We start from the raw sequence: 57671 nt of genomic DNA, 5'->3' as shown, positions 1-57671 counted from the left end.
CGCCATCACGCATAAAGCTAAAGCCACGACTACCATCATCAATTTGTGGTGAGGATACGCCTAAATCGGCCATTAGCCCATCCACCTGACTGATACCCATAGCGGCTAAGCTAGTCGTTAGGCTGGCAAAACTATCGTGAATAACCGTTACTCGGCTATCCTCGCTCGCCAACGCTTGCGCCACGCTAATAGCGGTCGGGTCTTTGTCAAAGACAATCAGCCGCGCATCGTCTGCCAGTTGGCTCAATAACAATCGACTATGACCACCACGGCCAAAAGTTGCATCGACGTAAATACCAGTAGCTTGCAGACTGTCTTCGGGTAAAGACTTAATCCCTAATACTGCCGCTACAGCTTCTGATAATAATACTGCATCATGGTTAAAGCTTAATTCATCGGGCGTTACTGTATTAGTCGACGGCAAATTATCCAGCGCAGCGATATCAGCTGTCGGTGCAGTAATCGTGGTCGACGAGTCCAAGACATCAGTGGCTGATGAAGGAGGTAACTTAGGGTCTAGCTGAGACTTAGATAATGACACAAATAACTCAATAAATGACGACCAATGAGGCCATTAATAGTAAAAATTAGATAGAAATAAATGGCTTAAGAATTGCCTAGTGTTATTATCGCAAGGATACACTGGTAGTCAAGCGCCATCTATTGTTTTCGAAAAAAATATTATATCTGTCTGTTATACTAGAGCGATATTTTACGCTATTCGCTTGCTGCAATAAAATTCTTTCAGCGATATTCTTTTATTTATAATAATACATCTGAGGCCATCATGACCCAAGCTAATCCTACTGCCAACTCCAACCGCCCTGTACGTACCCGAATTGCTCCTTCTCCTACTGGCTTTCCGCATGTCGGCACCGCTTATATTGCGCTATTTAACTTAGCCTTTGCTAAAGCTCATGGCGGCGAGTTTATTCTACGTATTGAAGATACTGACCAAGTTCGCTCTACTGAGCAGTCTGAACAAATGATTTTGGACGCTCTGCGTTGGGTAGGTCTTGATTGGGCGGAAGGCCCTGATGTTGGTGGGCCACATGCACCATATCGTCAGAGCGAGCGTGCCGATATCTATAAACAACATGCCCAGCAGCTGCTTGATAACGATCATGCTTTCCGTTGTTTTTGTACTAGTGAAGAGCTTGATGTGATGCGTAGCGAGCAAATGGCTAGAGGTGAGTCGCCCCGCTATGACGGTCGTTATGCTGATTTGTCACGTGCAGAATCTGATCAGATGGTAAGCGATGGCAAGCCGTTTGTAATCCGTATGCGGGTTCCGAGCGAAGGGGTTTGTAAAGTTGACGATATGCTACGGGGTACTGTTGAAATCCCTTGGGCACAAGTCGATATGCAAGTGCTACTAAAGACTGACGGCTTACCTACTTACCATTTAGCTAACGTCGTCGATGACCATTTAATGGAAATCAGCCATGTCATGCGTGGTGAAGAGTGGCTAAACTCTGCGCCAAAGCATCAGCTGCTGTATGAATACTTTGGGTGGGAGATGCCAGTACTCTGCCACATGCCGTTGTTACGTAACCCTGATAAGTCAAAATTGTCAAAGCGTAAAAACCCAACCTCTATCACTTACTATCGTGATGCTGGGGTATTACCTGAAGCTTTGCTAAACTACCTCGGCCGTATGGGTTACTCAATGCCGAATGAAGCTGAGAAATTCAGTTTAGAAGAAATGATAGCCAGCTTCGATATTCAACGTGTTTCGCTTGGCGGCCCTATCTTCGATACCGAAAAACTTAATTGGCTCAATGCTGAGTGGCTACGGGCGCTAACGCCAGAGGAGCTGAAGAACAGAATCCTTGATTGGGCTAATAATAGCGACAAACTTACTGCTATGGCAGCTGCTATTCAACCTCGTATTGAGCTGCTTTCTGATGCTGTCAATTGGGGTGGCTTCTACTTCCAAAACTTGCCGGCGATCAAAGCTGAAGACTTTAGCCATAAGACGCTCTCCGATGAGCAAGTTATAGAATTGCTACAGCTAGCAATATGGCAGCTTGAAGCCTTGCCTACTTGGTCTGAAGACAATATCTACGCTACTATCAAAGGCCTCTCGGCAGCGCTAGATATCAAAATGCGTGACTTTATCGCTCCGTTCTTTATCGCTATTGCTGGTAGCACCTCATCGACTCCAGTGATGAACTCTATGTGGATCATTGGTGCTGATATGACATTAATACGTCTGCGTCATGCAGTCGATATTCTTGGCGGCTTAGGCAAGAAGAAGCTAAAGAAATTAGAAAAAACAGCTGCAGACTTGCCTGATTTTTTGGCAGCAGAATAGCTTTAATTATCAGTTAACAACATAGTTAATTGAAGACATAGTTAATTAAAAAGAGGGGTCATGTTAATACTGACCCCTTTTTACGTTAATCCCAGCATTTGAATGCTCATACCGATTCTTTATTTAATATCTCAATTGGAAATAAATATGGCCGCTAAAACCGTCACGATAGAAAGCAAAGATTATGTTTTTTCAACCCAAAAAGAAGCACAAAGATATTATTATTCGATTGTAAAAGAGCTTTATGACACTAACATTATCCTTGCTAATGGGCAGGATTTTGAAGACTTAAAGTGGATATACAGTTGTTATTGCGAGTACACTAATTATAAGTTAGACAGATTAAGCAATACTAAGATCACTGGTTTTAAAGGGATAAAAAGCATTCGACAAATGGGTGGTCAATACGTTTCCACTGAATGCTGTGCGGTTATTTTTTCTGATGGTACTGAAGAAGAGTTCTCTACTGATAAAGCTATTAAAGAGATCACTAGCAAACAAAACCCACGTTAAGTTAAACTCATAATGTAAATAAAATAGCTTTAAGTGATTTTTTGGCCTACATACTCAACTGTATTTAAAATAAGCCATAAGCAATAAATGTTTGCTTTAGCCTAATATTTAGACCCTAAAAGGTAACGCATGTCATATTCAGCAGCTATAGACCCTAATCAAGTAGGACAGTACGAGGAAGCTGCTGATTCGGGCGGTGGTTATTTCTTTGACCAAGTCTTAGAGTATCGAGTTTGGTGCTGTGCTAATAGCAGTACAAAAGTGATAGATACTGATGACTATAAGCAAAATAACGCTAGCAATAGCAATCACCATGCTTATTACCGTGCCTTTGCCACCTATCAGCGAGCTTTAGCGTTCGCTGCTAGTACTCAAAACGCAGAGACACCCGTGGCCTTAGTCAGACAGCTTGAATGGGTCGATCAGCCCTCACGAGGGGTCTACATCCACCACAAGGGCGAGAGAATCACAGAATGGCAAGCTGAGTGGTTGGCTAGAGGTACAAGAGAAGCTAACGATATCCCTGATTTCCTCCAAAAGCATACTCAAGCTAAATAGTCATACCGTAATCCATGCCTTTAAGACGATAGCAAAACTTGCTTATTGGGATAGAGGAGTAACCATTAGATAATTTTTTTGCTAAAAAATGCACTGAGCTTACTAATAATTGCTAATAACACTGAAATAGCGAGAGCATACGGTCTATTTCATAACAGAATCTTGCCAAGGCACTATTAAATGAATTATTAATTGCTAATGAGAGATTTTAGACTCAGATCATTAGTCTAGATGGCCACATTGATGATTAGCTAAACACTGCAAATGTTGCAAGATGATAGATATTGGTTATCGACTATGGCTAAAATCCAGCCTTATGCTGTAGTTAAGCTACTGAAAACTGCTTTCTTTACTTTTATTTCACTATTTATCAATTAATCTTCAAATAGGTGTTGACAACATCTCTATGATTCCCTAAAATACGCACACTCTTAGCGAGGGGCTATAGCTCAGTTGGTAGAGCACTTGCATGGCATGCAAGGGGTCAACGGTTCGACTCCGTTTAGCTCCACCATCTATTTATCTTAGTCTTGACTATATAAATATCGCTAGTAGGACAGTATCAGCACCTAGGCAAGGCTTTTTCTATTCATAGATAAGCACTCTGATATTGTGAAGTACCGTTATAGCATTATTGAAAAATAGCAGCTATAACACTCTATGCGTCCCCATCGTCTAGAGGCCTAGGACACCGCCCTTTCACGGCGGTAACGGGGGTTCGAATCCCCCTGGGGACGCCACTATTCGGCGTCACTTATTAGCACTTTTGCTTAGAGCTGTTTTCTTAGCATCAGATTAGACTAATAAGTAGCACTTCTAAAAAGCCCAATCACTATCCAGTGTTTGGGCTTTTTTTTGGCTGTTTATTTATCAGTGCTAACTAGCTTCAATCATAGTATTGTTACTAGCTGATAATCGTAACCGTGCAAGCTTAGACGATGCCAAAAACATGATGCACACTATTTGGCTGTTGCAAATGGCTTATGATGTTGCTGTCACTAGAAAAGTTATCATCGAACCACCTAATCGAGACCAGCTGTTAGTAATCAAGTCAGGTACTATCAATTACGATTCCCTACTCATTCAAGCCTAGCTATTAAATTAGCAAATTGAAGCGGCATTCAACAGTAGCTCTTTGTCTGCTGAGCCCAATAAAGCAGCAAGGTTATCTGCATTGACTGCAACCAGAAACCATCTTTATTGCCGTTAAAAATCTTAGAGTTTCGATAGTTCTAACAAAGGCTCATTCACCTATATTGTGGATGAGGTTTGTTATTAGCAATGTCACAAGTTTTTCGGAGTTTGAGTGAGATAATTTAAAATTATAAATATCAACTAGTTAACTGATTTAACTCAGTTTCAACACAACTTTACATTACCTCTAATTTGTCACACAAACTTACTGCTGTATACACAAAACTAGTGTTTCTCTACTTAACAGTGTTATTAATAATTCATCTTCTTGACTATTATGAGCGAATATTCGCAAAGCAGACTATTGCTATGAGTATGCTGAAAGGAATGAATTAAAATAATCATATCAACGTATGCAAATAATATAGGAATACACCCCTATCATTTCATACTATCTATATAACACTGAGGAACACCTATGATACAAACTTACTCACCACAGCGCCGCCCGTCATGGCGCGGTGTACTTGCTGGTCTGGTAATGGGCTTGATAGTGGTTATGGCAATGATTGCCTTAGCTTTAGTTCTAAGCTCATTTTTACCTTTTGATTTAAAGGGCAGTAGTATTGCTGGTGGTATTTATGCTGCAATTACTGCTTTAGTTAGCGCTTTTGTAGCAGGTTATTTTGCTATCAAATTCTCAGCGCCAGAAGCTCTATTCGGTGATGGTACTGATATCGATCCAAAAGATGCTAGCTTAACAGGCATGCTTACTGCTGCCTTAATAATATTGCTAACTACTTTCTTTGCTATGAGTAGCGCTACTAGTATCTTAGCTACGGCTGGTAATGCAGTAGGTAGCACTGTGAGTACGGTTGCTAAGACTGCAGGTGGCGTAGTAGCCGCTGGTACATCAGCCGCTGGTACTGCAGCCGTTGCAGCACCTGATAGTACTGTAGAAAAAGTACAACAGTCAGCGCAAGACGTTTACCAAAAAGTATCTGGTAATATTAGCAAAGAAGATATCAATGCTTTGGTTGCTAAAAACACTCAGAACTTGAATGAGAAGCAAATTGCAGCAACGACTAATGTATTAGACGATATGCTGAACAAGACTAAGAACGAAGTTAAAGAGATGGACTTCACTAGTATCGATACTTGGCGTAACATTGATGACTATGCTAAAAATCGTATGGCATCAATCGAAGCTACGCTAAAAGGTCCTGAATTAGTGAACCGTCTGCAAGCTGAAGGCCTAACTGAAACGCAAGCAACTGAAGTTCGTACTGAAGTTCAACAGTCATTCACTGAATACAAAGTTAAAACTGAGCAGTATGTTGCTGAAGCTCAGCAAACTCTAGATGACGGCTTACAACAAGCTGAAGAGGTTGCTCGTAAAGCAGCTTTATATAGTGGTCTATTTTGGTTAATTAGTGCTTTACTTACTTTTATCGCCGCTACTATGGGTGCCAAAAGTGCAGCTGCTAACTATCGTTTAGCTAAACCAATCATAACTTATGGTGATAACATTCGTTAAGCTGTAGTAAAAAACTTAATATCAGAAGCTCATATTAATTAGATTACTTATGTTAGAACGCGATTAATTAGAATCAAACCATCTAAAAAGCCTGATCATAATGATCGGGCTTTTTCTATTATCTTAAGCTAAATTACGACTTAGCCAAACTGTTAAAAGATAAGTTAAGTGACAGATAAGTACCAATCAATATCACTACTGAACCAATAATAGCCCCAATATCTAGCGCTTCACCAAGTAGAAAATAACCTAAGACAATGGCAAAAATAGGAATCACTAACGTAATGCTAGTGGCGCGCATCGGGCCAATACTTTTAATAAGCTGGTTCATGAATACCAGCGCAATTGCGGTAGAAAATACGCCAATACAAATCACTGAACCCCACGCTTTTAAGCTAATATTTTGCCCATAGGGAAAGTTATAAATAGCTACGGGTAGCATTACTAAGCTGGCAATAATTAATGACCCTGCGGTGATAGCTACTGGCGAGACATCTTCTAAGTAATTTCTCGTGACATTGGCTCCTACTGCGTAGCCTACTGCACCTAATAAAGCATAGCCCATCGGTAGCAGTTTTGAGCCTAAACCATTTGCTCCTTGCTCAGCAAATAGATTCTCACTCATCAAAATAACCACACCTATAACCCCAATAACTAACCCTAATATTTGCTTTTTAGCCAGCTTCTCATTAAAAAAAGTACTAGCAATAAAGCCGCTCATCATCGGTACAGCAGCATTGAGTACCGCTAATACCCCTGCATTCACTGACCGGGCTGAAAAAGAGAACAGCATAAAAGGAATAGCCGCAGAGAATAGACCTACAATGGTAAGTACCTTCCACTTTTCCCGGATACCTATTCGATCTTTTGGACTCAGTAATAAAAACACTACCATCACAAGCCCTGCAAATATCACTCGTAGACTGGCAAAGGCCAACGAGCCAAGCTCAGGGACACCTATCCGATAAAATATAAAGGATATCGACCACATAAAGGATAAAGTTAAAAATATAATCAGGTCGCGTCTGCTCATTGCTCACTCAACTTAGACAGTTAGCACGATAGCTGTTTGGCTGTTATCTGCTAGTTTATAGAAATACGATGATGATAACGTTTTAACCGCTATTGAGGTGTTGTTATTTATGTATAGAGAGACAGTCGTTACGCTGATCAATGATTGAATTTAATCGAAGTATTGATGCTGGCATCCAGCCTAATTGTTTGATCTACTAACACTATTAAATAGCTGACAAGAACACTAGGTTTAAGCTATTCATTTAGATGGTCACTTTAAAAAGGGCTTAGAAATATTTAGCTACTTTAGTTACATTAATGACTCTAGCCACGTTAGTATTTCCCCCCTCTGCTAGCGGCATTTTTAAAAAACCAAGTATTTATCAGCATTGATTTATAGCAGTATTACTGTCAAGTGCTTACTTTATTACAAATTTATAGCGAGGTTTGTATGAATAAAATTTTAGTGATAACGATGGGATTGCTTCTATCTAGCCAAGTATGCGCCGATTCAGCTTTTGATCAAGGCTTAGCTAGGATAAATGCTGTTGAGGCCAATTACGTTTATAAAGACATGACTTTGGTTAACGATTTCTTTAAAACTGCAGAAGATAACTTCGCTAGTACCTTACCAATTAAAGTCAATATTTTAGTTGAAAACACGGCTGTAGTGACTACCCCTTTTTATAGTCGATTTGATTACCGTCTAACGCTCGCCTTACCTGCCGATGAATTAGCAGAAATGAAACAATGGCTATCCTCAACCGACAACCTAAAGAATTTATGTATAAAATCCTTTTATCCTGCTAAGTATATGCAAGCAAATAACCATAAACTGGTTTATTCTTATCGTGATATAGACGACAAAGCTATTGCAGATGTGACTTTAACTACAGAAACTTGTGAAAAGGCGCTTAGTACTACTAGTTAAATCTTGTTAGCCTTTACTAGCTAAAGCAGTGCTTTTTACAAAAACAGTTTCAAATAGCAAAATTATAATACCTCCGACTAGATAGCACCCTAAATCTTCTATGCTAAAAGTATTGCCTAATAGCGTATAGGCCACACTTCCTTGTTTAAAACCGAGTAACTCTGCCAGTTTAGAATACTGGCTAAACTCGATGCTAAAGGCAAATATAAGGGTAAACAAAACCAATAACTGCTTATTTAGCTTAACAACAGTCATTAGGGCACTATATATCAGCATGATGACTAAAATATCACCAAAATAACCTCTCACCCATCCAGTGCTATAGTTAGCTATCGCTATTTCGAGCAAAAATAGAACTATAGCTGACAGCAAATAGCCAACATGCAAACGAAATCTAGGTATTTTTGACAAGGCTGTTGCTCCGCAGATGGCCATTAATGTGCCCTAAGCGTAACAAAGAAATCATGGATTTATCATAGAGTATCGAAGGATTATTTACTAAGATACGGTTTAAAACTATTAAAAATAGTTTAATAAATGCCAGTAGAATAAGCACTTTAATCAGCACAACCATCGACACAAGTAAGCAATAATAGGAGTTCACAATGAACGATGAAACTAAGAAAAGACTTACAATATTACTTGAAGAGTTACTCACCACTGCAAACTCAGAGTCAAGGCAAGAAGAAATAAATGCTGAAGTAAGCAAGCTATCTCCCGACCCTTTTTGGAGTGACTATATCTTTTGGAGTAACGACTATTTAAATGACAACGAAAATGAAGACGAGAACGAAGACGAAAATAAAAAGGTCAGCTTAAATTATGACAAGTTCTTTAAGAAGATTGCTGAGTACCCAAATTCTTCTGAGTATAAAACCAAGACTCTAATTATAAAGCTAGTTGAACAGCTGATCGCTAGAGATTTTTCCAACACTAGTGAGGTTGATATAGTAAATGAGATTAATGAGCTGTCTCCCGATATCAATTGGATGAATTATGTTTTTGCTGATAAGTCCTGCATAAATGGTGACGGCAGTCTTGATAAAGAAAAATTTTTAAATAAGATCTTTAATGAGAGCTGGAACGAGAATTTTCGATGAGAATAAAAGCTGAATGTTTAAATACCATTCAATAGTAATGTGTAGGGTGCACCCCGCGCACCGAAATGTTCAAAAAATCATTTATTGTTACAAACTATAGTTATTGCATAGTAAGTTGTTGGGGGTCGCAATCTCCGCCCAACCTACTCAGTAATGGATACTTTCGCCCCTATCAGGTATACAGAGACAAGCAAAAGGGCGATTAGCTACCCCTTAAAGCCAACCAGTAAAGGTCATGCCATAAAAAAGCCCAATCCCCTACTTTGACTGGGACTGGGACTGGGCTTTCTATCATACTAAGCTGAATTGACTATTACGCCGCGTTTTTACTTTCAGCAGCTAACTGACGTAGCACATAGTGCAACACGCCGCCATGACGGACGTATTCGCGCTCTTTTGGCGTCTGTAGCATGACGTTGACATCAAAGCTCTCAGTCGAACCATCAGCACGAGTGGCAATAACTTTTGCCGTCTTGCTCTCGCCATTATTTAGACCAGTAATGCTAAGCACTTCTGAACCATCAAGGTTGTGAGTTGCTGCATTCTCGCCTTCTTTAAAGGTCAAGGGCAACACACCCATACCGACTAAGTTTGAACGGTGAATACGCTCGAACGAGCTAGTCAATACTGCTTTTACGCCTAGTAGAATAGTTCCTTTGGCTGCCCAATCACGACTAGAGCCAGAGCCATATTCTGCTCCGCCAAGCACTACCAGCGGACGCTTATCTTGTTTATACTTCATCGCTGCATCATAGATGGCCATCTCTTGACCATCTTGTAACGTAGCTTTATCACCACTGAAATAATAAGTATAACCGCCCTCTTTACCACCCATCATAGTATTTTTAATACGGATGTTGGCGAAGGTGCCGCGAGTCATGACCGCATCGTTACCACGGCGTGAGCCATAGCTATTGAAGTCGGCTTGTAGCACACCGCGCTCTTGCAAGTATTTGCCAGCAGGCGATTCCGGATTGATATTGCCAGCAGGTGAGATGTGGTCAGTAGTGATTGAGTCACCAAATAGACCTAAAATACGGGCGCCTTCGATATCTAGGATGCCTTCTGGCTCCATAGTCATTCCATCAAAGAACGGCGGGTTTTTAATATAGGTTGACTCCTCGCTCCACGGATATAACTGACTATCAGCTGAACTAATAGCATTCCATGCTTCACTACCATCAAAGACTTCACCATAGTTTTTGCGGAACATATCAGCATCGATATTATTGGCAATCAGCTCATTAATCTCGCTCGATGTCGGCCAGATATCTTTTAAGAATACGTCATTGCCTTGTTGATCTTGCCCTAGAGGCTGCTTCGTCAAGTCAATATCAACAGTACCTGCCAGCGCATAAGCTACCACTAAAGGCGGCGAGGCTAAGTAGCTTGCCTTGACATGCGAGTGAATGCGACCTTCAAAGTTACGGTTACCTGAGAGCACTGCAGCGGCTACTAAGTCCTTGTCTTCGATACCTTTTTCGATACTTTCAAGTAAAGGCCCTGAGTTACCGATACAAGTGGTACAACCGTAGCCAACTAAGTAGAAGCCAGTTTTTTCTAACTCTTCCATCAGCTTACTCTTTTCTAAGTAGTCAGTGACGACTTTAGAACCGGGAGCTAATGAGGTCTTAACCCAAGGCTTGGCTTTTAAGCCTTTTGCAGCCGCTTTTTTAGCGACTAAGCCTGCGCCGATCATTACCGCAGGGTTTGAGGTATTAGTACAAGAGGTGATAGCGGCAATAACGACAGAACCATCACGTAACTTGTGGCTTTCCTCATTGATATTGATATCAGAGTATACATTTGGCTTAGCATAGAGTCTTTCAGCCTGCTCTTGCTCACCGCCCTCTTCATCAAAACGCTCTTTGCCTTTAATTTCCGATTTACGATCTTTAGTCATTTTCGCTAAAGTTTCACCAAATTTTTCGTGCATATCAGACAGATTAATACGCTGCTGTGGCAGATTAGGCCCAGCAAGCGCTGGCTGAACACAAGATAAATCTAGCTCTAGCTTACTTGAGTAGGTCGCAGATGGTGTATCGGCATCATGCCATAAACCTTGCGCTTTAGCATATTTCTCAACCAGCTCAATCTGGGCTTCTTCACGACCTGATAAGCGTAAATAATCAATCGCCATTTTGTCAATTGGAAAAATCCCGCACGTTGCGCCATACTCTGGTGCCATATTGGCAATGGTGGCTCGATCGGCAAGCGGCATACTATGTAAGCCTTCACCATAAAACTCGACAAACTTGCCAACCACGCCATGAGCCCGTAGCATCTCAACCACGCGTAGTACCAAATCTGTAGCAGTGACACCTTCATTGAGCTTGCCTGTCAGCTCAAAACCAACCACTTGTGGAATAAGCATCGATGACGGTTGACCAAGCATAGCGGCTTCAGCTTCAATACCGCCTACGCCCCAACCGAGTACACCGATACCATTAATCATAGTGGTATGACTATCAGTGCCAAATACCGTATCAGGATAAGCGGTTAGCTCACCATCGATATCAACAGCCATCACTACGCGGGCCAGATATTCAAGGTTTACTTGATGCACGATACCAGTCGCTGGTGGTACGACCACGAAGTTTTCAAAAGCGTTCTTACCCCAATGCAAAAACTCATAACGCTCATTATTCCGTTTAAATTCGATTTTCTCGTTTAGATCTAACGCGTCTTCACGGCCATAGGCGTCAACTTGTACTGAGTGGTCAACCACCAGCTCACTAGGGATAAACGGGTTAATTTGCTCGGCCTTGCCGCCAAGCTCAACTATCGCATCACGCATAGCCGCTAAATCGACAACAGAAGGCACGCCTGTAAAATCCTGCAACACTACACGTGCAGGCATAAAGGCAATCTCTTTTGAGGCTTCAGCACCAGCATCCCAATTAGCAACGGCTTCAATATGATCTTTGCCGACAGATTGACCACCATCTTCATTACGCAATAGATTCTCTAGTACGATTTTCATGCAAAATGGCAGTTTATTAATGTTCTCATGGGTTTTAGCCAAGGCAGGCAAGCTATAGTAGGCATGTTCCTTGCCCTTGACCGAAAGGGTATCTTTTACGTTGAAAATATCACTCATGGTAGCTTCCTTATCTACATTATAGTTTCTAACTTTTAGAATCTAGGGCATAGATTATTATGAATTTATTGTTATGACAGGTGGCTATATATTTACGACATCCTACTATTGCAGTTTATATCTTTATTTAATAAGCTGGTTAAAATAACTTACTACTGAAAGGGTAATGATTTACAGTAACTGCCTTTTACTATAACAATTAACCTCGCTGTTGTTAACCCTAGATAAGTAGTGAATAGTAACAAAATAGCAAATAAAACAGTTGTTTAACAGGGCTAATTATCTTGTTTTAACGAGGATTCCGACGGCCACTACGAAACACGTAATTATCGTCATAAAAGCTAGGGTCAGCATTATCTGCCCAAAAATGCGGGATACCCAAAATAGGTAAAGGGGCAAGCTGACGTGGGGTAACGGCCTGTTGTGATAGGAGTTCATCCATCTTATCTGCTAAATATTGATCTAGACAGGCTAAGCGCTCGGCTAGTGGCAAAGCAAAGAACTCAGGCTCAACGTGGATAACCGTACTATGCGCACATAAAGCCTTGCGCGGCTGTATCAACTGCTCTAGTAAAGCGTGACCAAAGATATAGACCGCGGCCTTTGCCTGAGGTTTTGCTTGATAAGGATGATCAAAATCATCACGTGGCGTCACTAAGCTGCCCTGCCAATCAAAATCGATTAGAGCCTCGCCAATACTAGGGTTAGCAGTGACTAATACAGCGCCATTCTCATCGAAGACGGTGATAGTGTCACGCACTCGCCCACGACTATCGCCATTCCCCTGCTTAGCAATCTCATCCATATGATAATAATTAAGCAGTGCCTTTGTCTTAGGGAAAGTCAGCCAAATGCTGCCATTAAATAAATCATGCAAATTATTGCGAGTTGGAATGTTGCCCGTAGTGGCAATAAAATATTCATAACCTCCCCCTTCTGGCAGTGCATCTTGAGCGACAAACTTTAACAGGTGCGCTTGCTGGCCTGTACTAGGCTTAGTCTGTGCAGGCTGATTTTGCTCATTTTTTAGGCGCTGCAACAGTGCCGTGTTTAATAGTTCTGCAAGAATAGTATCACTCTGAGTTGCTGGTTGTTTACCAGACCCTTGGTCATTATCTTTTGACTCACTGAGCTGTTTTACTTGCTGGCTCAAATAATTTAGTTCGCTGAGATGGCACAACCAAGGTGCCTGCCAGTCAATAGCAGCAAAGCTTTTATCTAAGCTTAGGGGGCTAGGGGTCATTGTGTCAGGTGTTAGTTTAGATAGCGTTTTAGGCGACCCTACAGATGAAAAGGTAGTGCTAGTCATGATAACGATCTCTATTAGATATAAGCCTTAGTTATGCCAACTTATTATGCACATTGGATTAAATTTGGCGGTTAAGCTCATGGTATCATAAGGCGCTTTTTTAGCAGCAGATTACCCCCTATTTATAGCAATAGCAGAGTACCTTTTATTTATGGCCAATTTTAACACTCACCTTAATGTCGCATTTGCCGTTAGTGGTATCACCGCTTTGACTATCTATAAGACAGGATTGATAGATGATTCGGGGTTTTTGCTGTGCGTAGCCTTAGGTACTGCTGGCGGTCTATTACCCGATCTAGATTCAGATCACTCTACCCCGATCAAGCTTGGCTTTAACTTAGCCTCATTTATATTTGCTTTTGGCTTAGTGATGCACTGGCGCAGCGACCTTAGCTTACTAGCGCTGATGGCGTTATGGTTAGCAGGCTATGGTTTTATGCGCTATGTGGTATTTCATGTTTTCACTACTATGACTGTACATCGTGGCGTCATCCATTCAGTGCCCTACATGGCTATATTAGGCTTAGGGTTCACTTATATAAGTTATTATGTAATGCACAATCCGCTCACAGCCAGCTGGTTTTATGGGTTGTTTTTATTCGGTGGTGCTCTTGTGCATCTGAGCTTAGATGAGCTGTATAGTGTTAACCTATCAGGCATGCGCATGAAGCGCTCATCGGGTACTGCAATGAAGTTTTATCAGCATAAAGACCGTTGGTGGTACTTGCTTTTATATGCTCTACTGGCTGTATTGGTATATTTTGCTCCGCCCTTTGAGACATTTTTACAGCAAGTAAGTGATCCAGCACCTTGGGCACAGCTTAGAGTAGATATGCTGCCAGCTATGATGGAGGACCTACTTAAGTAAACCTGCGCCATCAGTACACTTTATCAACCGAACTTTATTAGCTAAATATCATTAGCTAAACTTTATCAACTAATCAGTAGAGCCAAGCGTATATGCCACTATGCCCCTGCCGAGTCTCGCCTTCATTGAGTTTCTTGACTACGCCGATAGCGTATAGCGACTGCTGTCAGCCTTATCACGATGCTGTTGACGAGAATAACAGCGATGACCCTAATACCGTCAAAGCGGATAGCGCTGAGCGCTTAATGCGTACTCGCTACAGTGCTTTTGTATTACAAAAGGCGGATTATATTGTCAAGACTACAGTGCCCGCCCAGCAGACATTACTCGATATCAAGGATATTGAATCATGGGCGCAGGAGACCGATTGGGCAGGATTAGAGATCGTTAAACATTTACCAAAACTTGGCAAAGGTCATGCACAAGTTGAGTTCAAAGCTTATTACAATAGCGCAGAAGGCATCAAAGCACATCATGAGTTATCGAGCTTTGTGAGAATAGATGAGCGTTGGTACTTTTTAGATCCGACGGTTGCTATGACCATTAGTCAAAAGCAGCCGTGTCTTTGTGGATCGGGGGAGAAGTTTAAGCGTTGTTGTGGTGGGTATTTACCCTAAACACTCGCCCCAACTGCCCGGGCAATAGCAATCCCTTCGTCTATGGTTAAGAACTTACGCTGGCTTGGACTGTCTTTATATAAAATATCACCATCCCGAAAGATTAGGCACTCATTGACCGCTAATTGTTGCCATTTTTCGTTTTTGGTTAGCGGCACAGTGACTAGAATAGTGACTTTATCTTTATCCGTGGTCACTTCACCAAAATTGATAGATATCTCGTCATCAGCCAACTCCGCATCACCAAATGGTGCTTGGCGCGTGAGATAAAACAATAAACTGCCAGCATAAGCCAACTGCCAAGAGCCGTTAGAGATCAAGCAATTAAACAAGCCGTTAGCAGATAAATAACGACATTGAGTGGTTAAAAAGTTAAATAGCGTTTGATCATCAGGACGGCTTTTAAAGCTGCTTTTTAAGCGGTTAATCAAATAACAAAACGCCATTTCAGAATCGGTTGAACCGACAGGCTGACAATGTGAAGCATTGCCGTTATCCTGCAAGCGCTGACAGCGTTTTATAAATTCTCTATTCATCTGACCGTTGTGAGCAAATACCCACTGCTCGCCCCATACTTCACGCACGAAAGGATGAGTATTGGCTAAGCAGTTTTGCCCTTGAGTAGCCTTACGGATATGTGCGATGACATTCATAGCTTTGATCGGGTAACTATTGATTAAGTCAGCAACAGGTGATTCATGGCTAGGACGATTGTCATGAAATAAGCGTAGTCCGGTTGATGCATTATCTGTGCCGTCAGCTTTACTACAGTCACTGCGCTCAAAAAAGGCAATACCAAACCCATCTTCGTGGCTATCAGTCATACCGCCACGGCGACGAAAACCTGCAAAGCTAAACCCTATATCAGTTGGAACGTTACAGTTCATGCCTAAGAGTTGACACATTTAAAGAGTACCGCCTTTGTTAGTTGGAGCGCTAGGATCACTCGTTATTTGGTTTGATGGATTGTCTGAGACAATACCTAATTCTGCATCGCTCATTTCGGCGAGTAAACTGGCGCCATCAACACCCTCATTATTAACACCGTTTAGGATACGCTGGGCTTGAGCAAAATCTGTATTCTCTACCCATAACACCATGCCAGAGTTCATACCTGGAATAGCGCTAAGCGGCTGTAAAGAGACCGTAATACCATTGTTACGTAGCAGATTAGCGTGCAGCTCACCTTGCATATTAGTGTCATAACGCGCCAGTTTGTGCCAGTTATCAGCTTGGTTGCTCATAAGGTCATCCTTAGGGTCTAGGCTATTAGTTTTTGTAACCTTAGTCGCCAATAAATCAGAAAATCTATAAGTAGCTAAGGTCTTGATAATGGATAAGGTCAATGCGCAATAGGCCTGTACAAAATAGTAAGAGATAAACTAGGGTTAGTTCTATTATCCGCCAAATCCTGTAGACCAATTAATTTGACCAAGCGGATAACTATCGATATGAAAGCCATTAGGATAATCTTTAAAACCAGGTTGAGCTTGTAGCTGTTTAATCGCTACTTGAGCTTGTTGCTTAGTGGTGAAAACACCGATTAATTTCAAATCTTCGACATCATTTGTGCGATTATCATCTTTATAAACCGCATGCTCAAGTACATATACTATATCTTGAGATTTTTCGACATGTGACCAATGATAAGCGGCAAGGCGTTTCATTAAGTCAGGGTTTTTGACCATAATATTATCGCCAGTACGCCCTTCAGTCCGGTTGTAATGAATAACGTTTAGGCGCAATAACCAAAATATCACCGCCGCTTTGGCTAGCATCACTGGTAACGCGCGCTGCTCATCACTAGCCAGAATTCTTTTTGACTGATAACCATCTAAGAAAGCTTTCATTTTACTACGATCAAAATTAACTGACTCTCCTTGCTCGGCATCACCCCAAGTAGTGCAAAAGTCATTAATAGTGATGGCAATATCCATTACATAATGATCAACACTGACCTCAGTAAAATCGAGCAAACCAGTCAGTTTAGCATTAGCTTGTTGTCCGTTGCTAAGCTTTAAATCCCAAAGGGTGTTATCAGCGAACATATCGAGATGACATAGACCTTTAGGCAAAGTGGCCAGCGGCAAGTCAGTATAGGATTGCCAAATATCGCGCATTAATTTGGCTTCATCACCCGGCATAAACTGGATCTCGCGGTCACGTACTTGCGCCCACGGATATAATGCAACGCCATAATCCTCACTAGGCTGCAACGCTTGCAGGGTTTCATGCAGCAATGCCAAAGCTGCCCCGATCTCATGGCACATCGCCTGAGTAGTTTGCTTAGGATGTTCGCCAGCCAAACACGGCACTAGAGTTATGGCTTTGTTTTGGTAATGAATGACATAGCGTTGATCGTCGCTCGCATCATTACTATTAGCATCATTAACATTAGCATCTGCTGCATTAAGCAACGCTAGCGGGGCAGCAACGGGTAATTTACCAACAAGCTGATTGAGTATCACCGCCATTTTTTCGATATCTGTTGCTGGACGCTCTTCAAATAAGGTAAAGACGTAAGAGTGCTCACCATCGCTATCGTCCGTCGTTTGAATAAACCAGTTAGAGTTTTTGATCCCTTGAGTAATGGGAATCGCTCGGGCAAAAGACACCCCGAAGCTTTGACAAAAGGTTGAAAATTGCTCATTGGTTAACTGGGTATAGACGGACATGGGCGCTCTCGTAAAAAATGAATGAATAGGAAATTATGATCAATAAAAGTTTAATAGCTAAAATTTAGATGACAATAGTGACAATAAAGGTATCTATAAGCAAACATTAAATAGCAGGGTAGAAATTTGGCGAAATTGTGCTGAATGTAGTAATGATTTTACTATATTGATTTTAGAATAATAGCTCAATGCTTATGGCAGGGTGCTGCTGTCGTGAACGGCTATTGTATAATGCTATTCATCAAACAAAAACCGACTATAGCCATTTTATTTTAATAGCGACTTTATCTGAATGGACACTTGGTGTTAATAGCCAATTTGTCACAGTCATAGTCAAGAAACGTATAGGCTATGCCCTTTTGGCGATCTGCAAGCCTTTTTCAATCGATAAATAAATCGGCTGTTTAGGGATATCTTGATGGGCGATTCTACCCTCTGCAAAAATCGCGCACTCATTGACTGCTAGCTGCTGCCAATCTTCATTAGCAGTCAACGGTATAGTCGCTAATACGGTTATAACATCATCAGGGTCATTGACTTGCTGAAAATCAATACTGATATCAGCATCAACTAAAGTAGCTAGACCAAAAGGCGCTTGGCGCGTGACATAAAACAATAAAGTGTTAGCATAACTTAATAACCAGTCGCCATTTGATAATAGACAGTTAAATAGACCATAATCAGCCAAAAAGCGACATTGCTCAGTTAAAAAGCCAAAAAGGGTTTTATCATCAGGCTTATGCTCAAAATTATCTTTGAGCTGATTAAGTAAATAACAAAAGGCAAATTCTGAATCAGTGTCGCCTACTGGACAATAATAATGAGACACTCCTTGCCTGATAGGGTCGCTGTCAGTCGCCTGTTCAATAGTCATCTTACCATTATGAGAAAACGCCCAAGACTCGCCCCATATCTCACGTACAAAAGGATGGGCATTGCGCAGTAAGCTATCATCAGATTTACGTAAGTGCACTATAGTATTGAGCGCTTTAATCTTAGCGTTAGCTACTAATTCTGCAATTGGTGAGTCCATAGCTGCACGATCATCACAGTAGATGCGCAACCCTGTAGGCTCAAAATAGGCCACACCAAAGCCATCAACATGATCATCAGTTAAGCCACCACGACGGCGAAATCCACTAAAAGAAAAACCAATATCTGCAGGATTTTTACTATTAACCCCAAGCAGTTGACACATAAATACCCTTAGCATTTGTTTTGTAAAAAAGTAACGAGTATCATAGCATTTTATATTATTTACCTTTGTATTCTTCTACTATCCAATAGGCGGTTTCATGCTAGCAAAACGTATCATACCTTGTTTGGATGTCGATAATGGCCGCGTGGTAAAAGGCGTACAATTTGTCGATATAAAAGATGCTGGTGATCCAGTTGAAGTGGCCAGACGCTACAATGAACAAGGGGCCGATGAAATTACCTTTTTGGACATTACGGCGACTAATGATGAGCGTGATACTACTTATCACACTGTTGAGCGTATGGCAGAGACCGTATTTGTACCGTTAACCGTTGGCGGCGGGGTACGCAAAATTGCTGATATCCGTAATTTACTCAACGCTGGCGCAGATAAAGTAGCGATTAATTCAGCAGCAGTATTTACTCCAGAATTCGTAGGCGAAGCGGCACAGAAATTTGGTAATCAATGTATCGTAGTGGCTATCGACGCCAAGCGCGTAGCTGACATAACGGTTGATGGTCTGCTAGTACCACGTTGGGAGATTTTCACTCATGGTGGACGTAAGCCAACTGGTATCGATGCCGTTTCTTGGGCGGCAAAAATGGCGGCTCTAGGCGCAGGTGAATTGTTAGTCACTTCAATGGATGGCGATGGCACTAAAAAAGGCTATGATTTAGCGCTTATGCAGCAAATTACTAGCTTAGTTAATGTGCCAGTAATTGCCTCAGGTGGCGTTGGTAACCTGCAACATTTAGCTGATGGAGTACTAAAAGGTGGCGTCGATGCGGTGCTAGCTGCCAGTATTTTTCACTTCGGTGAACATACTATTCTTGAGGCCAAACAGTACATGGCTGCTCAAGGAATAGCTATGCGTTTGTAAGATGACTTTGAAACACCATTAGTAGCCAAATGTCGTGCATATTTGTCAATGTTCAACAGACCCTTTATATAGAAAAATGCTATCATAGCGCTAACTATTTATTTTCGTTTTGTTTTTAGTCAATTAGTCGTTTAAAAATTGATTGAAGCCTTAAACAATAATTTAATTCCTCATTTTAATAAGTAACAAAGGATAGCTTTATGTCAAATCTAAAACAGCAGCGTGATGATGTTACTCATATTGATGGCAACTTGCATCAAAATGAAGACGCTCGTATCGGTATTGTCGTGGCTCGTTTCAACGGTTTTGTAGTTGAGTCATTAGTTGATGGCGCTATCGACGCCTTATTACGTCATGGCGTTTTGGGTAGCAATATCACTGTTATCCGTGTGCCTGGTGCTTTTGAATTACCATTAGTCGCTCAGCGTGCTGCCGAATCAGATCGTTTTGACGCTATCGTAGCTTTGGGTGCCATTATCCGTGGTAGCACACCACACTTTGACTTTGTAGCTAGCGAATCAGCCAAAGGTCTAAGTAGTGTTGCTACTGATTATAATATTCCAGTAAGTAATGGGGTATTGACTACTGATACTATTGAACAAGCTATCGAACGTTCAGGTACTAAAGCTGGCAATAAAGGCTCAGAAGCTGCCATGGTAGTCCTAGAAATGATCGCTGTATTGTCGCAGTTAGATATCGACGATAGCGATGATGTTGCTTAATTTGACAGCGTTAATAAGCAGCTGATTACCGCTTTTTGAATTTTATTGTCTGATTATAATTTAATAGGCGCTGTGGTTAACAATCATGGCGTTTAAGCTTTAAGATGTACTGATAATATTTATCAGTCGACTACTATTTAACAGCATTGTTTAGAATCGTTAGTGAACACTATTGATTAAAACCACTATTTAACATTTAGGTATTTTTCCCTTATGACTGACCAACTCAAGCGCGCCATTAGCGCTGCGAAAACAGCACAAACCAATTCTGAGCAAGCTGAAGCTATCAGCTTAGCGAGCAGTAGTGCTGGTGACCAACACTTCGATATGAGTGAGTCTTCTTATAAGACTAGTCACACTGCTGTGCGTAAGGCACGGCGCTTTGCTATGCAAGGTCTTTATGAATGGCTAATGACTGATCGTCGCTTTGATACCAGCGGTAAACTAGGTTGGAAAGACAATGCACCGCATGACATTGCTGCGCGTACTCGTGCCACTAATGCTATGCATACAGTGCATATTGGTTACTATCATGAAATGATGCGTGATATTCCAGAACAAATACAAGCACTAGACGCCCTTATTAGTCAGCAGTTAGACCGTGAAGTCGATAAGTTAGATACTGTTGAGCATGCTATTTTGCTTATTGGTGCTTATGAGCTGCAAAACCGCTTAGAAATTCCATATAAAGTAGTTATGGATGAAGCAATGAAGCTTAATAATCACTTCGGTGCTACTGATGCACACAAATTAATTAATGCGGTACTCGATAAAATGGCCGTTGAGTTACGTGCTGCTGAAGTACAAGCGGACACTAAGGCTAATAAACGCAATTCACAAAGACCAGCTGCACTAAAAGTAGCGGCTAATACAAATGAGCCAGCCATTAGTGCTGAAACAGAAAGCAGCGCAACCACTTCTACTAAGCCACGTATTAGTGCTAATAATGCTAGTGTCAAACGTAACCGTCCCACTAAAGTAAGCGCTGGAACTAGTACTGCTCAAGCGGCAGCAGCCAATACTAAAAAAGCGCAACAACAAAGCGTAAAGCCAGTAGCTGCGCCACAAAAAGACGAAAGTGTTGCTGAAGATGCGATTATTAATGACACGGTTATTAATGAAAAAGCTATCGATACTACTGCTGAACAAAATAGCTTATTAACGGTAGCAGCTACTGTCGCTAGCGATGAGGCTACTGTCGACAATAGCGCTGCTGTACTAGCAGTAGAAGATAGCCTAGTAGCAGATGATGCAGTAGCAGAAACAATAGAAAGCAACGTAGCAGAGCAAACTGCAGAAAGTAAGGTTACTAACAGCGACCAAGCAGATAACGAAGAATCAGATACTGTTGAAACTGATAGTACTGTTGCAGATGCTACTGTTAATAGAAGCCAAGACTAATCATGACTGAGTTTGAGCTGATTGAGCGTATATTCTGCCAGTTGCAAGCAGCGCTACCCTTACCTGCTGATATTGAAAAAGGTATTGGCGATGATGCGGCGGTCATGGGCCTGCCTACTGGTGCGCGCTTAGTCAGCTGTATCGATACTTTAGTTCAAGGACGCCACTTTAGCGCTGATTGGTCAGAGGTGCAAAAACTGGCTTTTGCTATTGGCTATAAAGCCGTAGCGGTTAACGTCTCAGACTTAGCGGCTATGGGTGCGACGCCACACAGCATTTTATTAGCGCTAGCCTTGCCTGAGCGCCTTGCTTATGAGCAGTGGTTAACTGAGTTTGCCGAAGGTTTATTTCATGCTTGCCAATTATTTGGCGTCACCCTTATTGGCGGTGACACTACGCGTAGCGACAATCTAATATTGAGCGTTAGTGCTCAAGGTATTTTGAGCTCGAACACGCCAGCGGTCTATAGGTCAGGCGCACAAGTGGGTGATAAAGTTTATGTTTCGGGTACCCTTGGCGATGCCAGTTATGCGTTGCAACACCCTGATAATGCGACTGGGCTTGAGCTCAGCCATCGTTTGCATATGCCCACTCCACGTATCACGCTGGGGGCTAAGCTAGCACAAATCGGTGCGACGGCGATGATAGATATCTCTGACGGCCTTTATCAAGACTTAGGTCATATCTGCCAACAAAGCGCTGTCACTATGCGTATTAATCTTGAGCGCTTGCCAACCAGCAGTGCTTTAGCCAAAGTTGATTTATCTGAGCGCCTATTATGCCAATTGGCAGGTGGGGATGATTATGAGTTGGCTTTTACTTTGCCAGCTGATATCGAACCGCCTATCGATAATACTGCCGTTAGCTGTATCGGCGAGGTTATTGCCATCGCTGCTGATGCCCCTGAAGATCAAAACAGCAACTCTACCTTAATGCTAAATCCTATCCTGGTTTATCAAGGGCAGGCAGTGACTGTTGAGCAGCCAGCACCTTTTAATACGCTACCTACGCTCACTGGTTATCAACACTTTACAGGTTAGATCATGACTGACGACTCATCTAAACATAGCACTAAGCCTGATATTAGCAAAGCTAATGACTGCCCGTCTCTACCCGCCAATGCCAGTACGCTGGATAGTCTTGTCTATTGGTTAGGTATTGGTCTAGGCAGTGGGTTGCCACGTCGCGCGCCGGGTACTTGGGGTACAGTCGGTGGCTTACTTATCGCCGTACCGCTCATGAGCTTAGGCTTTACGACATTTTTTATTATTACTTTGCTATCCTGCGTGGTTGGGGTATGGATATGTGGTCGTACCTCAGAGCTAATGGGTGTCCATGACGATCCGCATATTGTTTGGGATGAATGGTCAGGTATCTGGATTACTTTATTGCCTTTTTCTTATCTAGGCGTAAGTACTGCTACTTTTTGGCATGATATTACCCAAGCATTGGGCATCCTCTCTTTAGCGCTTGCCTTTATCCTGTTTCGATTTTTTGACATTATTAAGCCACCACCAATTGATTGGGCGGACAAAAAAGTTGCTGGCGGTTTGGGGATTATGCTTGACGATATCATAGCTGGTATTATGGCTGCCGTTATATGGATGATAGCCATAACGGGCATTATGCTTTAAAGCTTTACTGTATAGCTAAACTGGGCATCATAAGCCTTAATACTAAGCCTATTAACTGCCTTATAAAAAGTATTTATCAAAAGTGCTTTATCGATATTAATTTGATAAAAAGTTAATATTTAAGCAGGGGTTTAGCAAACACATATAGGCCTAACACTTTTATAATCTTATATATTTTTTGTATTTACAAGTTTTTATCAACAACTATGCGTTATAATTAAGTCATACCTTGTTACATTTGTGGCTTTATTTTAGCAATATCTTTTAGGAATACTATGACTTCATCTCTTTCTGTCGTTATCCTCGCTGCCGGTAAAGGCACTCGTATGCAATCGGCTAAGCCAAAAGTATTGCAAACACTAGCTGGCAAGTCTTTATTAGGTCATGTATTAGACACTTGTCATCAGCTGACTGTCGATGACACTATCGTGGTTTATGGCTTTGGTGGCGATCAAGTTCAGACAGCAATTGATGATCAATATGCACATTTATCTATCACTTGGGTGGCGCAAACGGAACAATTGGGTACTGGGCATGCGGTAAAAGTTGCTCTAGATAAGCTACCTAAACAAGGTCAAAGTCTAATCTTATATGGCGATGTACCGTTAGTTAGTGGTCGAACTTTGACTTTGTTGCGAGCGGCCAATACCAATGGCATGTCAATGCTGACTTTGACAGTCAACAATCCTTTTGGGCTAGGCCGTATTAAGCGTAATAGCAATGGTGATATTGAAGCTATCGTTGAGCAAAAAGACGCTAGTAGCGCTGAACAGCAGATTACTGAGATTAACAGCGGTATTTACTGCGTTGATAATGCCCTACTGCATAAATACTTGCCTAAATTGTCCAATGATAACGCGCAGCAAGAGTACTATCTCACTGATATCGTAAAAATGGCGGTAGCAGATGGTATTAGTATTGCAGCGATTGAGCCTGAGCATGCTTTTGAGATTGAAGGGGTTAATAACCGTCAGCAGCTCGCGAGCTTAGAGCGCTCATGGCAGAGTAAATTAGTCCATGATTTACAAGTGGCTGGCGTCCAGTTTGCTGATCCGACACGAGTTGATATTCGTGGCAGCTTAACGGCTGGTCAAGATGTATTCGTAGATATTAACGTAGTATTCGAGGGCGATTGTACCTTAGGGGATAACGTCTATGTCGAAGCTGGCTGCGTCATTAAGAGCTCACAGCTAGGTAATGCCTGTCACATAAAGCCTTATTGTGTTATTGATCATGCGCAAGTAGGTGCTGGGGTAGATATTGGTCCGTTTGCTCATCTGCGCCCTGATACCGTATTGTCTGATAACAGTAAAGTTGGCAACTTCGTTGAAATCAAAAAGTCAGTTATCGGTAAAGGCAGTAAGGTCAATCACCTTAGCTATATCGGTGATGCGACAGTTGGTACTAATGCTAATATCGGTGCTGGTACTATCACTTGTAATTATGACGGTGTCAATAAGTCACAAACTATTATCCATGATAATGCCTTTATTGGCTCTAACTCAAGCTTAGTGGCGCCAGTGACTATCGGCAAAAATGCTACGGTCGGTGCTGGTTCAGTGATCACTGTGGATGTAGACGCTAATGCCTTGGCATTGGGTCGAGGACGCCAAGTGCAGAAGTCAGGTTTTAAAAGACCCATCAAGTAATAGTATGACGCTAAGAGCTTAAATAGTTCTAGGTCGTATGGACAACCTAATAAACATCAAGCAGCGTAGCAAGGTTTGCAGCGCTGCTTAATAGTATTTAATTAACCTATATTTTTCCAACCCTTCTAATTTAATAAATAACCAAATAACCAAATATATTTAATTTAAGGAATAGCCATGTGTGGAATCGTAGGCGCAGTCGCTGAACGTAATATTGCCAATATTTTACTTGAGGGTCTCAAGCGTTTAGAGTATCGAGGTTATGACTCTGCTGGTCTCACGGTGATTCGTGATGGCGAGCTGCATCGTGAACGTCAAGTTGGCAAAGTGCAAGCATTGGTCGATGCTGTCGCTATCAACCCTGAGTTTTTTGATGGTCATATCGGTATTGCTCACACCCGTTGGGCGACTCATGGTGAGCCTGCACAGCGTAACGCACATCCGCATGTATCCGGCAAAATCGCTGTGGTGCATAACGGTATCGTTGAGAACTATGCTGAGCTCAAAGAAGAGCTGGTCGCCAAAGGCTATGAGTTTACTTCACAAACTGATACTGAAGTTGTGGCGCACCTGATTAATGACCTTTACCAACAGACGCCTGACTTATTAGAAGCAGTACGTGCAGTCATTCCATTATTACATGGCGCTTTTGCCCTAGGCATTGTGCATGTAGACAGCCCAGAGGAATTAATTACTGTACGTCTAGGCTCGCCATTAGTGATTGGTGTAGGCATCGGTGAGAACTTTATCGCATCCGATCAACTAGCGCTGCTACCAGTAACCAACCGCTTTATGTACCTAGAAGAAGGTGACATTGCCAAGCTGACTCGTAATAGTATTCAAATATTTGCTGATGGTGTAGAAGTCAGTCGTAAGATTCATGAGATAGATGCACAGCAACATAATGCCGATAAAGGCGAGTTTAAACACTATATGCTCAAAGAAATTTATGAGCAGCCAGATGCGGTCGCTCGTACTTTAGAAATGGCCATTGATAGCGCTAATACCTCAAAGCTACGTGATGATTTCTTGCAACGTCATGAGGATCAGCTGTCCGGTATTCGTAACATTCAAGTGTTGGCTTGTGGCACTAGTTATCATGCTGGCATGGTTGCTAAATACTGGTTTGAAAACTTAACCCGTCTACCCTGCTCAGTTGAAGTGGCGAGTGAGTTTCGCTATCGCAACCCAGTAGTGGTCGACAACTCATTAGTGATTTGCATTTCGCAATCTGGTGAGACTGCTGACACTTTATCGGCTCTACGTGATACTCAAAAACAAAAGCCGACTGGGTTAGTGAGTCTGGCCCTCTGTAATGTCGCCACCTCATCATTAGTACGTGAGACTGATATTTACTTGCCTACCCTTGCAGGTCCCGAGATTGGCGTAGCTTCCACTAAGGCTTTTACCACTCAGCTGGTCGCTTTAATGCTATTAGTGTTAAAAATCGGCGCTACTCAGCAGCGTATGGATAGTGAACGCTTAGGCACTTTACTTAGTGAACTACAGCAGTTACCCGGTCAGCTTTATGCTAGCTTACATTTAGACGCTGCTATCAAAACCATGAGCGAAAGCTTTGAAGATAAAAAAAGCTGCCTATTCTTAGGTCGTGGTCTGCAGTTTCCAATAGCCCTTGAGGGCGCGCTGAAACTCAAAGAGATCTCTTATATCCATGCTGAAGGTTATGCAGCTGGTGAGCTTAAACATGGTCCATTAGCATTAGTAGACAAGGATATGCCCATTGTCGTACTAGCTCCTAAAGACAGTATGTTCGATAAACTAAAAGCTAATATGCAAGAGGTTCATGCTCGTCATGGCGAGCTATTTGTATTCGCTAGTGAATCAAGCAAAATGGTCGCTGAAGATCGGATGCATGTGGTTTACGTACCTGACGTTTGCGAGACGCTAGCACCGGTTGTTTATAGCATACCAGTGCAGCTATTGTCTTACCACGTGGCGGTTATGCGTGGTACTGACGTTGATCAACCTCGTAACTTGGCCAAGTCAGTTACCGTTGAGTAGTTTATTGCTGATTAGACAGTGATATAAACTAGTAGTACTTATTACTAAAATCCCTAATACCGTGTTGAACAGTATTAGGGATTTTTTATCGTCACAAAATAGCTATAACGATTAGGGCCTGTTGAGTCTTCACAAGTAGCCACTGCTGGTAGCTACTGATTTATCAAAGCTGTGATTGAATGTTCAATACGCCCTAATATTACTAGGAATAAATAATCTTAGTGATAGTGTCTTAGTAAATTAATAGAAACGGATTCTTTTCAGCTTGGTCATTTAACCAAATAGTAGGTTTACCTAGAATAAAAAGAGCAGAGATTTATCGATTTTACTGCTCTTCTTATAGTATTAAATTTATTTTTCAAAAATAGTATCTTTTTTGAATTTAGAGTCTTTAAACATTGTTTTCATAATAATAGGATAAGCAATGCCGGCAACGATTAATCCGATCAACCAAGCAAGATCAACGACTATAAATGCTGCCGCTGTTCCGATAGCAAGCGCTAGTAGTGCGGCATAATTCACCCCATCAAATTCTCCATCTTTTTTGTATAATTCTTTGATATCGATATGCTGCTTTCTCATGATATAGAAGTCAACAAGAAGAATCGCAATTAGGGGTCCAAGAAAAGCTGAGTAGACATGAATAAAAGTATCTAGTCCTTTTGCGTTATCGTCCTGCACTAATAACCATGGGAATGATCCTATTGCCAGCACCCCAGTAATTGCCACTGAAGCTTTGTAATTCAGTTTGGTAAATAGTTGAATAACATAAGCTGGCGTAACAATGTTTGCTACCATATTGGTAGCAATTACACCAAACACAATAAATACAGAGATGAATAACTGCATATAAACGTTATCGAATAATACGGGTAGTCCTAGTGCAGGATTGGTATAACCTGTCGCACTGGCAAGCATAGCGCCTACAATGATTACCGAGCCGTAAGCAACGAGAATCGGTACGAAGTAAAGAAGTCCTCTTTTTCTGTCCGTGTAACCTGTTTTTAGCTCACGTGAATAGTCTGCTGCACTTAAAAATATAGCGGCATAGTTACCGAGAAACACCATAATATAGGCAAAAAACTCGATTCCCCATGTACCTTTGGCATTAATCCAAGAAGTTGAAATGGCTGCACTGTGGTCTTTAACTAGTATGATAAATACCGTAATAACGATACCCATCAGCACAACAGATGCTACCGACTCAACTATTTTAATGCTCTTAAAGCCTTTCATTGAAAGCAGTATTTGCGCAACTATAAGAATGATGAATCCGACAAATACATTATCAAAAGCTCCGCTCGACAATATTTTGAACACTTCATTTAGTGCAGTACCACCGATCCAACTCTGAACACCGTACCAGATCACAGCGGGCACTGCACGGAGCAGTGAAGAGATCAGCGTTCCTTTTTTACCAAATGATGCTTTTAGGTGAGCTACGTAGGGAATACCATATTTATAGCCTGCTCTGTCGTTTAGTGCAAAGAAGGTAGAAACAATGGCGATTGCAATTAATGCGGCTGCGATAGTCTGCCAAACATTCAATATTGCCATACCGGCAACTATAACACTCGCACCGAGTGTCATATTACCCATATTCACACCGTCCCCGACCCACAAAGACATGTAGCCAAACGCCCCTAAAGTCCTATCTTCTGGGCCATTTGGTGTAAGGCTTTCGTCGCCTGTAGTTTCAACAACTATGGTTTTTATTTCTGCTGTTGCTACATAACCTTCTTTAGAATTCATAACACTTCCCTTCCTTGGAACAATTTTTAGTGGGTTATAACTTTGTTGATATTAAATAGTCAACGCATATGCTCCAATTTTGCTCGTTTTCATTCCGCATCTTACTAAGTCTTCAACCCTGTGCATTGCTATCGTGATGCTGTCAATCACATGAATACTTGCTTCCTGTGTCAAGCATTCAGTTAAATCGGCCATAGTAGTGCAAAAACCCCAACGGCTAAGCCTGAAAACACTTCATGATAAGACCCAATACCGAGATCATCAAAACAGGCTACGATTACCCCATTGAGCTCTTCCTCTTTAGCTTGTCTTAAGCACGCAAATACTCTTGGGGCAGAGGGTTCTTCATCATAATGCTGTTGCATAGGAGCAGGAGAATTTGTTCTGGAAGCTGCAATAATTGTAGTACCAACAATCGCTGTTTTACGGGCGCTTGCTACGATTTTATCGGTCGTAGATATTGTTGAGTTGAGGTTTGTAACTAGAATACTTATAGAATACTGCTATCAATTACTTAGTTGATGCTGAAAGAATAATTGTTAACAAACATTGTTAACTAATTTTGTTAACAAAACAATGGATATATTAATTATTTATTGTGAAGACTGAGTTAGCGCACTATAGTTGGCACTATGAGAAAAACCGAAACATAGATAGCAAAAGTGACGAAATATTAGAACAGATTATTATTAATTCAATCACAGCTTTAGTATCAGAGCAGCGCCGCACAGTTGAAACTCTACGATGGTAAAATAAAAAACACCTAGATCAAGATATATGTGTAAGTTCAAAGCATTGAGTAGTTGCAAGTTCCTGTCAATTATGCCGCCTCATTCAAGCTAATAATGACTTAACTTTGATAGGCTATCATTAAATTCAGCTACACAATAAGCATTGGATATGGATAATAATCCCTAGCGAATCTTGGCAAACTCATCTATTATTTTACCTTAGCTGATGCTAATCTCTATTAAATATCAACGCCTTAATAGTAGAAACGTAGATGTTAAAACGAATAGGCCCTAACACCCTCAAAAACGGAATAAATAATAATGATAAATCTAATTATAAAAAACGCTCAATTAGCGGGCCGGAAAAACTTAGTTAATATCAGCATAGAAGGCGCTCATATCAAGCGTATTGATGATATAGAAAACGCTATTAATAGTGATGATAGCCATGATAGTGAAGCGGCAGCCAGTAGCATAGTTTATGACGCTCAAGGCAATTTTGTCTGTGCAGGGTTTTATGAGAGTCATATTCACCTCGACAAAGCCTGTATTTTAGATCGCTGTAGTGTAGAACAAGGCACTTTAGAAGAAGCCGTTGATGAGACGGGTAAAGCCAAAGAACAGTTCACTGAAGAAGATGTATTCGAACGCGCCTCAAAGGTCATAGAGATGGCTATCAAAAAAGGTACGGTAGCCATGCGTACTTTTGTTGAAACAGACGAACAAACTGAAATGCGTAGCTTTAGAGCGCTAAAAAGAGTGCAGGATAAATACGCCTTTGCTATCGATATAGAGCTTTGTGCTTTTGCGCAGTCAGGCTTGACCACTAAACCGCTAACCCAGCAGTTATTACAGCAAGCATTAGCCCAAGGCGCGGATCTGCTAGGGGGCTGTCCTTATAAAGATGAAAATCCAGAGCAACATATCGAAATGATATTTGATATAGCGGAAAAGTTTGACGTCGATGTCGACTTTCACTTGGATTTTGATTTAGACCCAGAAGGGTCAAGTATTCCAAAGGTTTTCGAAGAAACCATTAAGCGCAACTACCAAGGCCGCGTCTCTATCGGTCATGTTACTAAGCTTTCAGCTATGGATAAGATGAAGCGTGGAGAGATGGCTGGCTTGCTAAAAATGGCAGACATTACTTTGATCGTGTTACCGGCCACTGATATCTATATCAATGGCAGTGATTACGAATCTTTGATACCCCGAGGCACAGTCAATGCCAATCAGTTTGCAGAGTTAGGAGTTAATACCACGATTTCTACTAATAATATCCTCAATGCTTTTACCCCTTACGGCGATGCCTCATTGATTAGAATGGCCAACTTGTATGCCAATATCGCCCAGCTATCGACCGATAATGAAATAGCAATGGCATTCGATATGATTAGCAAAAATGCGGCTAAATTATTGGCGCTTAACACTGAGATAGCAGTAGGAGCGACGGCTACTTTAGTAGTAGTAGAAGCCAAGGATTCAGTAGAAACTATTAGAACCGTAGCACAAGCCTTGGCAGGATTCAAAAATGGTAAGCAAACCTTCTGTAATCAGGCTGCGCATATTTGTTTTGAGTGATTCTAGCTAGGAGGATGAAAGGAGCAAGCTAACTCGCAATAGAAATCGCCAGTTAAAAATTTACTGAAATAGTAGAAGGCAAAAAGCACTGTTTTATTATGAACTGACCCCTTAGACTTGGACTGTTTGATCAAACTAAAGGGTTAGACTGTGGCAGCGATTAATGTTGTTATACCTGTTAACCGCATTTATTGCGACATTATAGTTTTGTCAGGTTTTCTGACTTTTTATAGCCCTCTATGTCACTAGTGGGCATAGGTATTTTAATAACAGCCGAAAAGCCACCTATTTCATGATTTTGGATAGCCTAAATATTTTAGTACTGATAACTTTTTCATTAGCTAGCATCAGGGTTTATTTGTGAATAGATCTTAGCATTTTATTAGTAATGATTTATTTTTCTAACTATCACTCTTGACGGCTGCCGCCATTTTTACTCCACCCCAAGTGACCAAAATCACCCCAAGTCCAATCAATGAAGCCCCTAAAATCAGCCCCTCTGGTGGCGCTTCGCCCTGCAAAAATACCGCTATAGGCACGCCAACTACCGCACCGACCGCTCCTAATAAGCTTAATAGAACTGGACCGCCAGTTTTTTGCAATAAGAACAGCAGCAAAAATTGAGCAGCAAAAATACTAGCCTGCAGCAATATTAATCCGCTAGTCTTACTTTCGCCAAGCGGTAGCGCCAAAGAAAAACCTGGCAACATTCCAACGATAGCGAGGATACAGGCAGCGGCAATCAACATACCCGGAGCAAGCGCAATTGCAGAAGCTTTATCCGGCCAGCGTAAGCTCCGATAGATATTACCCATAGCTAGTAATACAGGGCCACAGAGCGCTAGCAAAATCCAAAATGTGCTGGCATCTGGCGCAGCAAACTTACGTGCAGCCAGTACCCCTGCTCCAGCTAATGCAGCCGCCACCCCAAAAGCACGCAAGCGACTAAAGCGCTCTATGCGTAACGCTAGAGCACCCAGATAAGTGAGCAACGGTGGTAGGGCAATAATTAAAGCAACAAAACCAGCACCTACGTGCGCAATAGCAGAGAAGAAAATCAAATTAGAGCCGGCAACACTGACTAATGCGGCAATCGTATAGTACTCTAAGCTACGAGCGTTAAGAGACAAATGCTCCTTTTTTACTAAGGCTACTACTAATAGAATTAGTGCTGCTCCAGAGATTGACCAAAACAAAAATGCTAATGGGGTCAACCCTATTTCGCTAGCGTACTTGGCCAAATTGGTAGATATGCCCAATAGTAAGCCGCCTACTAATAGGCATGAAAAAGGAATAAACCAAGCACTGCTATGAGCAAGCGTCCCTTTTGGCACTGATTCATTCATTGCTAGTCTCGCTCGGTATTAAGATAAGTCGGTCAACTCAGAGTAACAGATTATCGACTTTTTTAATGGTCATCGACTTTAACAAGCCTATAAAAAAGACTAAGACTTTATCCATTTAGTCTTAGCCTACTGCTATAAAGCACTATGGTTTGAAACAATACACAGCGACAGATGATTACTTTGCTAGCAGGGTTACCTTGTAGGTTAGTAATTCAAACTTATCCTGCTAGTATTTGCTCCTAAGCTGACAGCGCAACCTATTGCTTTTTAATTGCCCTGTCCTGCTGTGTGATGGTTACTATTTATCACTTTCAATAACGGGTTATGGTTCATTGTTAGCATTTTTACCATGCGGAATTAGCCATCTGCTAAACCAGCCTGATACATCGTCCATTAAGGTATAAACCACCGGAATAACCACTAAACTTAATAATGTAGAAGTCACTAAACCACCTAGCACAGCGGCCGCCATCGGACGACGGAAGGTTGGATCAGCCTCACCCCATCCAAATACTAATGGCAGCATGCCAGCACCCATCGCAATAGTCGTCATAATGATTGGCCGTGCCCGTTTGCGACAAGCATCAATAATAGCGTCAAAGCGCATCAGCCCACGATTTTGCGCAATAATGGCATAATCCACTAGCAAAATAGAGTTTTTGGTAGCGATACCCATCAGCATGATAAAGCCAATCATCGATGGCATCGAGAGGCTACTCTTAGTAAGGACTAGCCCGACGAAAGCACCGCCAATAGATAATGGCAGGGCCATAAGAATAGTAAAAGGCTGTAATAGCTTGCCAAATAATAAAATCAGTACCCCTAAGATACAGACAATGCCGACCGACATAGCGATAACAAAACCGCTAAATAACTCAGCCATACTTTCGGCTTGGCCTTGGTCAATCACAGTGATTGAGGCTGGTAAATTCTGCATAGTTGACGTGCCTTTCACCGCTTCTATTAGCTCACCTAGCGCGCCATCGTTAGGCTGCACCGTAATACTAATAGCACGCTCACGATCAAGTCGCTTAATTTGGGCTGGTCCCGTACCAAAGTCTAAACTAGCCACTTCCCCTACTCGTACCCCTTGTCCAGTTGGTTGGCTAGTAGGTACATATAACCCCTCTAACTGACTGACGCTTTGTTTGGCAATATCAGGCAAGCGTACTACTATTGGTATCTGCCTTGTATCTAAATTAAGCTTAGATAAGCTCTGCTCATAGTCGCCAACTGTAGCGATGCGTAGGGTCTCAGCTATAGCCTGGGTAGTCACCCCTTTATCCGCCATCGCTAAGCGATCTGGGGTCACCGTGAGTTCTTGACGCGGCAGACTACGGTCACTGGTGACGGAACCTACCATAGGTAAAGCACGGATATCACTCATGATCTGTTGTACGGTTTTTTCCAATACCTCTGGGCTAGTACTAGTCAATGAAAAGTTATAGCCAGTCTCGCCGCCGCTTGATAAGCCAACAGTGAAACGGGCGCTAGGGACTTCTGACAATATCGAACTGATCTGCTGTTCAATTTGTTGCTTAGAGGCACGCTCAGCTCGTGGAGCTAACACTATATCTAGTCCAGCAATGTTCTTAGCTTTGCCACCGCTAGATTCTGACCCCATAGAAGCTTGTCCTTCGCCAACAGAGGTAAAGATATGCGTAACCTCAGGCAAAGCTAATATACGCTCACTTGCCAACGCTGCTACTCGTTCTGTATCCTCCAATTCCACATCCGGAGTTAGCTCAATCGCTACTCGTGTCTGGTCAATATCATTATCAGGAATAAAACCAGTAGGCAGTAGTTTAACTAATCCCAGCGAAGCGACAAACAGTACTAAAGTGGCGCCCATAGTCAGCCAACGATGCTTTAGCGTCCAAGAGACTACATTGAGGTACCAAGTCATCAGCGCGCTTTGTTTTTCGACATGCTTTTTTTCAGGACGTAGGATATAAGCGGCCATCATTGGAGTAATAAGACGCGCCACCATTAACGAGGCAAAAATAGCTAACGCTGCTGTCCAACCAAATTGACGGAAGAACTGGCCAACAATACCGCCCATAAAAGCAGTAGGTAGAAATACCGCAATCAAAGTAAAAGTGGTGGCTACTACTGCTAGGCCAATTTCATCAGCTGCCTCCATCGCTGCTTGATAGGGCGTCTTACCCATTCGTAAATGGCGCATGATGTTTTCAACTTCAACGATAGCATCATCGACTAGCACCCCTATAACTAAGGACAAAGCCAGTAGCGAGATAATATTGAGGCTGAAATCAAATAAATACATTCCTAAAAAGGTAGGAATAATCGATAGTGGCAGGGCTACAGCGGTGACAATAGTGGCACGGATATTCCGTAAGAATAAAAACACCACGATAACCGCAAGGATCCCTCCTTCAATCAACATCTTTAATGATGCTGAATAGTCCTCAGCGACTGGCGTTGCTCGATCATAGACTTTTTCTACCGTGATATTAGGCATATCAGTCGCCAGCTTAGCCAGCTCAGTATCTATACGCTCAGTCACCTCCACTTCACTAGCACCACGCGAGCGCACCACGTTAAAGGCCACCACCACTTTTCCATCAAGCTTAGCGATAGAGTTCGGGTCGTCAGGACCATCAGTGACCTCAGCCATACGTCCTAGCGCTTGCGTACCGCCTGTAGGAACTGCTATCTGTAGGTCATTGAGCTCACGGGCACGCTCAACAGCGCCTAACACTCGAATGGTTTGGGTGCTGTTCCCGACTTCCGATTCACCGCCTGAGCTGTCCTGCTGAATACCAGAGATTTGCTGTGAAAGCTGACTGATAGACAACTGCAATCCACTCAAGGCTATAGGATCTGCTGCTACAGTAATTTTGCGCTCAAGGCCGCCAATACGGCTGATTGAACCGACTCCTTGAATATCAGATAAGCGCTTAGTAATCGTATCATCAACGAACCAAGATAAATCCTCAACGCTCATATTGTCAGCAGCTACTGAATAAGTAACCACCGGAAAGCCGGAGGTAGAGACTTTGGTAATAATGGGATCGTTAGCCGCAGCGGGGAGGTCACCACGTACTTCTCCGACTGCCGAGCGCACATCATCGACAGCTTCTTGGATATCTTTATCTAATACAAACTCAGTGGCAATAGTTGCAGCCCCTGTCTGTAAGGTGCTGCGAATATGTTTAATACCATTAATGCTAGTCAGTTTATTTTCTATCTTTTTGGCAATATCGTTTTCTAACTGCGCCGGCGCTGCCCCAGGCAGGGTTACTGTCACCACTACCGCTGGTAAATCAATATCAGGGAACTGTTGGACTTTCATTTGACGAAAGCCAAATAATCCGCCCATAGTTAGCAAGACAAATAGTAGAATCGCTACTAACGGGTTTTTGATTGAATAGGAGGATACGTTAAAGTTCATAATGGGGCCTGCGCTTGTTTTTGCGTAGAAGATGAGGTAGCTGCACCCTTACTATCAATAATACGTACCAAATCGCCCTCATTTAAAAAGCTACCACCTTGTTTAACTAGCCTACTACCTGCTGGCAAAGCTTCAACAACGGCCACATTATTGCCTAAACGCTCGCCTAAAGTGACTCGCTGCTGCTGAATTTTCCCTATTGTCTTGTTATCCTTAGTCTCAATAGCCGTCACTAGCATCACATAGTCATAACCGTCGTTACTGACAATCGCGCTATTAGGGACCGTTTGAGTGTTTTCGCTACCTAATAAAAATTCACCCGTTTGATACATACCAGCACGAGCATTTGAATTACTAGCGAGACTAGCATAAATAGTGATTTGACGATTATTATCAGCTGTTGGCGCGATTCGGCGTACTTCACCCATTACTGACTGGCCTTGTGGCAAGCTCACTTTAACTGGAGTCCCTACTTTTACGTCTGCTATTAGCTTAGGATCGATGTCAGCTTGCCACTCCAATATACCGTCTTTTATAATAGTGAATAACGGCTCGCCACCAGCAACCATACCTACGTCCACTTTCTTTTCGCTAATGATGCCACTAACAGGAGCTACTACTTGCGCATTGTTTAAGGCTAAGTTTTGGCTACTAAGTCGTGCTTTTGACGCTTGTAATGCTGCGCGCGCTTGTAGCTCTGAGGTACGATAGCGATCGGCTTCTTGTTTACTGATAGCGTCAATATCTATCAAAGGTAATACTCGTATCGCATCTGCCTTAGCATTAGCAAGAGTAGCCTCAGCTTCAGCCACATCAGCTTCAGCCTGTACTATTTGCTGACGCACAGCATCAGTGTCAAATATTGCCAACACTTGACCAGCTTTGACGCGCTGACCTTCCTCGACTAATATTCGTTCAATAGCCACGCCGCTGACTTTAGCGCTAACGTTAGCGATATCTTTGGCACTGATAGTGCCGTCAGCCTTGAGCGTACTACCGATATTATCTTGACTTGGCATAACGGTTTCGACTGATAGTACCGCTTGCTCAGCACTAACATTAGCCTTATTATCCTCAGGCGCGTTAGTAGTTTGACTAGTAGTGCCAACATTACCATTGACGCTATCATCGGCCTTATCAGCACCCCAATACTTACCCAGCAGTACCCCACCAATGAGTACCGCAAGCAATACTGGCCACAGCCATATCGGTAGCTTTGCTGCGGGTATATTTTTATCAAACTGACGATATGGCGGTAGCTCAGACACCACTACCGGCTTAGGCTCATTAGCATTAGGCGCTTGCTTACTATTAAGATCTGGAAGGTCACTCATAATCGGTCTCTATAAACAGGGGCAGTAATGACGTTAAGCGATGGCTATAAAAAACTGTTCAATAACAACGACTAGTAATTATACTTGATTTGCATTGAGGGTGTTAAATTAGCTAGAACTTATAGAGTCACTATCCTGCTATTGCCCAGCGATATCATTAAGCAAAGCAGGTATAAAATAGGTGCGAAAAGCTAGTATTGATAACCTAATGGACAAATTAACTTGTTAAAAATATTTAGAGTTAGGATGGGAAATGACATAGGAGTGGTCATTGAGACTAGGCCTTTAGAACAGGATTTTAAATGATATATTTATCTAGAATTTTTTAGAAGAGCGGGCAGTAGCAACAGTATTTGATAATACAGAAGTATCTACTTCGATAAAGCTAGCGACTTAATTAGTCATAGTAGCCTTGATGGCGTTGATAGCATCGATAGCATTGATAGCTTTAGTAATGGCAACGATTTTTCTGCGAGATTAGCGATAGCTTATAAAAGCCAACCCAACGGCATCTTTAATCCCAACACCGATAGTCAACTTTTATTGACTACCAATAAGAGATGCAGGCCTCAATGAAATATTAGACTATAGCTTGCAATGACTTTAACCAAGGTGCAATAAGGCTACACAGTAGTTAATGAACAAGATAAATATCAACAATGAATGTCAAACATCAGCATCAAGCATTAGTATAACGGCTGGCCTCTGGCATCCAGCGATGAATAAGTTGACTGACATCAGCTTTGCGTTCAGTGTCTTGAATCAGATGCTTAGCTAGCCTTTGCGCAATCGCAAATAACTGCTCATCACGAATTAGATCCGCTAAGTAATAACCAATATTACCCGTTTGCCGTTTACCCAGCAATTCGCCAGGTCCCCGCAGCTCTAAATCTTTTTGCGCAATGACAAAACCATCAGTGCTATCACGCAATACATTTAGGCGCTCAGTACCAATATCCGATAAAGGCTTTTGGTAAAGTAGCACACAGTAGCTCTTAGTTGAGCCACGGCCTACTCGTCCACGTAACTGATGCAGTTGTGATAGACCCAAACGCTCAGCATTTTCGATGACCATTAATGAGGCATTTGGTACATCAACGCCGACTTCGATGACTGTAGTAGCAATCAGTAAATCCAACTCGCCAGCCTTAAACTGCTGCATGATTTGTTGCTTGTCGACCGACTTCATCTTGCCATGTACTAGCCCAATACGAATATCTAAGCGCTCATTTAAGTCTTCATAAGTAGCCTCAGCAGCTTGGGCATCAAGCACACTAGACTCTTCTACTAGCGAGCATACCCAATAAGCTTGTCGCCCAGCTGCGCAATTGATAGCGATACGCTCAATGACCTCGTCACGGCGATTACGGTCAATAGTCACCGTGGTGATCGGTGTGCGCCCCGGCGGTAGCTCGTCAATAATAGAGGTATCCATATCACCGTAGACACTCATCGCCAGCGTACGTGGTATTGGAGTAGCCGTCATAATAAGCTGATGCGGCGTACTACCAGCCACCCCTTTGTTAGTCAGCGCCATGCGCTGCTCAACCCCAAAGCGATGTTGCTCATCAATAATAACTAAGCCTAGTTTGGCAAACTGCACAGCTTCTTGAAACAGCGCATGAGTACCGACTACTATCTGTACCGTATTATCTGCAACGGTTGCTAGAGCTTCGCGGCGCTGCTTTACCGTTTGCTTGCCAGCTAGCCAGCCAACCCCAATACCTAACGGCTCAAACCACTGTTTAAAATTTGATAAATGCTGTTCAGCTAAAATTTCAGTCGGTGCCATAACCGCCACTTGCCAGCCACTATCTAATGCATAACCTGCCGCTCCAGCTGCTACTAAAGTCTTACCAGAACCCACATCGCCTTGTATCAACCTTAGCATCGGAATAGAAGTGGCCATATCAGCTGTGATATCTTTCATAACTCGCTGCTGGGCACCAGTTAACTCAAAGGGTAAAGCGGCAAATAACTTGTCGGTTAATGGGCTTTGGCTGGCACATTTTGGCGCTTTGAACTGATGCAGCTGTTGACGCCGATATAATAAACTCAGCTGATGAGCAGTCAGCTCTTCAATGATCAAACGCTGGCAGGCGGCGTGGGTACGTGCACTCAGTTGGGTCAACAGATTATACTGCTGAGTGGCATCGGTATAAGTAGGCGGCGTATGTAGTAATACTAGAGCTTCAAATATAGTTAAATTATAGACGTTATTATTGAGGTTGCTTGCTGCTAGCTTATCGGACTGAGGGTTAACTTTAGTGTGACCATCACCAAGTGTATGGTCATAAACAGCAGGATTGTTTTTTTGAACACTGCTATCAGGTACTTTATGCGCCAGAGTGGCAAATACATCTTCTACATCGACCTCTTCGGTTAGTACCGTCTGCGGGGCTAGAAAAGGCGCTAAGGGCAAATCGGCAACCGTAGCAAAATCATCTCTAGTTAATAAGGTCATGGGTAGACCCTCACTACGCACCGTTTGCAGCGCCAGTTTAATCAGCGTACGCAGCTTATTTTGATGCAGTCCCTTTACCGTTGGATAGATAGGCTGCAAACCAATATCGATCATTGCCGTATTGCCCGTAATCACTTGGTATTCAGGGTGATGGATCTGCTTGCCATAGCGGGTGACTTTAACTTCCCCAAATAATTGCAGCTCAGTACCTAAGCTCATGGTTTGCTCTAGACCACGATAGACCTTAAAAAACCTTAAACCTACTGTGCCGGTACCATCATCTATTATCACCGTCATACCGCTACGCTTATTATCGACGTGCACCACACGACCAGTAATCAGCGCAGCTTGCCCATGCCCTACATCAGCTATCGATAATAGACGACTGCGATCCTCGTAGCCACGTGGCAAATGCAAAAGTAGATCAAATATGCGCACGATACCCAATTGTGCCAATTGCTCAGCGACTTTGGGTCCAACACCCCCCAGCGCAGATATCGACATATCCAATGCTGAAGCAGGCTGGTTATTTATAGGACGGATGATTGACTGTGTTGCAGGTGTGGGCATTAAAGATCCTAACAATATGACTCTGTTATTAAGGACAGTCTAAGCGTAAACCATTAGGCTGTGGCTTAAGGTATTTATTCTGCCTAATACTTTTGGCTTAGGGTGGCATAGCTTATGACAGCGAAGTTAATACTATTAAATTATAATAATCAATCCGCTAGCAAAAAGCTTACTCTTAGCATTATAGCTGATAATATAATGAATTATGCTAAGCATTAAACAGTAGTGTTTTTTTGGTTTGTTAACCACTTAAGATACTAACATTTTTATTAGAATAATTTTATGTTAAGGTTTTTTATGCCTGTATTATTAACTACTAAGCTCTCTATCCGTCTAAGTCTTGTTGCAACCTTGACGCTATTTACTGGCGCTTGTAGCAGCCTGACACCCACCGTTTCCCCCACTCAATCAGTTGTAAAAGCGCCTAGTGTCGCTCTAGTATTAGGTGGTGGCGGTGCCAAAGGCTTCGCTCATGTAGGGGTCATTCAGGCATTGCAAGAGAATGGGATTACCCCAACGCTAATAGTGGGTACTAGTATGGGCAGTTTAATTGGTAGTCTCTACGCCAGTGGCATGACGGCTGATGATCTTGAGCAATTAGCCGTGACTACTCCAGATAGTGCCTTGATAGATTTCACCCTATCCAATCAAGGCTTTATTCAAGGTATCAAGCTCAAAAACTTTATCAACGCCAAAGTAGCTGGGCAGTCGATAGAGGATTTCCCTATTGCCTTTGCCGCTGTAGCAGCAGAAAAAGACAGTTTAAAAAAGGCGGTGTTTACTACTGGTAATGCTGGACTAGCTGTACAAGCGTCTTGTAGCGTACCTAATATTTTTATTGCCCCGCGTATTCCTGAGACTATTGGCAAAAAATATATTGATGGTGGGGTGATCAGTATTGTGCCAGTCGATAGTGCTATTGAATTGGGAGCAGAAATCGTCATCGCCGTTGATGTTACAGCACCTGCTTCGAGCAACAATACTAATAAGCTATCTACACTTACATCGCTAACCAGCTTTTGGGGCCTGCTTGAGAATAATTTAGCGTCTACAGCCAATGCTAGTGCTAGTAAAAACAGTCGCTCAAAGGTGGGCGAGCTGCAGCGGGCAGATGTGATGATTATTCCTGATGTCGGTCATATTAGCTCTTTAGATAGCAGCCAACGTCGTGCCTTGATCGAGGCGGGTCGAACGGCTACTACCTCACAAATTAAGGTTATCAAGCAACTGATCGCAGAGAAGTCGAATAGCAAGTACGCCACGCTTTAAGTCAGTTGCTATCAGCATTGTCTGCTTGTGAAGGTTCAACACGCCTTAGTAGGCTGCGTCAGTGAGTAAACTACTATTTATTAACGCTCTAGCAGTTATGGATGATCTTAAGCGATAAAAAAACCCATAAGCAATAGTTAGCTTATGGGGAGTCGATTAAAATTCAATGACCAACAGTGATGCCTTAACCTGCTTTTATATCAAGTTGAACCAGCCTTAATCATAGTGATATGAGTGCGCTATTACTGTTACTTTAGAAAATCTAATTCAAATACTCTTGAGCTACCACTGACCTCAAAGCCAACCAATAACAGCGGTTTGCCAGACGGCGAATTTTTACTAGAGACAAAGGTCAAACCTTCAGGGCCTAAATCTCCATCAGCATTAGCCAGTGCCGTACCTGCATGGGCAGCCGATAATTTGGCGTCATCAAAGCTACGGGTATTTATTTCACCGAGTAGTTTGACGTGTATGGGATCAGTCACATCAAACGCCATTATACTAGAGATACGCTCAAGCCCTACAAAAGCAATAGTTTGCGAGCCAACTTGACCTATAGTGACGCCTTCAGGCTCTACTCCTTTATTATCACTACGATTATCGAAGCCATTGTTATCATTACTGGCATTAAAGTTATTCGGATATTTTGCAGCAATGTATTTTTCCATGAGACTGCCACTATCATAGATAGGCATGCTCATATTTTCAGTGTCCCAAATACTAAAAGAGCGTGCGCCAAAACTATATAAGGTATTATAAAGACCATCATTAGCACGGCCCATAACTGATGAGAAGGCCAACCTACCTAGCGCTTTCTTATCTCCGCAGTCCAGTCCATGACACGCAGAAGCATCATACTTTCCACTGTTAACTTGCCCTTTTGGGTAACGCATCTCTTCGTTAAAGTTACCCCACTCGCGTGCATCACCCTCATTAGCAGTCACTAAATAAGTTTTTTTACCGATAGAGTACGTAGCTATGGCGTCTGGCATATACATGCCCATAATAGGCCAAGTAGTAATATTAATAGCGCCATCTTTATCACTAACGTCTAGCTCGTTACTGACTTGGGTATGATCTTTAGCCCCTAACGCCCTAATAGCCGTTACCGTAGCGCTACTAATATCAATAAAGGCAATCGCATTATTCTCTTGTAAGCTCACATAAGCAGTCTTGCCATCTTGCGACACTGCAATATACTCCGGCTCTAAATCTTCAGCTACAGAACTCATCGAGCCATCTGCTTTTTGACCAAAGATCCGCACACCAGAATCGATTAAGCTCTGCTTCTGCGAATTATAACTATCAAAGCTAACGGTCTTGACGATAGGACGATTGATATCGATAATATTAACCACACTTACTGAACCTTCAGCATCAATGATATAGTCATCATCGGGCTCCCCTTCGTTGGCCACTAATAGCGTGTTGCCATCAGGGGTAAAGGTCACCATATCCGGTAGAGCGCCTACCTCAATACTACTGATACGCTCTAAAGTACTAGCGTTATACAGTACCACATGACCTTTATCCGTCTTAATATTGGCTTGTACCGCAAGCGCCACAACGTCACCATGCACCGCCACACTATTCACTGTACTGCCAATATCTGATACATCAAACGAGCTTATAAACGTTGGACTATTAATGTCAGTTAAACTAATTACATCAACCTTTTTATTTTGAGCATTTACCACAAAAGAGCGTCGGCTAGCAGGATGAAAAGCGATAATTTCAGCAGCAGACTCATCAAAGCTGCCATGGACATAACTACCAGCAGGTACAAAATTCACTTTAGAGTAAACGCTGCCTACAGAAACATCACCAGTGCCTATACCACCACCCATACCGTTAATACCATTGTTATCCTCATTGCAAGCTGCTAACCCAGTTATAAAAAAGGCTGGCATCACTAAGCTTATAGCGGTGCGAGCTAGTTTACGCCTTAATTTTTGGTCTGCTGGTGCGACTGTTATCTGCTTAGTGATAAGCTGATCTTTATTAGCTAGTATCGAGGCATGGTTGGCATCAAGCATTGGCAATGTCCTTATTGATGAATAGTTGGCCGTAATAGTGAGCTGCTGCTGACTGCGCTTGTCTACAGTTCGTTATATGACTACTAATAATAGTACTTGCTGAATATGAAAGGACGATGACACCTAACTGACTATTCAATTCAGTGCTAAAAAGGGAATAGCTAAAAATATGCCAAAAAAAAGCACTACCATAAGCAATGATAGTGCTTTTAGGTACTAAATCGATAAAATGGCTATCGACTCGTACTTTAGATTTAGGTTTAAGTTTAAAGTAGCTTATTTCACTCGGGCACGATATTTAACCATCACCGTATCATTTAAGCCAACCCCTTCTAGATTCCAGCGTAGCGCCTGATAGTATTGTAATGGTATCTCTTGAGTCTGACCATTAACTTGTCCTCGTAGTGGCATACGTGCAAAAGCATTACCATCAACACTAGCAAAGGCAAAGTCTGGTGTAACAGCACCCAACAACTCAACTTGTTGCGGAATACTCATACTAACAGTCATCTTGCGTACGCGATCGGCATTGGTATTAGTAAAAAACCCTTGATACTCTAAGATATTGCCAGACTGCAAACGCGTATTTTCATTTACCGGAACCAACAGCTCTTGACCGTTAGCGTCAACACTAATAAGCGAAGCGGTGATTCTGCTGGTGATCGCCTGAGCATTTGAACTAGTACTATTGTTTGATACTTGCATAGCAACAGGGCTATTAGTAGTAGCTTCTGGCGTTGGGAGCATGGCTGACGCCTGCGTAACTACCATTGCGCCAACTAACGTACCGGCAACGACATGAAATAGGCGATGACCGCTCCAAGCGGCAAAAGGGTTGGCAAAAGAGTTGGTTTTTTTCATGATATCTAGGGTTCCTAATTAAGGTGTCGGTAAAACCACACTAATAAAAATAGAGGCTTACAAATTCAAAGGCGACTTTTTGGCTGCTTAAATTAGTCACTGAATATCGATTATTATCGATCAGTCACTAAAGGGCTGCATCTTTATCATAATCTTATACTTTATATTGTTTTTAAGATATAGAGAATATAATAGCTATTAGCATAGCAAAAAGTATTTATAGGTATATTAACCCCGTGTTTAGGTTGTGTATAAAATCGGACTTAGCACTCTAAAATAAAAAGATAGCTCACAACCCTATTTTTTGCTATGGTAAATCTTTAGAGTCAGTAAAGACTTTACTCAACCTTCCTTTTTCTTTCTAATACTTCGTGTTCCTACTATGACTACTAGCGCCATGCCAAAGATAAACCCTGAATACGTCCATTGGTTCCGTAATTCTGCTCCCTACATCAATACTCATCGCGGCAAGACTTTCGTGATTATGTTTGGTGGTGAGGCGGTTAAACATGCAAATTTTAGTACGCTTATCCATGATTTTGCGTTATTGCATAGCTTAGGTATTAAGCTGGTACTAGTGCATGGTGCGCGACCACAAATTGAGAATAGTCTCCAAGAAGCTGGTATTGTTTCGCCACTGCATAAAGACATTCGAGTCACACCACGTACAGCGATGCCGCCTATTCTACAAGCGGTTGGTGCTATTCGTCTGCAAATTGAGGCGCAGCTATCAATGGGCTTGGCCAACTCTCCTATGTATGGCTCGCGTATCGATGCTGTCTCAGGCAATTTTGTCACAGCACGCCCATACGGTATTCGTGACGGTGTTGACTATCAGATGACTGGGGAAGTTCGCTCGATAGATATTGATGCGATAAAAAACAATCTGCTGCATAATCATATTGTTATTCTAGGCTCAATGGGTTTTTCAGCTACGGGTGAAGTTTTCAATCTCTTGGCAGAAGACGTCGCCCTTAGCGCCGCAGTAGCACTAGGGGCAGATAAGCTTATTTTCTTAGGCGAAGAGGCTGACATTAATGACGATGGTCGCCCACTTCATGAGATGATTCCTAATGAAGTTGATCGCTTTTTGCGTGAGCGTGATATTAATAATGAAATTAATTATTTCTTACATTGTGCTAGTAGTGCCTGCCGTCAGGGAGTGCATCGCACCCATATCATCTCATATGCCAAAGACGGTGCCCTGCTGGAAGAATTATTCACTCGTGATGGTTCTGGCACTCTAATTAGCCACGACCCTTATGAAGAAATTCGCCATGCCAATATCGATGACGTCGTTGGGCTGACAGAATTACTAGCTCCTTTAGAAGATCAAGGTATTCTGGTAGCCCGTTCACGCGAGCGCTTAGAGCAAGAGATTGATCTGTATAGTGTGATTGAACGTGATGGTATGATTTTAGGCTGCGCCGCATTGCATCCATTAGATGACGATTCAGCAGAAGTGGCTTGTGTCGCCGTCCATCCTGATTATCGTAAAGGCAGTCGCGGTACTGATCTACTGGCATTTTTAGAGCAACAAGCTCGCAGTCATGGACTACTCAAGCTGTTTGTATTGACTACTCGTACTGCGCATTGGTTTGTAGAGCAAGGCTTTGTAGAAGTTGACGCTAGTGCTTTACCTGAATCCCGACAGCAGCAATACCATAATGGACGTAACTCTAAAGTATTCCAGAAAAAGCTATAGAGATTAGCTTTAATCTCCGCTATTAGCCAACAAAAAAGCCCTCATATTTATAGTATGAGGGCTTTTTTATTGACTAAAATAACTTATTAAAATACAGTGTTATTTTCAGTTATTCTATTTTCAGTTATTCTATTTTTAATTATTTTACTTTTAGTAGTTCAACGACAAATACTAACGTGCTGTTAGGGTCGATGCCTTGATTGCCAGCCTCGCCATAAGCAATATCAGAAGGGATATAGAACTCATACTTTGCACCCTCTTTCATTAACTGAACGCCTTCAGTCCAGCCAGCAATAACTTGGTTCAATGGGAATTCAACTGGTTCGCCACGCTCATACGAGCTATCGAACACTGTGCCATCAATCAATTTACCTTCGTAGTTTACTTCGACTACGTCAGTAGCTTTTGGTGATTTGCCAGTACCAGGAGTCAACACTTTATATTGTAGGCCTGAAGCAGTTACTTTAACCCCTTCTTTTTTAGCATTTTCAGCTAAAAATGCTGCGCCCTTAGTTTTATTCTCTGCAGTTTTAGTTGCCATATCTTTCACAAACTTCTCCTCTTGTACTTTTTGATAGTCCGTCAATACTTTTTCCATTTGTTCTTTAGTTAACGCTGACTTACTGCCTTTGTAACCATCACGGAAGCCTTTTTCGAAGGTATCGATGTCTAAATCAGCAATAGACTCTTTGTTGCCTTCAGCCATCATATAACCCAAGCTATAGCCTACTTTTTGTTCAGCTGTACTTTGCTCAGTTACTGATATGCTAGCGGCAGCAGTTTCTTTGCTATTAGTATTACAACCAGTTAATAGCATAGCACTGGCCAGCACACTAAAAGTCAAAGTGGTGATTTTTTTCATATATTACTCTCGAATGATCAGAACATTAATTAGTTTTTACCTGAATGACATCATAACAAATCTTAGTTTTGTGAGCTATGAATAAGATGAAATTATCGATACAGTGTATAGTTCTTGTTAATTATGATGACTAAGATAACAAGTTATCACACAACTATAGTGCGATGTTAAGCATTCTATCTTTAACTATACCGTTATATCGGCTAAGCTGAATTTAGCTAAATAATGAATCATAATCTGTGACTTAGTATCTTAATCGCTAAAATATAACCAATCTTATGTAAATTCTTACCGAGTAAACTTTATATCCACCTTCTATCAGGTTATTTATTAACACTTACAGTACGAGTTAATATACTAGTCGCCCATTCTTAAAGCACTTCTATCAAAAGTATAGCTACGGAAAACAAAGGTATTTTATCAATCATTTAGATTGGTAGACTTTACTATAAATATATAGCTGCTGTTATTGTATATACTATAGATATATCAGTACTTGAATAGTTAATGACTATTGTCTATTTTGAGACCTATTATTATCTACTTACAACAATACTATTTTACTGCTCAGCAATGAAATCAGTGCAAGAATAATTTGAATTAAAAATACTATTTATATGTTAACAATTTTTAAGAGCTAAACTCCTCACTGTTAACATATGATAATTAGAGGAACAAAGGATGAATCCAATGCTTACATCGTTTAATGGTTATCTTGGCGGGCCAATCGGCTCTATCATCGGTGCTATTTTGATTTTTATCATTGGTTGGCTGGTTGCCCTTGGTATAGCTGCTCTAGTACGTAATGTATTAGCGAAAGTTAATATTAATCAGCGTATGAACACCTCAACAGGTAAATCTTATGACTTAGAAGGTATTATTTCTAAAATCGTATTTTGGTTTATTTTTATTATCGCTATTTCAATGGCACTTGATCAACTGAACCTAAATTCTATTTCAGCACCCTTTGCCAATATGGTAGGTCAAGTATTGTCATTTATTCCTAATCTTATTGCTGCTATTGCTGTTGGTATTATTGGTTGGGTTGTCGCCACTGTAGTACGTACTGCTATTACCGCAGCGTTAGCTAAGACTACTATGGATGAGCGCCTAAGCAGTCATGCTGGTGTTAAGCCTATGAGCAGCACTATCGCTGATATAGTTTACTGGTTTATTTTATTAATAGTACTAACTATGGTTTTAGGTCAATTAGAGCTTGATGGTTTGTTTGCTCCATTAACGAACATGGTTGGCAAGATTTTTGACTTTATCCCCAATATTCTTATTGCTGGTGTGGTCTTTGTGGTGGGTTATATCATCGCCAAGGTTGTACGTGGTATTGTAACCAATCTTGTTTCTACCTTTAATGTACAAGAGCTTGCTTCAAAAGCAGGTTTAAGTCAGCAAAACAGCTTACCTAATATCGCTGGTTCTTTAGCGTTCTTAGTAGTCATTATTCCGACTATCATCGCAGCCTTAAATGCTTTGAAAATCGAAGTAATCGCTCGTCCTGCAACCAATATGCTTAATAAGATCATGGAAGCTCTGCCTAATATCTTTATGGCAACTGCTATCTTAGTGGTGACTTATTATGTAATACGTATGGTCGCTAACATTATCAAAGGTTTATTAGAGAACACTCAGATCAATCAACTGCCTGCGAAAGTAGGTTTGCAAGAAACCATGGGCGACAAAAAGATCTCTGATCTAGTTGGCTATGCGATTATCTTCTTCGCTATGTTATTTGCTGCTATCGCCGCAGCTGATTTGTTAGGTTTCGAACCTATCTCAGCTATTATTACTATGTTTATCGCTTTCGGTGCCAACATCATATTAGGCGCGGTTATCCTATTCATCGGTTTCTGGCTTGCTAATATCATTGCTGGTGTGGTTGAACGTTCTGAAAAAGGCTCACAATTCCTAGCCAATATCGTCCGTGTATTAATTATGGGCCTAGTATTAGCTATGGGTCTAAAAGCTATGGGTATCGCTGACTCTATCGTTAACTTAGCATTCGGTCTAACTTTAGGCGCAGTAGCAGTAGCTTTTGCTCTATCATTCGGTCTTGGTGGTCAAGAAGCTGCCGGTCGTTTCCTGCGTAAAATGCAAGATAAGATGGATGATGAACGTAAAGAAGCTAAAGTAAAATCAGCACTTACTCCTAGTAAATCTACCCAAGAAAAAGTTGTAGAGTCTGTTCGTGATAATACACCTTCAGCAGCAACAACTTCTACTAACGATTTGCGCACAGATATCGTAGATACTAGTACTCTTCATACTAATACTACCGACATTAGTAATAATGCTAAAAATAGCTTATTACCTGGTACCGGTTTAGTTGATGATGATACTAACCTATAAGCTTTTATAGACGTTTATTTATCGATATAAAAAAGACAGCTTAGGCTGTCTTTTTTTGTGGGTGTTTATCAAGCCCTTACGCTATTAGTCGAGATATTAGCAGCTACTAACCCTATAGTTATCACTTATGATCGCTAGAACTGTTAACAATATAATCTCATAGTGAATCAGGCTAAAGGCAATAAATGTTTGCCTGACAAGCTGTCGCTTTCATAATCATGACTTGCTATGATGAAACACGGTATACCAAGAAGTAAAAATATAGCATTTTGACCAATAGTTAAATGCATCAATAAAACCCTGCTTTATGACCACAAGGATTAGAGATCATGAAACGCTTTAAAGAAAAAACGGTTATCGTTACTGGTGCCGGCTCAGGAATAGGCCGTGCAACCGCACTGCGCTTTGCCAACGAAGGCGCCAACGTAGTCTTAGTGGGTCGTACCCTTAAGACCTTGGAAGATACTGCTAAAGAGTTTCCCAAGGATCGTACTTGGATTCACGTTGATAATTATTTAACGGTTGTTTGCGATATTAGTACAGAAGACCAAGTGCAAAAAATGATAGCACTAGTAGTAGAAAAATTCGGCAGGATTGATGTGCTAGTGAATAATGCTGGCAAAGCAACTCAAGGTAAAATAACAGAGCTGTCTGCTGAACAGTGGAAATCGACCATAGATGTCAATCTAAACGGTACTTTCTATGTTTGCAAAGCCGCTATGCCTCAGTTAATCGCCTCCAAAGGTAATATTGTTAATGTCTCTTCGCTCTCTGGAGTCGGTGGTGACTGGAATATGGCTGCTTACAATGCTGCAAAAGCTGGTGTCAGTAATCTAACCCGAACTTTAGCGCTAGATCATGGCGTTGATGGAGTGAGAGTGAATGCCGTCAACCCGAGCGTAACTAAAACCAACATGACTAGCGCCATTCAAGATAATGACATTAAGATTGATAAATTTTTAGCCCGTTGTCCCCTTGGCCGCCTTGCTAGTCCTGAAGATATCGCTGCAGCTATTACCTTTTTGGCCAGTGACGATGCCGCAATGATCACTGGAGTCAATCTACCTGTTGATGGCGGAGTTAGCGCTTCAAATGGTCAGCCGCAGTTTTAACTTATCATTAGTTCTAACTAATTATTCAATAGTGTTATTGATGTCCTGTAGCGGCTGCGATAGACGCTCAGGATGTCTAGGCAGCACACCACGATATTGCTGATAGATCTTTGGCAAGTCAGCTTCGATATCGCCAGTAGGATATACTGGGGATAAAAAGCGTACTTCTTTAGTATTGTAATCAAGCGCCACCGGCAAAATCGGTACATTAGCGCCTAGTGCTAGATAATAAAACCCCGTTTTCCAGCTTTCGGTATAGTCACGCGTACCTTCAGGCGATAAGCCTAAAAATAGTGGTTCACCATTCTTGAATTTATCAATACTGGTTTGCAGCACTGAGCCTTTGGCACTACGATTAATAGGTATTATGCCCATCCATTGTAGTAAATGCTTCAGCACTGGCACTTTAAACAAAGTATGCTTACCCATAATGCTGATTTTTACATCTAATGCAAAGAGACAGGGAAGCGCATAAACGCCATCAATGTTTGAGGTATGAGGTAGCGCTAGTACTACTGCTTGTGAAATATTAGGTATTTCACCGACTGTGCGCCAACCGGCAACTTTCATCAGCCACGAGGATATAGGAGGCACGATGCTGCCATTGCGCTTAGGAACTAAATCCCCTAAGTCTTTTCTAGTTAATTTAGGTAGTTTTTTAGAGCGACCGATCTTAGAATATGTTGCAAACTTGGATGTCATAATGGCACCGCATAATGAAAATATACTGCCATCATAACATCAACTTAAGCTTACTAAATCATCTTTTATAGGCTTTTGTCCAACAATAATCTTATAGATTATTAGTAGCAGAAAACCTGTTAATATATAATATTTTATGCTATAGAAACAGTGGCTTACAAGGATATATTGGCCAAGTTGCCTTTATCTTCTAGCCATAACTTACGATCAGCTGAGCGTTTTTTGGCTAGTAACATATCCATTACACTATTAGTCAATACCATATCGTCCATATCTAACTGCACTAGGCGGCGAGTATCACGATTCATAGTAGTTTCACGCAGCTGTTCAGCGCTCATTTCTCCCAGACCTTTAAAGCGAGTGATTTGCGCTTTTTTATTGCCGGGAACTTTGGCTAATATATGCTGAAGCTCTGGCTCATCCAAAGCATAGTGTACCTCGCGACCGACATCGACTCGATACAAAGGTGGCATTGCTACAAATAGATGGCCAGCATCTACTAGCGCTGGAAAATGCTTTACAAACAAGGCGCAAATCAGGGTGGCAATATGCAAGCCATCCGAATCGGCATCGGCTAAGATACAGACTTTGTCATAGCGTAGTTCAGACAGATCATCAGAGGCTGGATCAACACCGATAGCAATGGCAATATCATGGATCTCTTGGCTCGATAGCACCGTATCGGACGACACTTCCCAAGTATTTAAAATCTTGCCGCGTAAGGGTAATATCGCCTGATAATGGCGATCTCGTGCTTGTTTGGCACTACCACCAGCTGAATCCCCTTCCACTAAAAACAACTCTGCCCCATCACGTAAATCACCACGACAGTCTGCCAACTTACCGGGTAAGGCTGGGCCTTGAGTAATCTTTTTACGAGCGACTTTTTTAGCGGATTTGAGACGACGGCCAGCTTTGTTAATCGCCAGTTCAGCGATTTGTGTGCCTAAATCAGCATGTTTGTTAAGCCATAAGCTAAAGGCATCTTTGGCTAAAGTTTGTACGGCTCCAGCAGCTTCCCGACTAGAAAGACGCTCTTTAGTCTGTCCTGAAAATTGCGGCTCAGAGAATTTCAGCGATAAGATATAGTTAATACCATCCCATACGTCCTCTGCGGTCAGCTTCACACTGCGAGGTAGCAAGTTATGAATATCACAGAACTCACGTAACGCCTCTAAGATGCCAGTACGTAGACCATTTACGTGCGTACCCCCTTGCGCGGTAGGAATAAGGTTCACATAACTCTCTTGCACTGGTGTGCCACCTTCAGGTAGCCACGACAAGGCAAAAGTAATTCCTGCCCGTGCACCATCTTGAGCTTCATGATGATAATAAAAAGGCACCTCTGGGAGAGTCTCAAGGCCATCTAGCTGCTCACCTAAATACTCAACGACCCCATCAGTAAACTGCCAAACGATCTTTTCGTTATTAATATCATCAACGAACTCAATAGTAAGACCAGCGGCCAATACTGCTTTTGCTTTTAAATTATGCTTGAGCTGCTTGATATTGAATTTAGGGCTATCAAAAAAACTTCCATCAGCCCAAAAACGTACTTTAGTACCGCGCTTACGCTTATTCGGACTAACCGACTCAACCAATTCGGTTACAGGTGCGCCATTCTCAAGTGCCATATCATACTGGATAGCATCACGCCAAACGGTAACTTCAAGGCGTGTTGATAAGGCATTAACTACTGAAATACCTACTCCGTGCAGACCACCTGAAACTTGATAATTGGAGGTCGAAAACTTACCACCAGCATGCAGACGAGTTAAAATAATCTCAATGCCCGTTTGCTTAAATTCGGGATGAATATCGGTTGGCATACCACGGCCATCATCTTCTACTGATAATGACCCATCCTCATAAAGATGCACTTTAATGATTTTGGCATAACCTGCTAATGCTTCATCAACTGAGTTATCGATGACTTCTTGTGCCAGATGATTGGGACGAGTAGTATCGGTATACATACCAGGACGGCGACGTACTGGTTCAAGCCCTTCTAAAACTTCTAACGATTGCGCAGTATATTGACTCACAAATACTTCCTTGAATAGTCATAAACAATAAATTCTATAGCTCTATTATAACCAAAAATGGCGTTATTTAGGGGAATAGTCAACCGCGTACGTCATATAATGTCGTCTCTGTCAGCCAGCAATTTAACTATAGTTGTTTTAGTATTTCAAAAACTTCCGGTAAATGCTCTTTAAAATCACTAAAGCGATGATCACCACCTGCTTGCATAATTACCGTCGCACCTTGATGCTTATAAAACGCTGCTGATAGATTAGCATCTAGCAATTCATCGCCTTTTTTTAGCAGCACCGTAACTTGACTCGGATTATCAACCGATAGGAGCTGATGATGAGCGAACCACTGCAAATCTGCTTTAGTAACAGCCCAGCCGCCATCAGTAGTATGCAGAACCTTGTCTTCATCATTATCTGTCTTAAAGGTATCAGCACTCTTATCGGCTTCAAAACGTTGTAGGGTAATATGCGGTAAAGTACTTGGATTAATAAGCAGCGCAGGACAGCCTGTTTCATTACTGACCAAAGTAGCGAAGTAACCGCCTAATGAGCTGCCGACTAGCACCACTTCAGACTCAGTATCTAGCTCTGCCACTAACTGCAATAATTTATAAAAAACTATTTTCGGTGGTTGATTGAGATCAGGGCGATGCACCTTAATGTCAGCATGGTGCTGTTGGCAATATTCCTCTAATAGCAGACCCTTGGTAGAATTGGCGTCACTGTCTAGCCCATGAATATAGATAAGGTTCATGTCTTTGCTCACTTGTTAAATTTGTTTTTGTTTTATGATAAGAATTTAGTCTATGCTAAAAATCATAGCATATAGCAGTCTAGAGTAATAATAGCAATATGGCACACTGATAAGCAGTAGAGGCATAATAGAGCTATTAATCCAGCTATTTTTGCATAAGTGTATTTTTTCTGAAAGTGCAGTATTATGTATTAAAAGACCGCACAATGAGCGTGATATCGCCATGACTCAACAAATCGAATTGTTTGATATTGCCAGTCCCTGCGTTAGTGTTTGCACTAGCAATAAAAAGGGCTATTGCTTCGGCTGTCTGCGCAGTCGTACTGAGCGTCAGTTATGGCTCAGTATGACCAATGAACAGCGTCGTGACGTGCTAAGGCTAATAGCAGGCCGCAAACAGCGTATTGAGCAACTCAAAGATCAGCAACTAGGATTTGATTTTGATGAGGTGGTTGAGGTTGGGGAGTTGTTTTGAAAGACTGGAATTACGAAATAGATAATAAATAATTCTAGTTTAATATTTTTCGTGTTAATTAAAAGAAGTTTTCTGGCCACAAGTATTCTGGTAAACGTTGACGAATTAATTTTGCTTGAGCTTGATAGCCTCTTAATTCAAGTTCCCTGATAAAAACTGGCCAAGGTGGAATATTGCTTTTATATACATTGCTTGAAGAAGTAGACATACCACCACCTTGTGATGTTGATAAATCACCGTATTGCGATGTTGACAAGCCGCCATATTGTGACGTAGATAAACCCCCATACTGCGATGTAGACAGTCCCCCGTATTGAGAAGTAGACATACCTCCATATTGAGATGTAGACATACCTCCATATTGTGACGTCGAAAGTCCTCCACCTTGAGCAGTGCTCAAATTTCTTGGCCAAGTTTTCATATTCTCTATTTCAGATCTAGATATTAGTAATAGTCCTTCTTAAATTTTTATTCATACAGTAAATTATAAGTAAGTAATACAGTATTTAATTCTTAGTAACAGCGTTGTTATAGAAATTAGCGATACTGCTAAACTAAATTAATCTAATGGTGGAAGATTGTTATCACATCTTTGTGCATTAGAGTGAGCTAGTACCTTTCCTACGGATGTAAGTTTAAAAGCATTATTTAGATCATTCCACCACTTTCTAAGCATTTTCAAATGCGTATGTTGATCCCAAATTTTCGTAAATGCATTTATATTCTCATTTCTAGTATCTTCATTTTCATCATAAAGATTGTAAATATCATTGACCGCCTTTACTTGTTCTATAGTTAAGCCTACTCTTTTTTGAATTAGTTTGCCGTCGTGCTCAACTAATTGAAGTAAGAAAAGTTTATCAATTACCTCTCTAAACACAACTGGTATTCTTACAAAATCGGAGTTTAAAGTATGATCTACTAAAAAACTTTGAGGCATATTATTATTTTTGAGAATGATTATTGCTTTTCTAAAATTTTCAGAATCTTTACGTATACCTGAATCTACATAACCACTTAACTGTTCAGAATAAAAGATCTCTACTTTTTTCAAAGTGTTGAATGAATCTAAACGAACTGTATTTAATATTTCTAAATGTTCTAGCCAATCTCTACCTGTAGGTAACTCAAGATAAAATATTTTGCCAAATAGACTATCTAGTATATTCAATCCTTGACGAATATCTCCTGTTGCAGGTAGGAACTGACCTGTAGCATGTAGAACCGTTAAACCTAGTAGGGCATCATCAGATATCTCATCCACAATCTTTACAGCACGACTTATTCCTGCTCTTACTATCCTATTCTCACCTTTCTGAAACCTATGCACTAATAATTCAGAAAGAAGGTCATAATCAGCAGGTCTTTCTGTAGCAGCAGCCGTTTTCTGCGCTTCAACTAATAATAATTGGAAACTAGGATCTGCAAATGCTTCTAAAGCTCCTTCTACATTTTTCAACTTGGGCATTAGTCTATTTTCAAACTCATCAATTCTAGTTTGAGCAATTTTCATTGCTTCTTCAGAATAATCTTTTCTTAACTGAACATGCTTCTCTTCAAAAATTTCTCTCGCACGTTTTTCGTCAATTCCTGATATATTGACTGTCATTTCTTTAGCTTGATAATTACTAGAATTATCACCTCCTTCTTGAGTTTGCTTACTCATCATCTTTCTTGTCCCTTATATTTAAACTTCCACCAACTTGTATATTAGTTGAGTTGTGACCTCCTCTCTGAACTTGCTCATTGACTGAGGATGGACTACTTTTTTTAAAAAGTCGTATTAATAACCCTATAACTCCTAAAGCTGCTCCACTAAAAAGCCACTCTTTATTATCAATTATCCAGGTCACAATTAAACTCCATAAAAATGCACAATAATTGATTATTATATATAGTTTGAGAAAATGATAGTCTGAAACTCCAATTCTACGTAAATAAAACGTTTTAGAACGTTCTAAAAAGAATTAAAAACTCTAAGGCTAACAGTCACAAGTAGAAAGACTGTATATAATGAACAAACAAACAAAACCCCCTTACGCTTTCGCGTAAGGGGGTAATGAGGAATAGAGAGCTGACGATGACCTACTCTCACATGGCCGGAGCCACACTACCATTGGCGCAATGATGTTTCACTTCTGAGTTCGGGAAGGGATCAAATGATACCATCGTGCTATTATCGTCTATTTTATAGCAAACTAGAATCTCTCTTGCCATCTATTTTCTATTAGATTATATTCATTAATATCGTCATGAGGTGCGATATTAGCTTTTAGCTTGAACGATTTACCGCCTACTTCATTCCAGCATTCTGCAAACCATTTAATAAGCTCTTCAGTAGCAATAGTGTATAAATCAATATCCTCATCTTTGTTTCTATATTCTTCCTCAAGCTCATAAGAATAAACATACTCTATATCCAATAACTCAGGATAAACAGGTCACGGATATTGAGCTTGACCATCTACATCAATAAAATGCTCAGAATTACTTTCATCCATAAAAAAAGTCATCACTGGAAATCCTTGTGTGAACCCATCAGCGAAAACTTCGAATTCTAAACTCACAACTTCTTTTGGATAATTATATTCCATGAGCTGTTTTAGTACTGGTTTGATATCGGAACTCAGATTACTTAAATGATTCTGAACTTCTTTTCTAAATCTTTGTTCAATGCTCATTTTATTTCCTTCTTACGAGTTTAAATTGAATCGATAATAGCATAGGATAAACATAATCATGCACAAAAAAAAGCCACCCAACAATCAAGTTAGGGGGCTTTTTAAATAGGGAGCTGAGGAACGAGAAGAGCACCGTAAAAATTACATGCCAAACTGCGAGCACAATTCTTGTCTGGCGTCCGGGCGAAACATTGTTTCGCTTATTCCTTCTCAGGCAGCGCAAGAGAAAACCCTTTAAATAGGGTTTTCTGCGTAGGTCACTACTAAAGTAAAGATAAAAAAATTCCCTAACCAGATAACTGATTAGGGAATTTTAGAATAGAGAGCTGACGATGACCTACTCTCACATGGCCGGAGCCACACTACCATTGGCGCAATGATGTTTCACTTCTGAGTTCGAGAAGGGATCAGGTGGGGCCATCATGCTATTGTCGTCAGCAAA

At 41.6% G+C, this 57671-nt stretch carries 47 protein-coding genes, 2 tRNA genes and 2 rRNA genes (1 of these 51 running past the window's edge); 24 read left to right on the top strand and 27 right to left on the bottom strand.

Annotation, left to right across the window (positions count from 1 at the left end):
- On the bottom strand, nt 1-424 hold the start of the coding sequence (rsmH, locus tag KPY62_RS09090) for a 16S rRNA (cytosine(1402)-N(4))-methyltransferase RsmH (RefSeq protein WP_416384063.1). 581 nt of this gene lie to the left of the window's left edge; the window shows 424 of its 1005 coding nt (coding positions 1-424); it begins with the start codon at nt 422-424; the stop codon falls past the left edge of the window.
- A 363-nt stretch (nt 425-787) separates the two neighbouring features.
- On the opposite strand from rsmH, the gene gltX reads away from it, so the two are divergent.
- The 7 genes from gltX (at nt 788) to KPY62_RS09055 (ending at nt 6059) form a co-directional block, all read left to right on the top strand.
- Nucleotides 788-2317, top strand: coding sequence for a glutamate--tRNA ligase (gene gltX, locus KPY62_RS09085; protein WP_216581714.1), 1530 nt, complete (start codon nt 788-790; stop codon nt 2315-2317).
- 147 nt (nt 2318-2464) lie between these two features.
- A complete protein-coding gene (locus tag KPY62_RS09080) occupies nt 2465-2830 on the top strand; it encodes a hypothetical protein (RefSeq protein WP_216581712.1) in 366 nt (121 codons plus the stop codon).
- A gap of 129 nt (nt 2831-2959) precedes the next feature.
- The gene (locus KPY62_RS09075; RefSeq protein ID WP_216581711.1) at nt 2960-3388 is read left to right on the top strand and encodes a hypothetical protein; all 429 of its coding nucleotides are present in this window, start codon (nt 2960-2962) and stop codon (nt 3386-3388) included.
- Between the two features lie 438 nt (nt 3389-3826).
- Nucleotides 3827-3902: transfer RNA gene (locus tag KPY62_RS09070), tRNA-Ala, on the top strand.
- A 150-nt stretch (nt 3903-4052) separates the two neighbouring features.
- A tRNA-Glu gene (locus KPY62_RS09065) sits at nt 4053-4128 on the top strand.
- Nucleotides 4129-4286: 158 nt separating this feature from the next.
- The gene (locus KPY62_RS09060) at nt 4287-4481 is read left to right on the top strand and encodes a hypothetical protein (RefSeq protein ID WP_216581710.1); all 195 of its coding nucleotides are present in this window, start codon (nt 4287-4289) and stop codon (nt 4479-4481) included.
- A gap of 519 nt (nt 4482-5000) precedes the next feature.
- Nucleotides 5001-6059 (top strand): hypothetical protein, encoded by a 1059-nt coding sequence (locus KPY62_RS09055; protein WP_216581709.1) that lies wholly within the window; start codon nt 5001-5003, stop codon nt 6057-6059.
- 133 nt (nt 6060-6192) lie between these two features.
- On the opposite strand, the gene KPY62_RS09050 is transcribed toward KPY62_RS09055, so the two are convergent.
- A complete protein-coding gene (locus KPY62_RS09050; RefSeq protein ID WP_216581708.1) occupies nt 6193-7092 on the bottom strand; it encodes a DMT family transporter in 900 nt (299 codons plus the stop codon).
- Between the two features lie 432 nt (nt 7093-7524).
- On the opposite strand from KPY62_RS09050, the gene KPY62_RS09045 reads away from it, so the two are divergent.
- Nucleotides 7525-8004, top strand: a complete 480-nt coding sequence (locus KPY62_RS09045; protein ID WP_216581707.1) for a hypothetical protein — start codon at nt 7525-7527, stop codon at nt 8002-8004.
- Between the two features lie 6 nt (nt 8005-8010).
- On the opposite strand, the gene KPY62_RS14030 is transcribed toward KPY62_RS09045, so the two are convergent.
- Nucleotides 8011-8439, bottom strand: a complete 429-nt coding sequence (locus KPY62_RS14030; protein WP_216581705.1) for a DUF2809 domain-containing protein — start codon at nt 8437-8439, stop codon at nt 8011-8013.
- Nucleotides 8440-8609: 170 nt separating this feature from the next.
- On the opposite strand from KPY62_RS14030, the gene KPY62_RS09035 reads away from it, so the two are divergent.
- Entirely contained in the window at nt 8610-9104 is a 495-nt protein-coding gene (locus KPY62_RS09035) for a hypothetical protein (RefSeq protein WP_216581704.1), read from the top strand.
- A 313-nt stretch (nt 9105-9417) separates the two neighbouring features.
- On the opposite strand, the gene acnA is transcribed toward KPY62_RS09035, so the two are convergent.
- Nucleotides 9418-12204, bottom strand: coding sequence for an aconitate hydratase AcnA (gene acnA, locus KPY62_RS09030; RefSeq protein ID WP_216581703.1), 2787 nt, complete (start codon nt 12202-12204; stop codon nt 9418-9420).
- Nucleotides 12205-12493: 289 nt separating this feature from the next.
- Nucleotides 12494-13513 carry a DUF3025 domain-containing protein gene (locus KPY62_RS09025; protein WP_216581702.1) on the bottom strand — a complete coding sequence of 340 codons (1020 nt, stop codon included), beginning with the start codon at nt 13511-13513 and terminating at the stop codon, nt 12494-12496.
- A 151-nt stretch (nt 13514-13664) separates the two neighbouring features.
- Here KPY62_RS09025 and KPY62_RS09020 point away from each other — a divergent pair, with 151 nt between their 5' ends.
- Together KPY62_RS09020 and KPY62_RS09015 are read left to right on the top strand one after the other, a co-directional pair.
- Nucleotides 13665-14381 carry a metal-dependent hydrolase gene (locus tag KPY62_RS09020; protein ID WP_216581701.1) on the top strand — a complete coding sequence of 239 codons (717 nt, stop codon included), beginning with the start codon at nt 13665-13667 and terminating at the stop codon, nt 14379-14381.
- Nucleotides 14382-14473: 92 nt separating this feature from the next.
- Nucleotides 14474-14998 (top strand): YchJ family protein, encoded by a 525-nt coding sequence (locus KPY62_RS09015; RefSeq protein WP_216581700.1) that lies wholly within the window; start codon nt 14474-14476, stop codon nt 14996-14998.
- On the opposite strand, the gene KPY62_RS09010 is transcribed toward KPY62_RS09015, so the two are convergent.
- The 4 genes from KPY62_RS09010 to KPY62_RS08995 all read right to left on the bottom strand — a co-directional run bounded on the left by KPY62_RS09010 (nt 14995) and on the right by KPY62_RS08995 (nt 18871).
- A complete protein-coding gene (locus KPY62_RS09010) occupies nt 14995-15903 on the bottom strand; it encodes a class II glutamine amidotransferase (RefSeq protein WP_216581699.1) in 909 nt (302 codons plus the stop codon). The two genes, KPY62_RS09015 and KPY62_RS09010, sit on opposite strands and share 4 nt — an antisense overlap.
- Nucleotides 15904-16242 carry a hypothetical protein gene (locus KPY62_RS09005; RefSeq protein WP_228730633.1) on the bottom strand — a complete coding sequence of 113 codons (339 nt, stop codon included), beginning with the start codon at nt 16240-16242 and terminating at the stop codon, nt 15904-15906. It lies immediately after the preceding gene.
- A 153-nt stretch (nt 16243-16395) separates the two neighbouring features.
- Nucleotides 16396-17673, bottom strand: coding sequence for a homoserine kinase (locus tag KPY62_RS09000; protein ID WP_216581698.1), 1278 nt, complete (start codon nt 17671-17673; stop codon nt 16396-16398).
- Between the two features lie 349 nt (nt 17674-18022).
- On the bottom strand, nt 18023-18871 hold the full coding sequence (locus tag KPY62_RS08995; protein ID WP_216581697.1) for a class II glutamine amidotransferase: 849 nt from the start codon (nt 18869-18871) through the stop codon (nt 18023-18025).
- 97 nt (nt 18872-18968) lie between these two features.
- Between KPY62_RS08995 and hisF the strand changes: the two genes are divergently transcribed.
- The 7 genes from hisF (at nt 18969) to glmS (ending at nt 27179) form a co-directional block, all read left to right on the top strand.
- Nucleotides 18969-19751 carry an imidazole glycerol phosphate synthase subunit HisF gene (gene hisF / locus KPY62_RS08990; RefSeq protein WP_216581695.1) on the top strand — a complete coding sequence of 261 codons (783 nt, stop codon included), beginning with the start codon at nt 18969-18971 and terminating at the stop codon, nt 19749-19751.
- 200 nt (nt 19752-19951) lie between these two features.
- Nucleotides 19952-20473, top strand: coding sequence for a 6,7-dimethyl-8-ribityllumazine synthase (gene ribE / locus KPY62_RS08985; RefSeq protein WP_201623373.1), 522 nt, complete (start codon nt 19952-19954; stop codon nt 20471-20473).
- 213 nt (nt 20474-20686) lie between these two features.
- Nucleotides 20687-21874 carry a transcription antitermination factor NusB gene (gene nusB / locus KPY62_RS08980; protein ID WP_216581694.1) on the top strand — a complete coding sequence of 396 codons (1188 nt, stop codon included), beginning with the start codon at nt 20687-20689 and terminating at the stop codon, nt 21872-21874.
- A 2-nt stretch (nt 21875-21876) separates the two neighbouring features.
- Nucleotides 21877-22914 carry a thiamine-phosphate kinase gene (thiL, locus tag KPY62_RS08975; RefSeq protein ID WP_216581693.1) on the top strand — a complete coding sequence of 346 codons (1038 nt, stop codon included), beginning with the start codon at nt 21877-21879 and terminating at the stop codon, nt 22912-22914.
- 3 nt (nt 22915-22917) lie between these two features.
- Nucleotides 22918-23508: a phosphatidylglycerophosphatase A gene (locus KPY62_RS08970; RefSeq protein ID WP_216581692.1), complete on the top strand. Its 591-nt coding sequence runs from the start codon at nt 22918-22920 to the stop codon at nt 23506-23508.
- A gap of 275 nt (nt 23509-23783) precedes the next feature.
- Entirely contained in the window at nt 23784-25157 is a 1374-nt protein-coding gene (glmU, locus tag KPY62_RS08965) for a bifunctional UDP-N-acetylglucosamine diphosphorylase/glucosamine-1-phosphate N-acetyltransferase GlmU (RefSeq protein WP_216581691.1), read from the top strand.
- 177 nt (nt 25158-25334) lie between these two features.
- Entirely contained in the window at nt 25335-27179 is a 1845-nt protein-coding gene (gene glmS, locus KPY62_RS08960) for a glutamine--fructose-6-phosphate transaminase (isomerizing) (RefSeq protein WP_216581690.1), read from the top strand.
- Nucleotides 27180-27530: 351 nt separating this feature from the next.
- Here the strand turns inward: glmS and KPY62_RS08955 are convergent, their stop codons facing one another.
- Nucleotides 27531-28931 carry an NCS1 family transporter gene (locus KPY62_RS08955; protein WP_216581689.1) on the bottom strand — a complete coding sequence of 467 codons (1401 nt, stop codon included), beginning with the start codon at nt 28929-28931 and terminating at the stop codon, nt 27531-27533.
- Nucleotides 28932-29113: 182 nt separating this feature from the next.
- Nucleotides 29114-29374 (bottom strand): hypothetical protein, encoded by a 261-nt coding sequence (locus KPY62_RS08950; protein WP_324033938.1) that lies wholly within the window; start codon nt 29372-29374, stop codon nt 29114-29116.
- Between the two features lie 609 nt (nt 29375-29983).
- On the opposite strand from KPY62_RS08950, the gene KPY62_RS08945 reads away from it, so the two are divergent.
- Nucleotides 29984-31243, top strand: a complete 1260-nt coding sequence (locus KPY62_RS08945; protein WP_216581688.1) for an amidohydrolase family protein — start codon at nt 29984-29986, stop codon at nt 31241-31243.
- Between the two features lie 401 nt (nt 31244-31644).
- On the opposite strand, the gene KPY62_RS08940 is transcribed toward KPY62_RS08945, so the two are convergent.
- The 4 genes from KPY62_RS08940 to recG all read right to left on the bottom strand — a co-directional run bounded on the left by KPY62_RS08940 (nt 31645) and on the right by recG (nt 40372).
- Complete coding sequence (locus tag KPY62_RS08940) at nt 31645-32589, bottom strand: DMT family transporter (protein WP_216581687.1); 945 nt, start codon at nt 32587-32589, stop codon at nt 31645-31647.
- A gap of 322 nt (nt 32590-32911) precedes the next feature.
- Nucleotides 32912-36004, bottom strand: coding sequence for an efflux RND transporter permease subunit (locus tag KPY62_RS08935; RefSeq protein WP_216581686.1), 3093 nt, complete (start codon nt 36002-36004; stop codon nt 32912-32914).
- A complete protein-coding gene (locus KPY62_RS08930) occupies nt 36001-37338 on the bottom strand; it encodes an efflux RND transporter periplasmic adaptor subunit (RefSeq protein ID WP_216581685.1) in 1338 nt (445 codons plus the stop codon). Before KPY62_RS08930 ends, KPY62_RS08935 begins: the two co-directional genes overlap by 4 nt.
- Before the next feature lie 679 nt (nt 37339-38017).
- Nucleotides 38018-40372: an ATP-dependent DNA helicase RecG gene (gene recG / locus KPY62_RS08925; protein WP_216581684.1), complete on the bottom strand. Its 2355-nt coding sequence runs from the start codon at nt 40370-40372 to the stop codon at nt 38018-38020.
- Between the two features lie 297 nt (nt 40373-40669).
- On the opposite strand from recG, the gene KPY62_RS08920 reads away from it, so the two are divergent.
- Entirely contained in the window at nt 40670-41641 is a 972-nt protein-coding gene (locus tag KPY62_RS08920) for a patatin-like phospholipase family protein (protein ID WP_228730632.1), read from the top strand.
- A 248-nt stretch (nt 41642-41889) separates the two neighbouring features.
- Here KPY62_RS08920 and KPY62_RS08915 read toward each other — a convergent pair whose 3' ends face one another.
- On the bottom strand, nt 41890-43677 hold the full coding sequence (locus KPY62_RS08915; protein WP_216581682.1) for a choice-of-anchor I family protein: 1788 nt from the start codon (nt 43675-43677) through the stop codon (nt 41890-41892).
- A 276-nt stretch (nt 43678-43953) separates the two neighbouring features.
- Nucleotides 43954-44538: a hypothetical protein gene (locus KPY62_RS08910; RefSeq protein ID WP_216581681.1), complete on the bottom strand. Its 585-nt coding sequence runs from the start codon at nt 44536-44538 to the stop codon at nt 43954-43956.
- A gap of 382 nt (nt 44539-44920) precedes the next feature.
- Between KPY62_RS08910 and argA the strand changes: the two genes are divergently transcribed.
- Entirely contained in the window at nt 44921-46243 is a 1323-nt protein-coding gene (gene argA / locus KPY62_RS08905) for an amino-acid N-acetyltransferase (protein WP_216581680.1), read from the top strand.
- A gap of 139 nt (nt 46244-46382) precedes the next feature.
- Here argA and KPY62_RS08900 read toward each other — a convergent pair whose 3' ends face one another.
- Nucleotides 46383-47105 (bottom strand): FKBP-type peptidyl-prolyl cis-trans isomerase, encoded by a 723-nt coding sequence (locus tag KPY62_RS08900; RefSeq protein WP_216581679.1) that lies wholly within the window; start codon nt 47103-47105, stop codon nt 46383-46385.
- A gap of 681 nt (nt 47106-47786) precedes the next feature.
- On the opposite strand from KPY62_RS08900, the gene KPY62_RS08895 reads away from it, so the two are divergent.
- Nucleotides 47787-49466 (top strand): mechanosensitive ion channel, encoded by a 1680-nt coding sequence (locus KPY62_RS08895; RefSeq protein ID WP_216581678.1) that lies wholly within the window; start codon nt 47787-47789, stop codon nt 49464-49466.
- A gap of 329 nt (nt 49467-49795) precedes the next feature.
- Nucleotides 49796-50578: an SDR family NAD(P)-dependent oxidoreductase gene (locus KPY62_RS08890; RefSeq protein WP_216581677.1), complete on the top strand. Its 783-nt coding sequence runs from the start codon at nt 49796-49798 to the stop codon at nt 50576-50578.
- Between the two features lie 21 nt (nt 50579-50599).
- Here KPY62_RS08890 and KPY62_RS08885 read toward each other — a convergent pair whose 3' ends face one another.
- The 3 genes from KPY62_RS08885 to KPY62_RS08875 form a co-directional block, all read right to left on the bottom strand.
- Nucleotides 50600-51280, bottom strand: coding sequence for a lysophospholipid acyltransferase family protein (locus KPY62_RS08885; protein WP_216581676.1), 681 nt, complete (start codon nt 51278-51280; stop codon nt 50600-50602).
- Nucleotides 51281-51435: 155 nt separating this feature from the next.
- Nucleotides 51436-53325, bottom strand: coding sequence for a DNA topoisomerase IV subunit B (gene parE, locus KPY62_RS08880; RefSeq protein ID WP_216581675.1), 1890 nt, complete (start codon nt 53323-53325; stop codon nt 51436-51438).
- Nucleotides 53326-53452: 127 nt separating this feature from the next.
- Entirely contained in the window at nt 53453-54073 is a 621-nt protein-coding gene (locus KPY62_RS08875) for a YqiA/YcfP family alpha/beta fold hydrolase (protein WP_216581674.1), read from the bottom strand.
- Between the two features lie 223 nt (nt 54074-54296).
- Here KPY62_RS08875 and KPY62_RS08870 point away from each other — a divergent pair, with 223 nt between their 5' ends.
- Entirely contained in the window at nt 54297-54548 is a 252-nt protein-coding gene (locus KPY62_RS08870; protein WP_216581673.1) for a DUF1289 domain-containing protein, read from the top strand.
- Between the two features lie 58 nt (nt 54549-54606).
- On the opposite strand, the gene KPY62_RS08865 is transcribed toward KPY62_RS08870, so the two are convergent.
- The 6 genes from KPY62_RS08865 to rrf (KPY62_RS08840) form a co-directional block, all read right to left on the bottom strand.
- Nucleotides 54607-54969, bottom strand: coding sequence for a hypothetical protein (locus tag KPY62_RS08865; protein WP_228730631.1), 363 nt, complete (start codon nt 54967-54969; stop codon nt 54607-54609).
- Between the two features lie 138 nt (nt 54970-55107).
- On the bottom strand, nt 55108-56217 hold the full coding sequence (locus KPY62_RS08860) for an LPO_1073/Vpar_1526 family protein (RefSeq protein WP_216581672.1): 1110 nt from the start codon (nt 56215-56217) through the stop codon (nt 55108-55110).
- Entirely contained in the window at nt 56207-56401 is a 195-nt protein-coding gene (locus KPY62_RS08855; protein ID WP_216581671.1) for a hypothetical protein, read from the bottom strand. Before KPY62_RS08855 ends, KPY62_RS08860 begins: the two co-directional genes overlap by 11 nt.
- Before the next feature lie 219 nt (nt 56402-56620).
- Nucleotides 56621-56735, bottom strand: a 5S ribosomal RNA gene (rrf, locus tag KPY62_RS08850).
- Between the two features lie 254 nt (nt 56736-56989).
- Nucleotides 56990-57229, bottom strand: a complete 240-nt coding sequence (locus tag KPY62_RS08845; RefSeq protein WP_216581670.1) for a hypothetical protein — start codon at nt 57227-57229, stop codon at nt 56990-56992.
- A gap of 324 nt (nt 57230-57553) precedes the next feature.
- Nucleotides 57554-57668: ribosomal RNA gene (rrf, locus tag KPY62_RS08840) — 5S ribosomal RNA — on the bottom strand.
- Nucleotides 57669-57671 lie beyond the last annotated feature (3 nt).

The organism is Psychrobacter sp. TAE2020, from assembly GCF_018919485.1.
Classification (GTDB): domain Bacteria; phylum Pseudomonadota; class Gammaproteobacteria; order Pseudomonadales; family Moraxellaceae; genus Psychrobacter.
Note: the sequence above shows the minus strand (reverse complement) of the source record. Positions and strands in the feature narration are given on the sequence as shown.

Bases quoted from the DNA above. Each gene is read 5' to 3' on its own strand.
- KPY62_RS09025 (WP_216581702.1), bottom strand. From the start codon at position 13,513: ATGACTAGCACTACCTTTTCATCTGTAGGGTCGCCTAAAACGCTATCT.
- KPY62_RS09035 (WP_216581704.1), top strand. From the start codon at position 8,610: ATGAACGATGAAACTAAGAAAAGACTTACAATATTACTTGAAGAGTTA.
- KPY62_RS08930 (WP_216581685.1), bottom strand. From the start codon at position 37,338: ATGAGTGACCTTCCAGATCTTAATAGTAAGCAAGCGCCTAATGCTAAT.
- KPY62_RS08870 (WP_216581673.1), top strand. From the start codon at position 54,297: ATGACTCAACAAATCGAATTGTTTGATATTGCCAGTCCCTGCGTTAGT.
- KPY62_RS08885 (WP_216581676.1), bottom strand. From the start codon at position 51,280: ATGACATCCAAGTTTGCAACATATTCTAAGATCGGTCGCTCTAAAAAA.
- glmU (WP_216581691.1), top strand. From the start codon at position 23,784: ATGACTTCATCTCTTTCTGTCGTTATCCTCGCTGCCGGTAAAGGCACT.
- hisF (WP_216581695.1), top strand. From the start codon at position 18,969: ATGCTAGCAAAACGTATCATACCTTGTTTGGATGTCGATAATGGCCGC.
- KPY62_RS08940 (WP_216581687.1), bottom strand. From the start codon at position 32,589: ATGAATGAATCAGTGCCAAAAGGGACGCTTGCTCATAGCAGTGCTTGG.
- KPY62_RS09005 (WP_228730633.1), bottom strand. From the start codon at position 16,242: ATGAGCAACCAAGCTGATAACTGGCACAAACTGGCGCGTTATGACACT.
- KPY62_RS09050 (WP_216581708.1), bottom strand. From the start codon at position 7,092: ATGAGCAGACGCGACCTGATTATATTTTTAACTTTATCCTTTATGTGG.
- argA (WP_216581680.1), top strand. From the start codon at position 44,921: ATGACTACTAGCGCCATGCCAAAGATAAACCCTGAATACGTCCATTGG.
- KPY62_RS08910 (WP_216581681.1), bottom strand. From the start codon at position 44,538: ATGAAAAAAACCAACTCTTTTGCCAACCCTTTTGCCGCTTGGAGCGGT.
- KPY62_RS09000 (WP_216581698.1), bottom strand. From the start codon at position 17,673: ATGTCCGTCTATACCCAGTTAACCAATGAGCAATTTTCAACCTTTTGT.
- KPY62_RS09080 (WP_216581712.1), top strand. From the start codon at position 2,465: ATGGCCGCTAAAACCGTCACGATAGAAAGCAAAGATTATGTTTTTTCA.
- nusB (WP_216581694.1), top strand. From the start codon at position 20,687: ATGACTGACCAACTCAAGCGCGCCATTAGCGCTGCGAAAACAGCACAA.
- KPY62_RS09075 (WP_216581711.1), top strand. From the start codon at position 2,960: ATGTCATATTCAGCAGCTATAGACCCTAATCAAGTAGGACAGTACGAG.
- KPY62_RS08955 (WP_216581689.1), bottom strand. From the start codon at position 28,931: ATGAATTCTAAAGAAGGTTATGTAGCAACAGCAGAAATAAAAACCATA.
- glmS (WP_216581690.1), top strand. From the start codon at position 25,335: ATGTGTGGAATCGTAGGCGCAGTCGCTGAACGTAATATTGCCAATATT.
- KPY62_RS08845 (WP_216581670.1), bottom strand. From the start codon at position 57,229: ATGAGCATTGAACAAAGATTTAGAAAAGAAGTTCAGAATCATTTAAGT.
- KPY62_RS08945 (WP_216581688.1), top strand. From the start codon at position 29,984: ATGATAAATCTAATTATAAAAAACGCTCAATTAGCGGGCCGGAAAAAC.
- KPY62_RS09015 (WP_216581700.1), top strand. From the start codon at position 14,474: ATGCCACTATGCCCCTGCCGAGTCTCGCCTTCATTGAGTTTCTTGACT.
- KPY62_RS08890 (WP_216581677.1), top strand. From the start codon at position 49,796: ATGAAACGCTTTAAAGAAAAAACGGTTATCGTTACTGGTGCCGGCTCA.
- KPY62_RS09055 (WP_216581709.1), top strand. From the start codon at position 5,001: ATGATACAAACTTACTCACCACAGCGCCGCCCGTCATGGCGCGGTGTA.
- KPY62_RS09045 (WP_216581707.1), top strand. From the start codon at position 7,525: ATGAATAAAATTTTAGTGATAACGATGGGATTGCTTCTATCTAGCCAA.
- thiL (WP_216581693.1), top strand. From the start codon at position 21,877: ATGACTGAGTTTGAGCTGATTGAGCGTATATTCTGCCAGTTGCAAGCA.
- KPY62_RS08875 (WP_216581674.1), bottom strand. From the start codon at position 54,073: ATGAACCTTATCTATATTCATGGGCTAGACAGTGACGCCAATTCTACC.
- recG (WP_216581684.1), bottom strand. From the start codon at position 40,372: ATGCCCACACCTGCAACACAGTCAATCATCCGTCCTATAAATAACCAG.
- KPY62_RS08860 (WP_216581672.1), bottom strand. From the start codon at position 56,217: ATGATGAGTAAGCAAACTCAAGAAGGAGGTGATAATTCTAGTAATTAT.
- KPY62_RS08970 (WP_216581692.1), top strand. From the start codon at position 22,918: ATGACTGACGACTCATCTAAACATAGCACTAAGCCTGATATTAGCAAA.
- KPY62_RS08865 (WP_228730631.1), bottom strand. From the start codon at position 54,969: ATGAAAACTTGGCCAAGAAATTTGAGCACTGCTCAAGGTGGAGGACTT.
- KPY62_RS08900 (WP_216581679.1), bottom strand. From the start codon at position 47,105: ATGAAAAAAATCACCACTTTGACTTTTAGTGTGCTGGCCAGTGCTATG.
- KPY62_RS14030 (WP_216581705.1), bottom strand. From the start codon at position 8,439: ATGGCCATCTGCGGAGCAACAGCCTTGTCAAAAATACCTAGATTTCGT.
- KPY62_RS08920 (WP_228730632.1), top strand. From the start codon at position 40,670: ATGCCTGTATTATTAACTACTAAGCTCTCTATCCGTCTAAGTCTTGTT.
- acnA (WP_216581703.1), bottom strand. From the start codon at position 12,204: ATGAGTGATATTTTCAACGTAAAAGATACCCTTTCGGTCAAGGGCAAG.
- ribE (WP_201623373.1), top strand. From the start codon at position 19,952: ATGTCAAATCTAAAACAGCAGCGTGATGATGTTACTCATATTGATGGC.
- KPY62_RS09010 (WP_216581699.1), bottom strand. From the start codon at position 15,903: ATGTGTCAACTCTTAGGCATGAACTGTAACGTTCCAACTGATATAGGG.
- gltX (WP_216581714.1), top strand. From the start codon at position 788: ATGACCCAAGCTAATCCTACTGCCAACTCCAACCGCCCTGTACGTACC.
- KPY62_RS08915 (WP_216581682.1), bottom strand. From the start codon at position 43,677: ATGCTTGATGCCAACCATGCCTCGATACTAGCTAATAAAGATCAGCTT.
- KPY62_RS08935 (WP_216581686.1), bottom strand. From the start codon at position 36,004: ATGAACTTTAACGTATCCTCCTATTCAATCAAAAACCCGTTAGTAGCG.
- KPY62_RS08995 (WP_216581697.1), bottom strand. From the start codon at position 18,871: ATGTGTCAACTGCTTGGGGTTAATAGTAAAAATCCTGCAGATATTGGT.
- KPY62_RS09020 (WP_216581701.1), top strand. From the start codon at position 13,665: ATGGCCAATTTTAACACTCACCTTAATGTCGCATTTGCCGTTAGTGGT.
- KPY62_RS08895 (WP_216581678.1), top strand. From the start codon at position 47,787: ATGAATCCAATGCTTACATCGTTTAATGGTTATCTTGGCGGGCCAATC.